The sequence below is a fragment of the Streptomyces sp. SM10 genome (genome assembly GCF_002910915.1).
Lineage (GTDB): Bacteria > Actinomycetota > Actinomycetes > Streptomycetales > Streptomycetaceae > Streptomyces.
This window is the reverse complement of record NZ_NEUF01000048.1, coordinates 1-56,982: the sequence shown is the minus strand read 5'-3', so window position 1 is coordinate 56,982 and position 56,982 is coordinate 1. Positions and strand designations below refer to the sequence as shown.

The 56,982-nt window shown below is 71.3% G+C and carries 45 protein-coding genes and 4 pseudogenes; 22 read left to right on the top strand and 27 right to left on the bottom strand.

Features of this window, described 5'->3' with window-relative positions; all coding sequences use genetic code 11:
- Window positions 1-93: 93 nt before the first annotated feature.
- From B9S57_RS05325 to B9S57_RS05315, 3 genes are all read left to right on the top strand, one after another.
- Window positions 94-933, top strand: coding sequence for a TIM barrel protein (locus B9S57_RS05325; RefSeq protein ID WP_103514354.1), 840 nt, complete (start codon window positions 94-96; stop codon window positions 931-933).
- Between the two features lie 43 nt (window positions 934-976).
- On the top strand, window positions 977-1,870 hold the full coding sequence (locus B9S57_RS05320; RefSeq protein WP_103514353.1) for a 2-hydroxy-3-oxopropionate reductase: 894 nt from the start codon (window positions 977-979) through the stop codon (window positions 1,868-1,870).
- A 183-nt stretch (window positions 1,871-2,053) separates the two neighbouring features.
- Window positions 2,054-3,511 (top strand): catalase, encoded by a 1,458-nt coding sequence (locus tag B9S57_RS05315; RefSeq protein ID WP_103514352.1) that lies wholly within the window; start codon window positions 2,054-2,056, stop codon window positions 3,509-3,511.
- 247 nt (window positions 3,512-3,758) lie between these two features.
- On the opposite strand, the gene B9S57_RS05310 is transcribed toward B9S57_RS05315, so the two are convergent.
- Together B9S57_RS05310 and gcl are read right to left on the bottom strand one after the other, a co-directional pair.
- Window positions 3,759-4,196, bottom strand: coding sequence for a DUF6083 domain-containing protein (locus B9S57_RS05310; RefSeq protein WP_103514351.1), 438 nt, complete (start codon window positions 4,194-4,196; stop codon window positions 3,759-3,761).
- Between the two features lie 460 nt (window positions 4,197-4,656).
- Window positions 4,657-6,441 (bottom strand): glyoxylate carboligase, encoded by a 1,785-nt coding sequence (gcl, locus tag B9S57_RS05305; protein ID WP_103514350.1) that lies wholly within the window; start codon window positions 6,439-6,441, stop codon window positions 4,657-4,659.
- 257 nt (window positions 6,442-6,698) lie between these two features.
- Between gcl and B9S57_RS05300 the strand changes: the two genes are divergently transcribed.
- Window positions 6,699-7,424 (top strand): hypothetical protein, encoded by a 726-nt coding sequence (locus B9S57_RS05300; protein ID WP_103514349.1) that lies wholly within the window; start codon window positions 6,699-6,701, stop codon window positions 7,422-7,424.
- A 92-nt stretch (window positions 7,425-7,516) separates the two neighbouring features.
- A complete protein-coding gene (locus B9S57_RS05295) occupies window positions 7,517-7,738 on the top strand; it encodes a hypothetical protein (RefSeq protein WP_103514348.1) in 222 nt (73 codons plus the stop codon).
- Between the two features lie 21 nt (window positions 7,739-7,759).
- On the opposite strand, the gene B9S57_RS05290 is transcribed toward B9S57_RS05295, so the two are convergent.
- Entirely contained in the window at window positions 7,760-9,367 is a 1,608-nt protein-coding gene (locus B9S57_RS05290) for an AMP-binding protein (RefSeq protein ID WP_103514347.1), read from the bottom strand.
- Window positions 9,364-11,040, bottom strand: a complete 1,677-nt coding sequence (locus B9S57_RS05285; RefSeq protein ID WP_103514346.1) for an AMP-binding protein — start codon at window positions 11,038-11,040, stop codon at window positions 9,364-9,366. Before B9S57_RS05285 ends, B9S57_RS05290 begins: the two co-directional genes overlap by 4 nt.
- A 104-nt stretch (window positions 11,041-11,144) precedes the next feature.
- On the opposite strand from B9S57_RS05285, the gene B9S57_RS05280 reads away from it, so the two are divergent.
- Complete coding sequence (locus B9S57_RS05280; protein WP_103514345.1) at window positions 11,145-11,990, top strand: response regulator transcription factor; 846 nt, start codon at window positions 11,145-11,147, stop codon at window positions 11,988-11,990.
- Window positions 11,991-12,020: 30 nt separating this feature from the next.
- Window positions 12,021-12,281: pseudogene (locus B9S57_RS05275) on the top strand (LysE family translocator); the annotation flags it as partial.
- Here B9S57_RS05275 and B9S57_RS05270 read toward each other — a convergent pair.
- Entirely contained in the window at window positions 12,282-13,400 is a 1,119-nt protein-coding gene (locus B9S57_RS05270) for a winged helix DNA-binding domain-containing protein (RefSeq protein WP_103514344.1), read from the bottom strand.
- Window positions 13,401-13,505: 105 nt separating this feature from the next.
- Between B9S57_RS05270 and B9S57_RS05265 the strand changes: the two genes are divergently transcribed.
- Window positions 13,506-14,375: a DMT family transporter gene (locus B9S57_RS05265; RefSeq protein ID WP_103514343.1), complete on the top strand. Its 870-nt coding sequence runs from the start codon at window positions 13,506-13,508 to the stop codon at window positions 14,373-14,375.
- 5 nt (window positions 14,376-14,380) lie between these two features.
- Here B9S57_RS05265 and B9S57_RS05260 read toward each other — a convergent pair whose 3' ends face one another.
- The 3 genes from B9S57_RS05260 to B9S57_RS35185 all read right to left on the bottom strand — a co-directional run bounded on the left by B9S57_RS05260 (window position 14,381) and on the right by B9S57_RS35185 (window position 19,008).
- Entirely contained in the window at window positions 14,381-15,412 is a 1,032-nt protein-coding gene (locus B9S57_RS05260; protein ID WP_103514342.1) for a glutathione S-transferase family protein, read from the bottom strand.
- Window positions 15,409-16,926, bottom strand: coding sequence for an MFS transporter (locus tag B9S57_RS05255; protein WP_103514341.1), 1,518 nt, complete (start codon window positions 16,924-16,926; stop codon window positions 15,409-15,411). Before B9S57_RS05255 ends, B9S57_RS05260 begins: the two co-directional genes overlap by 4 nt.
- 72 nt (window positions 16,927-16,998) lie before the next feature.
- The gene (locus B9S57_RS35185; RefSeq protein ID WP_258036227.1) at window positions 16,999-19,008 is read right to left on the bottom strand and encodes a TerD family protein; all 2,010 of its coding nucleotides are present in this window, start codon (window positions 19,006-19,008) and stop codon (window positions 16,999-17,001) included.
- Window positions 19,009-19,155: 147 nt separating this feature from the next.
- On the opposite strand from B9S57_RS35185, the gene B9S57_RS05245 reads away from it, so the two are divergent.
- Entirely contained in the window at window positions 19,156-19,560 is a 405-nt protein-coding gene (locus tag B9S57_RS05245; RefSeq protein ID WP_103514340.1) for a VOC family protein, read from the top strand.
- Between the two features lie 618 nt (window positions 19,561-20,178).
- Here B9S57_RS05245 and B9S57_RS35180 read toward each other — a convergent pair.
- The 4 genes and pseudogenes from B9S57_RS35180 to B9S57_RS05225 all read right to left on the bottom strand — a co-directional run bounded on the left by B9S57_RS35180 (window position 20,179) and on the right by B9S57_RS05225 (window position 24,142).
- Window positions 20,179-20,837 (bottom strand): annotated as a pseudogene (locus tag B9S57_RS35180) (IS701 family transposase).
- Between the two features lie 288 nt (window positions 20,838-21,125).
- Window positions 21,126-22,403 carry an MFS transporter gene (locus B9S57_RS05235; protein WP_103514339.1) on the bottom strand — a complete coding sequence of 426 codons (1,278 nt, stop codon included), beginning with the start codon at window positions 22,401-22,403 and terminating at the stop codon, window positions 21,126-21,128.
- 29 nt (window positions 22,404-22,432) lie between these two features.
- A complete protein-coding gene (locus B9S57_RS05230; protein ID WP_103514338.1) occupies window positions 22,433-23,026 on the bottom strand; it encodes a winged helix-turn-helix domain-containing protein in 594 nt (197 codons plus the stop codon).
- A 137-nt stretch (window positions 23,027-23,163) separates the two neighbouring features.
- Window positions 23,164-24,142: pseudogene (locus B9S57_RS05225) on the bottom strand (site-specific integrase).
- Between the two features lie 134 nt (window positions 24,143-24,276).
- Here B9S57_RS05225 and B9S57_RS35175 point away from each other — a divergent pair.
- Both B9S57_RS35175 and B9S57_RS35170 read left to right on the top strand, forming a co-directional pair.
- Complete coding sequence (locus B9S57_RS35175) at window positions 24,277-24,822, top strand: transposase (protein ID WP_258036226.1); 546 nt, start codon at window positions 24,277-24,279, stop codon at window positions 24,820-24,822.
- On the top strand, window positions 24,774-25,043 hold the full coding sequence (locus B9S57_RS35170) for a transposase (RefSeq protein WP_258036225.1): 270 nt from the start codon (window positions 24,774-24,776) through the stop codon (window positions 25,041-25,043). Before B9S57_RS35175 ends, B9S57_RS35170 begins: the two co-directional genes overlap by 49 nt.
- Window positions 25,044-25,138: 95 nt before the next feature.
- On the opposite strand, the gene B9S57_RS05215 is transcribed toward B9S57_RS35170, so the two are convergent.
- Together B9S57_RS05215 and B9S57_RS05210 are read right to left on the bottom strand one after the other, a co-directional pair.
- Window positions 25,139-26,032 (bottom strand): virginiamycin B lyase, encoded by an 894-nt coding sequence (locus B9S57_RS05215; RefSeq protein ID WP_103514337.1) that lies wholly within the window; start codon window positions 26,030-26,032, stop codon window positions 25,139-25,141.
- Window positions 26,033-26,064: 32 nt separating this feature from the next.
- Window positions 26,065-26,973 (bottom strand): alpha/beta fold hydrolase, encoded by a 909-nt coding sequence (locus tag B9S57_RS05210; protein WP_103514336.1) that lies wholly within the window; start codon window positions 26,971-26,973, stop codon window positions 26,065-26,067.
- 77 nt (window positions 26,974-27,050) lie between these two features.
- Here B9S57_RS05210 and B9S57_RS05205 point away from each other — a divergent pair.
- Both B9S57_RS05205 and B9S57_RS05200 read left to right on the top strand, forming a co-directional pair.
- Window positions 27,051-27,322: pseudogene (locus B9S57_RS05205) on the top strand (IS5/IS1182 family transposase); the annotation flags it as partial.
- Window positions 27,323-27,887: 565 nt separating this feature from the next.
- Complete coding sequence (locus B9S57_RS05200; RefSeq protein ID WP_103514335.1) at window positions 27,888-30,302, top strand: endonuclease/exonuclease/phosphatase family protein; 2,415 nt, start codon at window positions 27,888-27,890, stop codon at window positions 30,300-30,302.
- 61 nt (window positions 30,303-30,363) lie between these two features.
- Here the strand turns inward: B9S57_RS05200 and B9S57_RS05195 are convergent, their stop codons facing one another.
- The 3 genes from B9S57_RS05195 to B9S57_RS05185 are packed head-to-tail and all read right to left on the bottom strand — an operon-like array spanning window position 30,364 to window position 32,788.
- On the bottom strand, window positions 30,364-31,266 hold the full coding sequence (locus B9S57_RS05195) for an alpha/beta fold hydrolase (RefSeq protein WP_103514334.1): 903 nt from the start codon (window positions 31,264-31,266) through the stop codon (window positions 30,364-30,366).
- A 17-nt stretch (window positions 31,267-31,283) separates the two neighbouring features.
- Entirely contained in the window at window positions 31,284-32,558 is a 1,275-nt protein-coding gene (locus B9S57_RS05190) for a beta-ketoacyl synthase (RefSeq protein WP_103514333.1), read from the bottom strand.
- Window positions 32,555-32,788 carry an acyl carrier protein gene (locus tag B9S57_RS05185; protein ID WP_103514332.1) on the bottom strand — a complete coding sequence of 78 codons (234 nt, stop codon included), beginning with the start codon at window positions 32,786-32,788 and terminating at the stop codon, window positions 32,555-32,557. The genes B9S57_RS05190 and B9S57_RS05185 overlap by 4 nt, the downstream gene beginning before the upstream one ends.
- A gap of 485 nt (window positions 32,789-33,273) precedes the next feature.
- On the opposite strand from B9S57_RS05185, the gene B9S57_RS05175 reads away from it, so the two are divergent.
- From B9S57_RS05175 to B9S57_RS05160, 4 genes are all read left to right on the top strand, one after another.
- Window positions 33,274-34,005, top strand: a complete 732-nt coding sequence (locus tag B9S57_RS05175; RefSeq protein WP_103514330.1) for a nitroreductase family protein — start codon at window positions 33,274-33,276, stop codon at window positions 34,003-34,005.
- A 216-nt stretch (window positions 34,006-34,221) separates the two neighbouring features.
- The gene (locus B9S57_RS05170; RefSeq protein WP_103514329.1) at window positions 34,222-35,766 is read left to right on the top strand and encodes a peptidoglycan-binding protein; all 1,545 of its coding nucleotides are present in this window, start codon (window positions 34,222-34,224) and stop codon (window positions 35,764-35,766) included.
- A gap of 235 nt (window positions 35,767-36,001) precedes the next feature.
- Window positions 36,002-36,427, top strand: a complete 426-nt coding sequence (locus B9S57_RS05165) for a DUF3291 domain-containing protein (protein WP_103514328.1) — start codon at window positions 36,002-36,004, stop codon at window positions 36,425-36,427.
- 140 nt (window positions 36,428-36,567) lie between these two features.
- Window positions 36,568-36,846 carry a DUF3626 domain-containing protein gene (locus B9S57_RS05160; protein ID WP_107499015.1) on the top strand — a complete coding sequence of 93 codons (279 nt, stop codon included), beginning with the start codon at window positions 36,568-36,570 and terminating at the stop codon, window positions 36,844-36,846.
- Between the two features lie 40 nt (window positions 36,847-36,886).
- On the opposite strand, the gene B9S57_RS05155 is transcribed toward B9S57_RS05160, so the two are convergent.
- The 6 genes from B9S57_RS05155 to B9S57_RS05130 form a co-directional block, all read right to left on the bottom strand.
- On the bottom strand, window positions 36,887-40,537 hold the full coding sequence (locus tag B9S57_RS05155) for a S8 family serine peptidase (RefSeq protein WP_258036248.1): 3,651 nt from the start codon (window positions 40,535-40,537) through the stop codon (window positions 36,887-36,889).
- A 207-nt stretch (window positions 40,538-40,744) separates the two neighbouring features.
- On the bottom strand, window positions 40,745-41,884 hold the full coding sequence (locus B9S57_RS05150) for an XdhC/CoxI family protein (protein ID WP_103514326.1): 1,140 nt from the start codon (window positions 41,882-41,884) through the stop codon (window positions 40,745-40,747).
- A gap of 41 nt (window positions 41,885-41,925) precedes the next feature.
- On the bottom strand, window positions 41,926-43,383 hold the full coding sequence (locus B9S57_RS05145) for an NCS2 family permease (RefSeq protein ID WP_103514325.1): 1,458 nt from the start codon (window positions 43,381-43,383) through the stop codon (window positions 41,926-41,928).
- Between the two features lie 212 nt (window positions 43,384-43,595).
- Window positions 43,596-46,013, bottom strand: coding sequence for a xanthine dehydrogenase family protein molybdopterin-binding subunit (locus tag B9S57_RS05140; RefSeq protein WP_103514324.1), 2,418 nt, complete (start codon window positions 46,011-46,013; stop codon window positions 43,596-43,598).
- Window positions 46,014-46,015: 2 nt separating this feature from the next.
- Entirely contained in the window at window positions 46,016-46,612 is a 597-nt protein-coding gene (locus tag B9S57_RS05135; RefSeq protein WP_103514323.1) for a (2Fe-2S)-binding protein, read from the bottom strand.
- Window positions 46,613-46,614: 2 nt separating this feature from the next.
- Complete coding sequence (locus B9S57_RS05130) at window positions 46,615-47,505, bottom strand: xanthine dehydrogenase family protein subunit M (RefSeq protein WP_103514322.1); 891 nt, start codon at window positions 47,503-47,505, stop codon at window positions 46,615-46,617.
- A gap of 270 nt (window positions 47,506-47,775) precedes the next feature.
- Between B9S57_RS05130 and B9S57_RS05125 the strand changes: the two genes are divergently transcribed.
- Complete coding sequence (locus B9S57_RS05125) at window positions 47,776-49,494, top strand: PucR family transcriptional regulator ligand-binding domain-containing protein (protein WP_103514321.1); 1,719 nt, start codon at window positions 47,776-47,778, stop codon at window positions 49,492-49,494.
- A 193-nt stretch (window positions 49,495-49,687) separates the two neighbouring features.
- Window positions 49,688-50,473: a hypothetical protein gene (locus B9S57_RS05120; RefSeq protein WP_103514320.1), complete on the top strand. Its 786-nt coding sequence runs from the start codon at window positions 49,688-49,690 to the stop codon at window positions 50,471-50,473.
- 24 nt (window positions 50,474-50,497) lie between these two features.
- Here B9S57_RS05120 and B9S57_RS05115 read toward each other — a convergent pair whose 3' ends face one another.
- Window positions 50,498-51,244: a GntR family transcriptional regulator gene (locus B9S57_RS05115; RefSeq protein WP_103514319.1), complete on the bottom strand. Its 747-nt coding sequence runs from the start codon at window positions 51,242-51,244 to the stop codon at window positions 50,498-50,500.
- A gap of 144 nt (window positions 51,245-51,388) precedes the next feature.
- Between B9S57_RS05115 and B9S57_RS05110 the strand changes: the two genes are divergently transcribed.
- Window positions 51,389-52,231 (top strand): (2Fe-2S)-binding protein, encoded by an 843-nt coding sequence (locus tag B9S57_RS05110; protein ID WP_103514318.1) that lies wholly within the window; start codon window positions 51,389-51,391, stop codon window positions 52,229-52,231.
- Window positions 52,232-52,435: 204 nt separating this feature from the next.
- Entirely contained in the window at window positions 52,436-53,521 is a 1,086-nt protein-coding gene (locus B9S57_RS05105; RefSeq protein WP_103514317.1) for a DUF2637 domain-containing protein, read from the top strand.
- Between the two features lie 3 nt (window positions 53,522-53,524).
- On the opposite strand, the gene B9S57_RS05100 is transcribed toward B9S57_RS05105, so the two are convergent.
- Window positions 53,525-53,935 (bottom strand): ATP-binding protein, encoded by a 411-nt coding sequence (locus tag B9S57_RS05100; RefSeq protein ID WP_181011236.1) that lies wholly within the window; start codon window positions 53,933-53,935, stop codon window positions 53,525-53,527.
- A 132-nt stretch (window positions 53,936-54,067) separates the two neighbouring features.
- On the opposite strand from B9S57_RS05100, the gene B9S57_RS05095 reads away from it, so the two are divergent.
- The gene (locus B9S57_RS05095; RefSeq protein WP_258036224.1) at window positions 54,068-54,343 is read left to right on the top strand and encodes a hypothetical protein; all 276 of its coding nucleotides are present in this window, start codon (window positions 54,068-54,070) and stop codon (window positions 54,341-54,343) included.
- A 77-nt stretch (window positions 54,344-54,420) separates the two neighbouring features.
- Here the strand turns inward: B9S57_RS05095 and B9S57_RS05090 are convergent, their stop codons facing one another.
- Together B9S57_RS05090 and B9S57_RS05085 are read right to left on the bottom strand one after the other, a co-directional pair.
- Window positions 54,421-56,163: a pyruvate dehydrogenase gene (locus B9S57_RS05090; RefSeq protein ID WP_103514316.1), complete on the bottom strand. Its 1,743-nt coding sequence runs from the start codon at window positions 56,161-56,163 to the stop codon at window positions 54,421-54,423.
- 60 nt (window positions 56,164-56,223) lie between these two features.
- Window positions 56,224-56,982 (bottom strand): protein phosphatase 2C domain-containing protein (locus B9S57_RS05085; RefSeq protein ID WP_146057713.1); only part of this gene is annotated, 759 nt, incomplete at its 5' end.

The following is a 56,982-nucleotide window of genomic DNA, read 5'->3' as shown; positions in this document are numbered from 1 at the left end:
CGGAATTCGGTTCGCCCCTTGACAGCCTCCCCACACGCCAGGCAATCTTCCGTTAAGCAGAAACTAACTTCCGCGATACGGAAGGAGCGCATGATGGGTTACTCGGACCAGCGCTTCGATGTGAACCTCTCGATCCTCTTCACCGAACTCCCGCTCCTGGAGCGCCCCGCGGCGGCCGCCGCCGCGGGCTTCACCGCGGTCGAGCTCTGGTGGCCGTGGATCGAGACCCCCACCCCGGCGCAGGCCGAGCTCGACGCCCTGAAGAAGGCGCTCGACGACGCGGGCACCCGGCTGGTGGGGCTGAACTTCTACGCGGGCCGGCTCCCCGGCCCCGACCGGGGGGCGCTCTCGCTGCCCGGCGAGGAGTCGGACCGCTTCCGCGCCAACATCGACGTGGCGGCGGACTTCGCGGCCTCGGTCGGCTGCAAGGCGCTCAACGCGCTGTACGGCAACCGCGTCGAGGGCGTGGACCCGGCGGTCCAGGACGAACTCGCCCTGGAGAACCTGGTCCTGGCCGCCCGCGCGGCCGACCGGATCGGGGCCACCCTCCTGATCGAGACCCTCAACGACACGGAGTCGCCGCTCTACCCCCTGGTCAGCGCACCGGCGGGCATCGAGGTGGTCGACCGCGTCAACGAGGCGACGGGACTGGGCAACGCCACGTTCCTGCTGGACCTCTACCACCTGTCGATGAACGGTGAGGACCTCAGCCAGGTGATCAAGGCGTACGCCTCGAAGACCGGCCACGTCCAGATCGCCGACAACCCGGGGCGCGGCGCGCCCGGCACCGGCTCGCTCCCGCTGGAGCGGCTCCTCGACGAGCTGACCGAGGCCGGCTACACCGGCCGGGTCGGCCTGGAGTACAAGCCCGGCGACCGACCGAGCGCCGAGGCCTTCGGCTGGCTCCCCGCCGAGCTCCGGCCGGCCCGCTGAGGCCCGCCCCCTCTCGCACACACGTTTACCGGAAGGCACCCTCATGAGCAGCAATCTCCCCAAGGTCGCCTGGATCGGGCTCGGCATCATGGGTTCGCCCATGTCCGAGAACCTGGTCAAGGCCGGTTACCAGGTGACCGGTTACACCCTGGAGCAGGACAAGGTCGACCGCCTCGTCGCGGCGGGCGGCAAGGGCGGGGCCTCGATCGCGGAGGCCGTCCGCGACGCCGACGTCGTCATCACGATGGTCCCGGCGTCCCCGCAGGTCGAGGCCATCGCCTACGGCCCCGACGGCATCCTGGAGAACGCCCGGCAGGGCGCCCTGCTGATCGACATGTCCTCGATCACCCCGCAGACCTCCGTGGACCTGGCATCGAGCGCGAAGGACAAGGGCATCCGCGTGCTGGACGCCCCCGTCTCCGGCGGCGAGGCCGGCGCGATCGAGGCCGTCCTGTCCATCATGGTCGGCGGCGAGCAGAGCGACTTCGACGCCGCGAAGCCCCTCCTCGAGGCGCTCGGCAAGACCATCGTGCTGTGCGGACCCCACGGCTCCGGCCAGACGGTGAAGGCAGCCAACCAGCTGATCGTCGCGGTCAACATCCAGGCCTGCGCCGAGGCCGTCGTCTTCCTGGAGAAGTCCGGGGTCGACCTGGCCGCCGCACTCGACGTGCTGAACGGCGGGCTCGCCGGCTCCACGGTCCTCACCCGCAAGAAGGACAACTTCCTCAAGCGGGACTTCGCCCCGGGCTTCCGGATCGACCTGCACCACAAGGACATGGGCATCGTCACCGACGCCGCCCGCAACGTCGGCGCGGCACTCCCCGTCGGCGGCGTCGTGGCCCAGCTCGTGGCCTCCCTGCGCGCGCAGGGCGACGGCGGCCTGGACCACTCGGCGCTGCTGCGCTCGGTCGAGCGGCTCTCCGGCTCCCAGGTCTGACACCCCCGGCCCTTCGAGGGCCCCCTGAACTCCGGGTCGCGGCGGCGCTGACACCTGTCCTGTCGCGCCCAGGCGCTGCCGCGATCCGGAACCCTACCCTCCAATTTCAACAAACTGTTGACGCGGCGATCCCGGCGAATCTACGCTCCTGAGGCCGTCAGCAGCCCCGTACGGAAGGCCTCCATGTCCCAGCGTGTGCTCACGACCGAGTCAGGCGCCCCCGTCGCCGACAACCAGAACTCCGCCACGGCCGGCGCGGGCGGGCCGGTCCTGATCCAGGACCAGCACCTGCTCGAGAAGCTCGCCCGCTTCAACCGTGAGCGCATCCCGGAGCGCGTCGTCCACGCGCGCGGATCCGGCGCGTACGGCTACTTCGAGGTGACCGACGACATCACCGCCTTCACCCACGCCGACTTCCTCTCCGAGGTGGGCCGCCGCACCGAGACGTTCATCCGCTTCTCGACGGTCGCCGACTCCCTCGGCGGCGCGGACGCCGTGCGCGACCCTCGCGGATTCGCCCTCAAGTTCTACACGAACCAGGGCAACTACGACCTCGTCGGCAACAACACCCCGGTGTTCTTCATCAAGGACCCGATCAAGTTCCCCGACTTCATCCACTCCCAGAAGCGCGACCCGTTCACGGGCCGCCAGGAGCCGGACAACGTCTGGGACTTCTGGGCGCACTCCCCCGAGTCGACGCACCAGATCACGTGGCTGATGGGCGACCGCGGAATCCCCGCGTCGTACCGCCACATGAACGGCTACGGCTCGCACACCTACCAGTGGACCAACGCGGAGGGCGAGGCCTTCTTCGTCAAGTACCACTTCAAGACCAACCAGGGCGTGCGCTCCCTCTCCGCCGACCAGGCGGCCGAGCAGGTCGGCAAGGACGCCAACTCCCACCAGACGGACCTGCTCCAGGCCATCGAGCGGGGCGTCAACCCGTCCTGGACGCTGCACGTGCAGGTCATGACGGCGGCCGAGGCGGCGGACTACCGCTTCAACCCGTTCGACGTGACGAAGGTGTGGCCGCACGCCGACTTCCCGCTGCGGCGCGTGGGCCGGCTGGTGCTGGACCGCAACCCGGACAACGTCTTCGGCGAGGTGGAGCAGGCGGCGTTCTCGCCGAACAACTTCGTGCCCGGCATCGGTCCGTCCCCGGACAAGATGCTCCAGGGCCGGCTGTTCGCGTACGCCGACGCGCAGCGCTACCGGCTGGGCATCAACCACACCCAGCTGCCGGTCAACGCGCCGAAGGCGGCCACCGCCGACAACTACGGCCGCGACGGTCTGCACGCGACCCGCTACGGCTCGCGCCAGGACAAGAACTACGAGCCCAACTCGTACGCCGGGCCGGCGGAGACCGGTGCCGCCCTGGCAGCGCCGCTGCCCGTGAAGGGCTGGACGGGCACCCACGAGGCGCCCGCGCACGCCAAGGACGACGACTTCTTCCAGGCCGGTGAGCTCTACCGGCTGATGTCGGCGGACGAGAAGAACCGCCTGATCGCCAACATCGCCGGCGGCCTCTCGCAGGTCACCCGTGACGACGTGATCGAGAAGAACCTCGCCCACTTCCACGCCGCCGACGCCGACTACGGCAAGCGCGTCGAGGAGGCGGTCCGCGCCCTGCGCGAGGACTGAGCCTCACCCCGGGCCCTGCCCGGGCCGCGCACCCGGATGAGGGGAGCGTGCGGCACCGGCAGGACGGGACCGCGGCGGCGGACGACACCAGTGCGGTGGTGAAGGGCCGGGCGGCCCGCTCCAGACCTGAAGGAGCGCGCCGCCCCTGCCCACGGTCCGCCGTCGCGGTCGCCGTGAACGTTCCATGCAGAGGTGCGGTGCACGCCGGTCGGCGTGCACCGCACCTCTGCATGCGTGCGTCCGGGCGTCAGCCCGTGTCCGGGAGCCCCTCGCCCGGCAGGTCGAAGAGGCGTTGCGCGCGTTCCCTGTTGCGCCGGCGGAGCACCGTGGCCCCCGGCCAGTGGTCCTCGGGCACGAGGTGGGGGCAGGCGATGCGGTGCGGGATACGGCACCTGGCACCGGGAAGCGGCTCGGCGTCCCACAGGTTCATCGCGGTCCCGGTCGAGGTGATGACCCACCGCCGCCTCGGGGGAAGGGTGTGGGCCGGGACGAGGACGCGGGGTTCGAGGAGGATCCAGTACCCCGCGTACGAGGTGGCGTACCGGTCCTGACGGAGGTCGCAGAAGGGGCACTCGGGCGGCGCCGGCGGTCCGGGCGCGACGGCGCCTTCGAAGAGCGCCTGGAAGTGGTCGGCGGGGCGGTCGGGCGGGTCCGGGAAGGGCCAGGTGCTCTCGGGATCCCCCATGGCCCCAGGATCCGGGCGGGGCCCGCGTTCCGGTAGGACGCGATCCGGCCGTGCCGGGTGGTGCTGCCGCCTGCGGGTGTTCCACGGGACACCCCGTGAGGCGCCCCCGAGCGCATCCGGCACGGTCCTCGTGGCCGGCCGGTCGCCCCCGGAAGCCCGCGGATCGGCACCGGCCCAGGACGCTCTCGTCTCCCGTCATGCCGGACACCGGGACAGAGGGGCACCGGAGAGCTGGCCCGGGACCTGCCGCGCGACCAGCACCCCGCCCCGGCCCATCGCCTGCCTCGTGAGGCCCGGAGCGCGCAGCCGTGACACCCGGATGCGGCGGCTAGGCGACGATCTCGCCTTACGGCCGCCCCGGGCCACGCGTCCTGGGGACGGCCTCCGGCCCGGCACGGGGCCGGGACACGACGGCGGCCCCCACGACCGCGGAGGTCGTGGGGGCCGGCATCGTCCGGGATCAGGAAGCGGTCAGCGCACGGATCGCCGTCGGGGCGTGGCCCGGCTCCGTCGCGACGTCCTCGAACTCGTTGACGGACGCGATGTCCGTGCCGCTCATCGAGATGTTGGTGACCCGCTCCAGGATCGCCTCGACGACGACCGGCACCCGGTGCTCGGCCGCGAGCTTCTTGGCCTCCTCGAAGGCCGGCAGCAGCTGGTCGGGCTCGGTGACCCGGATCGCCTTGCAGCCGAGGCCCTCGACGACCTTGACGTGGTCCACGCCGTAGACGCCGAGCTCCGGGGAGTTCTGGTTCTCGAACTCCAGGTTGACCTGGAAGTCGATGTCGAAGTTGCGCTGGGCCTGGCGGATGAGCCCCAGGTAGGAGTTGTTCACCAGGACGTGGACGTACGGGATGCGGTGCTGGGCTCCGACGGCCAGCTCCTCCAGCATGAACTGGAAGTCGTAGTCCCCGGAGAGGGCGACCACGGAGCCTTCCGGGTCGGCCGTGGCGAGACCCAGCGCGGCCGGGATCGTCCAGCCGAGCGGGCCCGCCTGGCCGCAGTTGATCCAGTGGCGCGGCCGGTAGACGTGCAGCATCTGCGCGCCGGCGATCTGGGAGAGGCCGATCGTCGAGACGTACCGGGTCTCGGGGCCGAACGCCCGGTTCATCTCCTCGTACACGCGCTGCGGCTTCAGCGGCACGTCGTCGAAGTGCGTACGCCGCTGGAGGGTCGCCCTGCGCTCCTGGGTGGACGCGGCCCACTGCGCGCGGTCCTTCAGCGTGCCGGCAGCCTTCAGCTCGCGCGCCACCTCGACGAAGAGCTCCAGCGCGGCCTTGGCGTCGGAGGCGATGCCGAGGTCGGGGGCGAAGATCTTGCCCAGCTGGGTGGGCTCGATGTCGACGTGGACGAACTTCCGGCCCTGGGTGTAGACGTCCAGCTTGCCGGTGTGGCGGTTGGCCCAGCGGTTGCCGATGCCGAGGACGAAGTCGGACTCCAGGAAGTTCGCGTTGCCGTAGCGGTGCGAGGTCTGGAGGCCGACCATTCCGGCGTTCAGCTCGTGGTCGTCGGGGAGGATGCCCCAGCCCATGAGGGTGGGGACGACGGGGACCCCGGTCAGCTCGGCGAACTCCACCAGGAGATCGGAGGCGTCGGCGTTGATGATGCCGCCGCCCGCGACGAGCAGCGGCCGCTCGGAGGCGTTGAGCATCTCGACGGCCCGCTCGATCTGCTTGCGGCTCGCGGCGGGCTTGTGGACCGGCAGCGGCTCGTACAGCTCGGGGTCGAACTCGATCTCGGTGAGCTGCACGTCGATCGGCAGGTCGATGAGGACCGGCCCCGGCCGGCCCGTGCGCATCAGGTGGAAGGCCTGCTGGAAGACGCCCGGGACCTGCGCGGCCTCCAGGACGGTGGTCGCGGCCTTGGTCACCGGGGCGGCGATCGAGGCGATGTCGACGGCTTGGAAGTCCTCCTTGTGGAGGACGGCCGTGGGCGCCTGGCCGGTGATGCAGAGGATCGGGATCGAGTCGGCGATGGCCGAGTAGAGCCCGGTGATCATGTCGGTGCCCGCGGGCCCCGACGTACCGATGCAGACGCCGATGTTCCCGGCCGCGGCACGGGTGTAGCCCTCCGCCATGTGGGAGGCACCCTCGACGTGGCGGGCGAGGGTGTGGTGGACCCCGCCGGAGGCCTTGAGGGCCGCGTAGAACGGGTTGATCGCCGCGCCCGGCACGCCGAACGCGTTGCTGACACCTTCGCGCTTGAGGATCTCAACTGCCGCTCGGGCAGCGGTCATACGAGGCATGAGTGCTCCTGATCGGACCTGGTGGAGTCGGGCTCTGTCGCGCCACCTGAGAGCACCAATTCCGCATTGTGGAAATTTTGTTCTGCTATGTGGAATCAATTTAGGGCCGCCCCGGACAGCCGTCAAGGGAGGGCGGAGGAAGGGGCCGGGACGACCGTGCCGAAGTGCGCGATTCCGTCCCCGGAACGTCGCTCCTGGTGGACGATGGGGGCACGGAACGCAGTCGCCGCCGCAGGGGCGGAGGGAAGGGGCAGCACGTGGAGTCCGTACCGGTGCGCTGCCCGGTCTGCCGACGGGATCACGCGTACATCACGCCGGTGTATCCCTGCCCCTGCGGCTCCCCGACCGCCCCGCCGCTGATGCGCGGCGCGCCGGCCGTGCCCATCACGCACCGGACCTGGAACGACGACTGGGTGAGCGTGCGCTGCCACTCCTGCGGGCGGCGCGACCAGTGGCCGCACCCCGAACTCTGCTGCCCGTGCGGCACAGTGCTGCGGGTCCCCGTGCGCCCGGTGGCCACGCGCGGCGCCGAGCCGCCGCCCACCGTCGGCCGGCCGTCCGGCCCGCCCCACACCCCGCTGCCGCGCACGGCCGCGCATCCCCGGCCCTCCTTCAGGCCACTGGTGATACGCACGGCCCGCGACGCGGTGAGCACCTCGGCGCTGTATCTGGGGTGGCTGGGCTTCCGCGACGTCGTCCAGCCGGAGGTGCGGCCCAGCTCCCGGATCGACCTCAGGGCCGTCGGCCTCATCGCCCAGGTCGACGCGACCACCCGGCCGACCACCCTGCGCGACGTCGAGTGTCTCTGGCTGAACGCACTGAACACCTCGGTGTCCGGCGTGCTGTTCTCACTGGCCGGCTACACGGACGAGGCCCGTTCGCGCGCGGACGGCCTCGCGATCCCGCTGTTCGTCCTCGACCTCACCGGCACGCCCCAGCCGGTCAACGCCCCCGCGGACGAGTTGGTCGGCGTCGGGCCCTGATCTCCGGTCCCCGCCGCATGATTTCGGTCACCTGCGCTCTGCCGGCCGCATATGTTCGACCTGTTGTCAGAATGAGGACGTAGAGTGAAGGCATGGTCTTAACTCCCCGGCTTTCCACCCATTCCACCCCTGTGTATCTGGCCCAGCCCGCCCACCCGTCCGCCGTCGAGGCCAACGACGCGATCCGCGCCCTGGTCGACTCGCGGGCAGGTCAGGACTGGACCCCGGTGGAAGCCGCGGAGTACGAGGTACTGCTGATCGAGTGGGCCGCCGCGACCCAGGGCATAGGCTCCGGCATCATCGAAGCCGCCTGATCCCCCGGCCCCCGGCGCGGGCTACGCGCCGTACCCCTCCCGCAGTTCGACCTTCCGGACCTTGCCGCTGACGGTCATCGGGAACGCGTCGAGGATCCGCAGCGCGCGCGGGACCTTGTAGTGCGCAAGCCGCTCACGGCAGTACTCCTTCACCTCGTCGAGCGTCGGCGGGTCGGCGGGATCGCAGGGGATGACGCAGGCCAGGACCTCCTCGCCGTAGCGGTCGTCCGGCACCCCCACCACCTGGACGTCCGCGATCTTGGGGTGACCGTGGAGGAACTCCTCGACCTCGCGCGGATAGACGTTCTCACCACCGCGGATGATCACGTCCTTGATCCGGCCGACGATCTGGACGTACCCGTCCTCCCGCATCACCGCGAGGTCCCCCGTGTGCATCCACCGTCCCGCGTCGACGGCTTCGGCGGTGCGCTCAGGCTGATCCCAGTAGCCGAGCATCACGCTGTAGCCCCGGGTGCACAGTTCACCGGACTCGCCGCGCGGCAGGGTCACGCCCGTCACCGGATCGACCACCTTCACCTCGATGTGCGGCATCACCCGGCCGACCGTGCCCGTGCGGCGCTCCAGGTCGTCGTCCCGGCGGGTCTGGGTGGAGACCGGCGAGGTCTCCGTCATCCCGTAGCAGATGGACACCTCGTCCATGTGCATCCGGGAGACGACCCGCTTCATCACCTCGACCGGGCAGGGCGATCCCGCCATGATCCCGGTGCGCAGGGAGGAGAGGTCGTACGAGGCGAAGCCGGGGAGGTCGAGCTCCGCGATGAACATGGTGGGTACGCCGTAGAGCGAGGTGCAGCGCTCCTGCTGGACGGCCGCCAGCACCGCGGCGGGCTCGAAGGCCGGCGCGGGGATCACGATGCAGGCGCCGTGCGAGGTGATGCCGAGGTTTCCCATGACCATGCCGAAGCAGTGGTAGAACGGCACGGGCAGACAGACCCGGTCCTGTTCGGTGTAGGCGACCAGCTCCCCCACGAAGTATCCGTTGTTGAGGATGCTGTGGTGGGAGAGCGTGGCCCCCTTGGGGAATCCGGTGGTCCCGGAGGTGTACTGGATGTTGATCGCGTCGTCGCACGACAACTCCGCCTCACGTGAGGCCAGTTGTTCTGCCGTCACCTTCCCCGAGGCGGCGGTCAGCTCGTCCCAGGACGGGTCGCCGATGTAGTGGACGGACCGCAGGCCGGGACAGTCGGCACGGACCTGTCCGACGAGTGCGCGGTAGTCGGTGGTGCGGTGGGCGAGCGAGGCGACCAGGACGGAGATCCCCGCCTGCTTCAGCACGTATTCCAACTCGTGCGCGCGGTAGGCCGGGTTGATGTTGACCATGACGGCGCCGATACGGGCCGTGGCGTACTGGACGAGGACCCACTCGGGGCAGTTGACCGCCCAGATGCCGACCCGGTCGCCCTTGGCCACCCCGGACGCCATCAGACCGCGGGCCAGCTCCTCGACGTCGGCACCGAATTCGGCGTACGTCCACCGGCGTCCGGACACCACGTCGACCAGCGCCTCACGCTCCCCGTACGCCTCGACCGCCCGGTCCAGGTTGCGTCCGATGGTGTCGCCGAGGAGTGGGGTGGTGCTCGTGCCGTGCGCGTAGGAGAGGTCACTCATCGCAGGTCCCCCTCGTCGAACTCGGTGCCGGTCCCCCGCGCCGTGCGTTCGCGCAGCTCGATCCTGCGGATCTTCCCCGAGACGGTCTTGGGCAGTTCGGCGAACTCCAGCCGGCGGATGCGCTTGTACGGCGCGAGGACCGACCTGGAGTGCGCGAAGAGCACCTCGGCCGTGCCGGGCCCGGGCTCCCAGCCCTCGGCGAGCACGACGTACGCCTTCGGCACGGAGAGCCGCACCGGGTCGGGGGCGGGCACCACCGCGGCCTCCGCGACGGCCTCGTGCTCCAGCAGGGCGCTCTCCAGCTCGAACGGCGAGATCTTGTAGTCGGAGGCCTTGAACACGTCGTCGGCCCTGCCCACGTAGGTGATGTAGCCGTCCTCGTCCCGGGCGCCGATGTCACCCGTGCGGTAGTAGCCGCCCGCCATGGCCTCGGCCGTGCGCTCCGGGTCGCCGTGGTAGCCGGTCATCAGACCGACCGGCGGGGTGGACAGGTCGAGGGAGATCTCGCCCTCCACCGCGCCCGGCTCGCCGGTGACCGGGTCCAGCAGCTCGACCCTGAATCCGGGGCTGGGCCGCCCCATGGACCCCGCCTTGAGCAGCTGCCCGGGCGTGTTGGCCACCTGCACCGCGGTCTCCGTCTGGCCGAAGCCGTCACGGATGGTGACTCCCCAGGCGCGCCGCACGCTCTCGATGACCTCGGGGTTGAGCGGCTCACCGGCCGCGACGACCTCGCGCGGCACCACCTTGAGCCGCGTGAGGTCGGCCTGGATGAGCATCCGCCAGACCGTCGGCGGAGCGCAGAAGCTGGTGACCGCCGAGCGGTCCATCTCCGCCATCAGCCGGGCGGCGTCGAACCGGGTGTAGTTGTAGATGAAGACGGTGGCCTCGGCGCTCCACGGCGCGAAGAGGTTCGACCAGGCGTGCTTCGCCCAGCCGGGTGAGGAGATGTTCAGATGGACGTCGCCCGGCTTGAGGCCGATCCAGTACATCGTCGACAAGTGACCCACGGGGTAGGAGACATGGGTGTGCTCGACGAGCTTCGGGCTGGCCGTCGTGCCCGAGGTGAAGTAGAGCATCAGGGGCTCGTCCGCGTCCGTCTCGCGGTCCGGCGTGAAGCTCTCCGGCGCCTCGTCGGCCCCGCCGTAGGAGATCCAGCCCGGGACGTCGGCGCCGACGGCGATCCGGGTGTAGTCACCGGGCACCTCGTCGAACTTCGCCGTGTCCGCCGACCGCACGAGGACATGGCGGACCCTGCCGCGCTCGACCCGGTCGCGCAGGTCCACCGGTCCCAGCAGCGGGGTGGCGGGGATGACGACGGCACGCAGCTTCATCGCGGCGAGCGCCGTCTCCCACAGCTCGACCTGGTTGCCGAGCATGACCAGGATGCGGTCGCCGGCGGCCACGCCCTGCTCGCGCAGCCAGTTCGCCGCCCGGTCGGAGCGGGCCGCCATCCGGGCGAAGGACACCTCGGTGCGCCCTCCGTCCTCCTCCACGATGTGCAGGGCGGTGCGGTGGTTGTCCTCGGCGATGACGTCGAACCAGTCCAGTGCCCAGTTGAAGCGGTCGGGCCGGGGCCAGGCGAAGCCCTCGTACGCCGCGGTGTAGTCCTCACGGTGCTCGATCAGGAAGTCCCGGGCGGCCCGGAACGTCTCTGTCGCACTCGTTGCCGGCATGTGCCCTCCTCGTCGCGAACCCGTCCTTTAACATCATGTGAACAGTGACCCAGATCTCACCACCCCCGAACAGGGGTAGGGCCGACGGAGCGGGAGTCAGCGGAGTGCCGGAACCGGGCGAGGCGACCGAGCTGCGGGCGGCCCTGCTGAGCCTGCGGCGGACGAGCGGGCTGCCGGTCGTCTTCGGCGGGCTGCTGTCCGACGCCCGCCATGCCCGGATCGCCGAGCTGAGCGGCGCGCAGACCCCCGCGCTGCGCGGGCTCGTCATCTCGGCGGGGAGCGGGCTCGGTGGAAAGGCGATCGCCCTGTCACGGCCGTGCGCGGTCACGGACTACCCCTCCTCGCGCCACATCAGCCACGAGTACGACACGGCTGTCGCGGCGGAGGGGCTGCGCTCGGTCGTCGCGGTGCCGGTCGTCGTGCGCCGGACGGTGCGCGGTGTGCTGTACGGGGCGCTGCGTGAGCCCTTCACGCTCGGGGACCGCGCGTTCGACGCGGCGGCCCAGGCGGCGAGGGACGTGGAGCAGGCCCTGGCCGTCCGCGACGAGGTGCAGCAGCTCCTGGCGTCGACGCGGGAGCGGATCACCGATCCGGGCACCGGAGCGGGCACCTGGGAGGATGTCCGCGAGGTGCACCGGGAGCTGCGGGCCCTGGCCCCGAGGATCGTGGACCCGGCGCTGCGCGGCGAGCTGCTCGCGGTGTGCGGGCGGCTGGCGTCGGCTGCGGGGCCGGAGCGGGGCGCGTCCGCCGGGCGGGTACGGCTGGCGCCGCGCGAGATCGATGTGATCGCGTGCGTCGCGTCGGGCGCCACGAACGCGACGGCGGCCGGAAGGCTGGGGTTGCGGCCGGAGACCGTGAAGAGCTATCTGCGGTCCGCTATGCGGAAGTTGGGGGCGCACACCCGGCTGGAAGCCGTGGTGGCGGCACGCCGCGCGGGTCTGCTGCCGTAACAGGGTCCGACGAGCGGGGAGATCGACGACGTGGTGTCCACGGATCAGTATCTCGTCTTCGCGATGATGTCCCTGTTGGTGATCGTGATCCCGGGACCGAGCGTGCTGTTCGTGATCGGCCGGGCGCTCGCCCACGGCCGCCGCACGGCTCTGGCGACCGTGCTGGGCGATGTCGCCGGCTCCTACGTGCTGGTGCCGGCGGTCGCGCTGGGGATCGGTTCCCTGGTCGGGCGGTCCGTGCCGTTCTTCGTGGCGGTGAAGCCGGCGGGCGCCGCGCATCTCGTGCACGTCTCACCCCCCGAAGTCGATGAAGGGGGCGAACCGGACGTCGTGGGCGGGCGCCGGGGCCATCACCGTGAGCAGGTCGAAGGCCTCCCGGGTGATCTCGTCGCGGGTGGCCGCTCCGAGGTCCCCCAGGGCCTGCACGGTCACGACCGCCTCGTCCGCGGTCTGGTCGAGGCGCCAGAGCGCGGCCAGGAAGCCGTCGGCCAGGACGCTCCCGTAGGACTGGTTGCCCACCCCGTTGCGCCCCTTGTAGGCGGGCGGGATCACCCGGGTGCGGTCGGCGTGGCCGAGCAGGACGTTGTCGAACTCCGGGAGGAAGCGCGGCGGGGCCGGGGTGCCGGGGTCGGGACGCGGGGCGTCGGGCAGATCGAAGAGTTCCACGCCGTTCTCGTCGCGGAAGGTGAGGAGTCCGGGCCGCAGGCGCTCGAAGACCTCGCGCATCCGGGTGAGTCCGGCCCACATCTGCAGGTCCTTCACGGAGGCGGGTCCGAAGGCGCCGAGGTAGCGCAGCACGGTCGTGTCCGGGGAGGCCGCCGGCTGCGGCGGACTGTCCAGCCAGTGCTCGGCGGTCGTCAACGCGACCTGCCCGCTGCGCCCCCAGAGCCCCCGTGGCGTGACCTGGACCAGCGGCAGCCGGCACCGGGCGGCGACACCGAGGGACTGCGGATCGGCGTCCGGCCAGTGGAGGCGCAGGCGCTCCCGCAACTCCTTCATGGTGCGCGGCCGTTCCTCGACGAGCTCCCTGGCGAGCGAGGCCAGCCGGTCCAGGTCGACGCCGGCCAGGCCGCTCCGGAACATGTTCAGCTCCCGGTCGCGTGCCGCCTGCACCAGGGGGCGCAGCGTGAGGGCGTCCTCGGCGGTGTGGGTGTGGATCGTGGAGCGCAGGGTGACGATCCTGACCACCTCGTGGGACTCCATCAGCGCCGAGAGGGCGGCCGGGTCGAAGCCTTCCAGCCGGGAGAAGAGCTGGAAGTAGGGCGGCCTGGTGTTCTGCGCCTGCAGGCCGACCAGACGGCTGACGGCGTCCTTCACCGGCACGGCGGTGCGGCGGAGCAGCATCTGGCGCTCCAGCGTCGCCCTGTTCAGTGCGCGGGTGGAGAGCACGGGAGCGTTCGTGGCGGCCATGGTCCGCAGCGTACGCGGGTCCTTGGCGGCGCCGGCCGGGAACGAGCGACACCCCGCGGTCCGCGACATCGGTGACAGGACGGTCTCCGCCCTCATGATGGGGCGGTGATCAGTGTCCTGTTCGCGGTCCTGACCGCTCTCAGCAACGGCACCGCCTCGGTGCTGCAGCGCCGGGCCGCGCTCGACGTGCCCGACAGCGAGGCGATGCACCTGTCGCTGATCAGGCATCTGCTGCGGAAGAAGGTGTGGCTCGGCGGGATCGCGCTCGTGGTCGTCGCGGCCGTGTGCCAGGCGGTGGCCCTGGCCACGGGGCCGATCGCTGTGGTCCAGCCGATCTTCGTCATCGAGCTGCCCGCGACCCTGGTCATCGCCGGGTTCGTCATGCGGGTCGGTGTACCGCGCACGGTCTGGGCCGGGGTGGCCGCCGTGACGGCCGGCCTGGCTCTCGGCATGGCAGCCGCCGCGCCGGTCGGCGGGAGCGACGACGTGCAGGGCGCGGCCTGGGTCCCGGCGCTGGTGGCGACCGGGCTCTTCGAGACGGCGCTGATCGCGGCGGCGCTCGGCACCTCCGGCAATGCCAGGGCCGCGCTGCTGGGACTGGCCGCGGCCTGTGGGTACGCGCTGACGGCCGCGCTGATGAAGGACGCCATGTCGCGTCTGGAGAGTGACGGCGCGGCGGGCTTGCTGACGGCGTGGCAGCTGTACGCGACGGCGGCGGCCGGGGTGGGCGCGCTGTTCCTCCTCCAGAACGCCCTCCAGGCCGGATCGCTGGTGGCGGTGCAGCCGATGCTGACGCTCGGGGACGCGCTCATCAGCATCACCTACGGGGTGACCCTGTTCGGTGAGGAACTGCGGACCGGGTGGTGGCTGCTGCCCCAGCTGGCCGGGCTGGCCCTGATCGCCGTCGGCTGCGTCGTACTCGCCCGCTCGCCGCTGGCGAGCGCGAACGCCGGGCCGCCGCCACGCGCGGAGTGAGCCGGTCAGGGGCGCCCTCGCGCCGGGACCTCCTCGCCCGGCGGCACCGGGCCGGGCGGGGTGCCGTCGCCGAACGGCCGGCCGCCCAACTGCTCCCGGTGGTGCGGAGCCTTCCAGCCGGACAGGTCGGGGCCGAGCGGCACGACACCGGTCGGGTTGATGCCGGTGTGCACCTGGTAGTAGTGCCGCTTGATGTGGTCGAAGTCGACGGTGTCGCCGAAGCCGGGCGTCTGGTGGAGGTCGCGGACGTACGCCCACAGGACGGGGTCCTCGGAGAGCTTGGACCGGTTGCACTTGAAGTGCCCGTGGTAGACGGCGTCGAAGCGCACCAGTGTGGTGAACAGCCGGATGTCGGCCTCGGTGATCGTGTCCCCGACCAGGTAGCGCTGCCGGGCGAGGCGTTCGGAGACCAGGTCCAGGCGGCGGAACACATCGACGTACGCCGCTTCGTACTCGCCCTGCCCCGCGGCGAAACCCGCTCGGTAGACCCCGTTGTTGACGTCCCGGTAGATCCCGTCCATCACCGAGTCGATCTCGTCGCGCAGCCGCTCCGGGTAGAGGTCGGGCGCGCCGGGCCGGTGCAGGGCGGTCCATTCGGTGGCCAGGTCGAGCGTGATCCGCTGGTAGTCGTTGGTGACCAGGGCCCGGGTCGGTACGTCGACGATCGCGGGCACGCTGACCCCGCCCGGGTAGCCGCTCTCCCGTGCGTCGTACGCCTCGCTGAGGTGGCTGATGCCGAGCACCGGGTCCCTGCCCCCCTCGTCGAGGGTGAAGCGCCAGCTGCGGTCGTCCTGGATGGGGTCGGCGACGGCCAGGGAGAGGGCGCTCTCGAGCCCCAGCAGCCGCCGTGAGACCAGGGCGCGGCTCGCCCAGGGGCAGGCGCGGCTGACGACCAGGCGGTAGCGGCCGGCCTCGACGGGCCAGCCGTCACGGCCGTCGGCGGTGATGCGGTCCGCGAAGTGACTGCGGGAGCGCTTGAAGGGCTTGTGGCCGTAGGAGGTGTTCCCGTCCTGCTCCCGGTCCTCGGTGTCGCTCATGGTGTTCCCCTCGGGGCGTGTGCGTCGGTGGTTCCGGCGCCGGTGGCGCCGGACGTCTCGGAGTCTCTCCTTCCCCGCCTGCCCGCCACGACGTCCGCGAGCGCCACGACCAGGCCCGCGAGGACGAACACGACGGAGACGAGGAGCCCGTGGTCGTAGGCCGCCGCCCAGTCGCCCGCGCCCAGTCGGGCGAAGAAGACCGAGCCCACGGCGGCGATCCCGATGGACGAACCGACGCGCTGGCTGGTCTGGAGGGTGCCGCCCGCGCTGCCCGCGTTGTTCACCGGGACCTCGGAGAGGGTGAGGGTCTGGTTGGGTGCGATGACGAGTCCGCTGCCCAGTCCGGCCAGCAGCAGCGGGGCGGCCATCGCGAGCCCTGCGCCCCTGCCCGGCACCAGGTGCGCGGCCAGCGCGGTGAGCCCGAGTCCGACGGCCACCATGGTGAGCCCCACGACGATGAGGGGCCGCCCGAAACGGCTGACCAGCCGGCCGCCGATGCTCGCCGATGCGCCCGCGCCCAAGGCGAACGGAGTGATGGCCAGACCGGCCTCCAGGGCGCTGTAGTGCAGCCCGGACTGCAGGTAGAGGGTGCTGATGAAGAAGATCGAGGTGAATCCGGCGAAGTACAGCAGGATCATCAGGCAGCCCAGCCAGAAGGACCGGAGCCGGAAGAGCGAGAGATTCAGCACCGGCTGGATGTTCCGCCGCGAGCAGCGGGACTCCCAGGCGACGAACGTCCCGAGCAGGGCCACGGCCACCGGGACGAGGAGCCACTTGCCGTTGCCGGGCCACTGCTGGGCCTGGACGAAGGGCAGCAGCAGGGCGAGTACCCCCGCCCCGAGGAGCAGGACGCCGACGGGGTCCAGGTCGCGGGGGCGGACCCGGGTCGCCGACGGGGTGTCGGGCAGCAGACGTCTGGCCAGCAGGAGGCAGACGATCCCGATCGGAAGGTTGACGTAGAAGACCCAGCGCCACCCCTCCTGCGCCCCGGCACCCTGGATCAGGAGACCGCCCAGCAGCGGGCCGACGGCGGTGGAGATGCCGACCACGGTGCCGAACATGCCGAAGGCGCGGCCCCGCTCGCGTCCGGAGAACATCTGCTGGATGAGCGCGGAGATCTGGGGCGAGAGCAGTCCGCCGGCCGCGCCCTGGAGAAGCCGGGCGACGACGAGCCAGAGACTGGACTGGGCGGCCCCGCAGGCGGCGGAGGCCAGTGTGAAGAGCGCCAGCCCCCACATGAACACCACGCGGCGCCCCCGGGCGTCGCCGAGGCGCCCGCCCGGGATGAGAACGAGACCGAAGGCGAGGGCGTAGCCGGACAGCACCCACTGGAGGTCGGACTCAGGGGTGTCGAGGCCCTCCTTGATGGACGGCAGCGCCACGTTGACGATGGAGACGTCCAGCAGCGTCATGAAGCCCGCCACCAGGCAGACGGCCAGGGCGCGCCAGCGACGGGGGTCGGAGGGGCCCGGACCGGAAGAGTCTGTGTCCCGGTCACCCGCGCTCGCTGCCATGTTCCGCACCCTAGGCCGCGGTCCGCCGATCGTCGTCCCGGGCGCGCCGTGCGCCCGTACGGCGCGCCCCTGTCAGCCGCCTGTGCCGAGCGTCCAGCGGCCCGAGGTCCTGATCTGGAGGAAACCGGAGGGGAGCCGTTGCAGGCCGGCGCCGGTGCTCACCCTGCGCACCGGTTCGAGACGCTCGTCGAGGGCCCAGACGACCAGCAGGTCGAGCCCGCCCCGGGGCTCGTGCGTGACCATGACGTCGGACTCCGGACCGGGGTGGTGCACCACTCCGTACCCGGTGCCCGACACCGTGGTGCCGAGCACCGGCACGTCCTGGATGCCGGTCGGCTCGATGTGCCAGCCGGTGTGGTCCTCGGCTCCGACCAGGACGTAGCAGTGGCCGGCGCCCGACACCCACAGCGGTCCGACGGCGGGGCGGCGCCGGCCGCAGGTGTCCGCGGAGATGACGGTCCTGCCGTGCGCCTGGACGGTGCGGGTGGTGAGCGGCCCCTCGTCGCCGGTGGTCCTGCCCACGCCGAGCAGCGCGGGCGGGCCGTCGTAGCGGAACACCTCGCTCCCGGTGCCCCGCACCGGGCCGGTGAGCACGGGCGCCTCCTCGACGGGATGCAGGCCGAGCCGCCAGTCGGCGGCGTCCTCGACGCCGAGGCTCACCTCGCTCTCGCCGTTGCGGAAGAGGAGGGTCCTGCCGCACCGGCCGTCCTGGCTGCCCCGCAGGAGCTGTTCGCCGTCGCCGTACTCGTCGAGGATCTGGACGGTGTAGCCGAACACGGCTCCGTCGCCCTGGATCGTGTAGTCGAGGAGGGCGGGGCGTCCGGGTGCCGGGTTGGTGAGCGTGACGAGGGCCCGGCCGCGGCCCGTGCGGACACCCGCGGCCCGGTCGGCCGCCGGGTCGGACACCGGCAGCGGCCTGACGCCGAGGGTCCACGGCCCGTCGGCCTCGATGCGCAGCACCAGGGGGCCGTCGGGGAGCGGGACGGTGTGGCGCAGCGCGCCGGTCTCGTTGATCAGGAGGTCCCCGATGTCCCCCTCGGAGTTCAGGGCGGGTTCGACGCACCAGAGGGCGAAGCAGCCGTCACCGTCCTCGTCCCCGAAGTACGCGGCGTCCACGTCGGCGGGGGCTCCCCTGTGCACGAGCACGTCGGGCCCGGTGCCCTGGATGCCGTCGCTCAGGTGCCTGGCCGTGGAGACGGGCTGGACGACCACGGTCCAGTCGTCGTCCGCCTCGACGCGCAGCCGCAGCGCGCGGTCGCCGGGGTGGTGGGTGAGTGCCCGTCCCCGGAATCCCGGCATGGTGGTGTTGAAGAGGAGTTCGTCCTCCCTGTTCCGCGCGTCGAGCGTGTGGACCGCGAAGTAGCCGTCGCCCTCGGACCGGGCCTCGACGACGACCGGTCCGCGACCACCGGGTGCGTCGACCGTGAGGACGTCGCCGCCCCGCCCGCGTCGTACGACGGGAGGGAACTCCGGGCCGAAGGAGAAGGGGAACGGGACGGCGTCCTGAGGCGGCTGCGGCTGTGGGGGCTGGGGGACGGCGGGCTGCGCGGGTGCGTTCTCCTCCACGGCGATCCCGAAGTCCGAGGCGAGACCGGCGAGCCCGGACGCGTATCCCTGGCCCACGGCCCGGAACTTCCATCCGCCGTCGCGCCGGTAGAACTCCCCCAGGACGAACGCCGTCTCCGTGGTGGCGTCCGTGACCGCGTAGAACGCGGCCGTCGCCCCGTCCGGAGTCAGCGTCTGCAGGGAGAGGTCCTGCACCTGCCCGAAGACACCGCCCTCGCACGATCCCGCGATCACCAGGCGCTGCACGACGGGTTCGATGCGTGGGAGGTCGAGCTCCAGCCACTCGGCGATCTGTCCACCGCCCTCCACCGCGCCCCTGTGACGGACCGTGCCCGAGGGATGGGTGGGCTGGTTGTAGAAGACGAGGTCGTGATCGCCTCGTACCTTCCCGTCCGCGTCGAGCAACAGGACGGACGCGTCCACCACGGGTGCGCCGGAGACGTGCCGGCGGCAGACCGCCACGCGGAGCGGGGCAGCCGGGACAGGGGTGTTGGCCCCCTTGGCCATACGGGTCATCCGCACATGCTGCCAGTGAAGATATGGTGAAGTCGATGGGTCGAACCCACGGAGACGATCAGAGGATCCCGCTCAACTGGCTGCATCGTCGCGGAGGTTGACCGGCACTCCCGGCGTGTGACGCCCCATCGGGGGTAGCGATGGGGCATGACTGTCGGGAAAACAAGCGTTCTGGTCCTGGACTGCGCCGAACCCATGGAGCTCGCACACTTCTACGCGGCTCTCCTCGACGCGGAGACGCGGATCGGGAGCGATCCCGACTTCGTCGAGATCGTCGGCAACACCGGTGTGCACCTGGCGGTCCGCCGCGACCACGGCTACGCGCCGCCGAGCTGGCCGCGTCCGGAGGACTCCCAGCAGGCGCATCTGCGCATCCTGGTGGACCCGGGAGACATGGACGAGGCCGAGCGCGAGGCGATCGGCCTCGGGGCCCGGCCGGTGGACACGGGGGACACCAACAGCGGGCCCCGCGACGTCCGCGTCTACACCGACCCGGCCGGGCACTCGTTCTCCCTGGCCGTGTATCCGGCGCGGCAGACGAAGACCCCCTAGTACTCCAGCCGGACTTCGGTGTATGTCCTGGTCAACGGCTTGATCGTGGGGATTTTTGCTAGATGGTGCCGGGTGAGGGGTGGTTTCGCCCGGCCTGTCCCGCGAACGAATGACCACGCCGTGCGTAGTGACAGCGGCGGGACCGGGCCTGGTGTCGGCGGCGCCCTCTCGACCAGTTCATTGCATGGTTGCCCTGTCGAGCAGGACGTCGGCGGGTAGTTGCCAGTAGACGGCGGATCTCGGCCGGGGTGAGGTCCACGAGGTCGGGTGTGTCGTGACCGGCTCCCCCTTTTGGCGCTCTTGGGCGGCGCTGACGGCGAGAAGCGTGGGCGAACATGGCGAGGGTGATGTGCCGGTGCCAGCCGACGTAGCGGCGGACTTCGTACTGGTCCAGGCCGCATTCGTTCTTCGCGCTCTGGAAGCACTCCCCGATTTTCCAGCGACACCCTGCGACCTACCTGAACGAGATCGGCGACGGTGGCGTCCAAGGGCGCGGATGCGAGGAAGTAGGCGAGCTTGTCGGGCTTGGTGATGCTGCGGTGGGCAAGCATCCAACGTTGCCGGGTGGGCTCGTCGCCGTCGAACTCCCAGACCGCCGGCAGGTGGGCGGCAGCCCAGTCATAGAGCCGAGGCCCTTTGGCGCCGTCGCCGCAGGAGAGCCGCTGCCATGCCTCGGTGGGAGCTTGGCCGATGAGGTATGCGATGCGGGGGCCCGTGGACCTGCTGGGACTTGGGCACGGCCACGACGTAGGACAAACCGGCGTCTTCCAGGAAGCGTCGGAAGCGGGAGTCCTGTCCGTAGGCGGCATCGGCCGCGACCCAGGCGACGGGCAGCGGGCCGGCCTGCGCGCGCAGGACCATGGTGCGGGCCAGCTCGTCCTTGGTCGCGAACGGGCGGTTTTCGGGGATGTGGGCTGTGCGGCAGCGTTCGGGGGCGTCGGTCCAGGATTCGGGGAGGTAGAGCTCGCGGTCGACGAGAGCGTGGCCCCGGGTGCTGACGTAGGCGGCAAAGACACCGATCTGGCAGTTCTCGGTGCGGCCGGGGGTTCCGGAGTACTGCCGTTGCACCCGGCGGAGGTGGTGCCCTTCTTGACGAATCCGGTGCCGTCAATGATCAGGATGCCGTCGTCGGTGCCGAGGTGATCGGCGACGTATCCCTGCAGGTCGTCGCGTATCCCGCCGGCTTCCCAGCGGCTCTTCGCCAGGAGATGCTGCAGCCCGTCAGGCGTAGGGTGCCCGGCGAACTCGGCCAGTTGCCAGGAGTTCTTGCGCCCCACTGGCCCGAGCAGTCCTCGCACGTAGTCCCGAACCCGGCGCCTGGGTTCGACGCGGGGGAAGCGGTGTCCGATCCGCAAGAAGATTTCTTCCAGCTCTTGTTCAAACACGGAGGCAGGTACGTCACCGATCACATGCGATGACTGCCCCCCGTCGCAGTCACTACACACGGCGTGGTCATTCGTTCGCGGGACAGGCCGGGCGAAACCACCCCTCACCCGGCACCATCTAGCAAAAATCCCCACGATCAAGCCGTTGACCAGGACATACACCGAAGTCCGGCTGGAGTACTAGGTGTTCACGCCCGGCCGCTGCCGGGGCAGTTCGGCTCGCCGTACGGCCCCGGAGGCCAGGACAATGACCACGCCCAGGCTGGCGAAGATGCCGCAGCCGACGAACACCGGGGCGGCGCCCCAGGCGCCGATGGCGGCGCCGACCAGCGGGTAGCTGAGAGGTGCGAGACCAACCATGGTCAGCATGACCACAGAGGTGACGCGGCCGAGATAAGCGGGGTCCGCTGCGGTCTGTATCAGGGCATTGTCCAGACTGCCGAAGACACCCGCGCTCAGTCCGATGACCGCTGCCAGAACTACCGCGATCCAAAGGGTCGGAACCAGTGCGATGGTGGCCGCTCCCGTACAGCCCACGAGGAGCGTCCCGGCCAGCACCAGGCCGGCGCGGGGCAGCCAGCCAGTGACAGCGAGCAGGGCGGCGCTGACCGCTGCTCCTGCGCCGAAGCTGCTGACGATCCAGCCGTAGCCGGAAGGTCCCCAGCCTCGCTCGGCGTTGAGGAGGACCATGCCCACGTTGAGGGTGCCGGTGAGCCCGAGCTCGCAGATGGCTCCGGCGGCAACGAGCGGCCCGATGAGGCGGTGGCGGCGGATGTAGCGCAGGCCGTCGAGGAGGTCCTTCCATGCCGTGCCGGGTTCCGCCTGCTGCTGGCCGTGCTCCCCGAGGGGCTGCATCCGTATCGTCAGCAGGAGCGGCAGGGACAGCGCGAAGAGGTGGCCCGCGACGGTGAAGGCGGCCGCGGGCCCTCCGAGTCCCATGGCCAGGCCGCCGATGGGCGGGCCCGCGATCTGGCTCAGGCGCATGGACAGAGAGCGCATACCAGTGACCCGGGCGAGCTGGTCGGAACTCGTGATCCTCGCCGGAAGGGCCCCGATAGCGGGCACGAACAACGCATCGACGGCACCGAAGACGAGCGCCACCGCGACCAGGATCCACAGGGCTGGTGCACTCAGCGCTATGACAGCGGCCACCGAGAGGATGAGGAGACAGCGCAGCGCGTCGCTGCCGAGAATCACCCGGCGTGGATCGATCCGGTCGGCCAGCACGCCCCCGCCGAGCATGAGCAACGCTCGCGGTAACGCCCCGGCGGCCATGACCAGACCGACTTCGGTAGGACCGGCAGCCTTCTGGGCCGACCAGGCGAGGGCGACGAAGTACACGCTGTCACCGATGAGGGAAGCGGTGTAAGCGGTGAGCCAGCGCAGCACGTTGCCGTCGCAGTAAGCCGGTTTGCGGGCGGGTTGGGGCAGGGCTGTCTGTATCTCTAAGGGTGCCATGACGGGGCTCCAGTGAGTCGGGGCCCCGGTCAGGGCCGGAAGGGGAAGCCGTAGAAGTGGGCGGAGACGTGCTCACGGTCCTCGGTGTCGCCGGCCGCCTTGGCGGCCTTGCCGCGCTCCCGCCAGTGCCGGGCCACTGCCTCCAGTTCGTCGCCCATCTCAGCGAGTTCAGCCGGAGTGAGGTCGAACATCCATTCCGAGCTGAACGCGGCGTCGGTCCACGCCTTGCCCCAGGCGGCCGTCTGGTCCAGATACGTGCGGTACTGGGCGGTGCGGGTGTCGAGGGCGCTCCGGGTCACTGCCCCTACGGCAGCGGCCCCTTCAGGAGATTCCGCGAAGTCCGAGTCGCGAAAGCCCCAGCCCTCCTCCGACGCCACCTGCCACCACCGCTCACGGCCGTCGGTACCCTCGCCGCTCGCCTGGGTCACGAAGCCGTGCTCGGCCAGCTTGCGCAAGTGGTAACTGACCAGCGACGGCGTCTCGTGGACGTGCTCGGCGAGCTGAGAGGCGGTCGCTGTGCCCGCGGCGTACAGCAGCCGGTAGAGCTGCATTCGCAGGGGGACGGTGAATGCCTTCAGCCGGGACAGGTCGGTGATCTGCTCGGGCTCATGCTTTGGACACATGCCCTCACCCTAGGTACGAAGCGAAAGTTTCGCAATATCTGCTTCAGATCTGTGCGGGGGTGGAACCGGCCCTTCAGCGAGGGGCCATGTCCAGTCGATCCAGGTCGGTTTGACTGCCGCAGATGCCGGAAACGTGGTCAGCGTCGGCGATCGCCCGGCGCGAGCAGGCTCGTGACCTCGGCGATCGCCTCGGGTGTGGGGTGGAAGTACTTCCGCACGTTCTCCGACTTCTTGTGCCGGGACTTCGCCATCAGCATGAGCAGGCTCGCCCCGCCCTCACCGAGGTGGGTCAGGCCGTAATGCCGTCACTCGTGCAGATCCCAACCCGTGCCCGGCTTGCCGCCCAGGGTCGTGCGCTCGTCCAACAGCATCCGAGCCTGCCCGTAGGAGAGGCGGGCGAGCCCGGTGTCCGGGCATATATCGCGCGGACTGACGACCTTGCCGGGCCCCGGCTTGCGGTGCGTGACGAACACCGGGCCGCGAGTACGGCCCTTGAGGAGGCGAGGCAGCAGCCGGGCGGTACCCGCGTCCCAGCAGACCGTCTCGAGCACGAAGTCCGCGCGGAGGGCGCCGCCGGCGACGCGTACGAGGACGAGCGCCCTTGGCCTTCACCGGAGCCCGACGCCCGGCGAGGTCCAACTCCTCGATGTTGACGCCCAGAATCTCCTCCGCGCGGGCAGTGGTCTCGCAGAGCATCCGCCACAACGTCTTCTCCCGCAGGTGCACCTCCCGCCGCGCGATCAGCCGGTCGATCGCCATCTTCGAGTGGGCCGGGGTTTCGGATTCCGGCGGTGTGAGCCGCTTCGCCCAAGCCGGGACCGCCGGGCCGTCGTATCCGCGCTCAGCACACCAGCCCAGCCACGAGAGCACCGACGCACGCCGGGCGTTCCAAGTGTTCACTGCGGCACTGCCCCACAGCAGCTCCAGGGCCTCGCCGATCTCGTCGTCCGCGACGGACGCCAGCGGCCGGCCCTCGCCGAGCCGCTCGGCGGTCTTGCCCACCCCGATCCCGTAGTTGCGGACCGTGTTCGGGTTGCCGAGCGAGTCGAGGAAGGCGTCGGCCGCCGCGCGGACGGTCAGCGCCTTCCCAGCTGGCAGTTGCACAACGGTGGGCACGGCATTTCCCCTTGCCGCAGATAACGGGGCCGCTTCGCGTACGGCCTGGCGGCCGTTCCCGCAGGTCACGGTCAGCCGTCCCGCAGATAATGGGGCGCTATCTGCGGAAGGACTTCAGATGGCTTTCGCTATCGATGCTCCGTCAGCCGCCCAGCAGGGACGACGAGGCCTTAGCGCACAATCCGACAGGATGCTCCTCAAGCCCCAACTTCGACCTGCTGCCCAGGATCAAGCGGATCAACAAGGTGAAGCCGTACCGGCCGGTGGCCGGCGAACCGGACGCCTACCCGCAGCTCACCCCGGTGCTGACTCGGCCGATCCGCTGGGAACTCATCGCCCAGCAGTACGACCAGATGATCAAGTACGCCACCGCGATCCGGACCCGCACCGCGTCCACCGAGGCAATCCTGCGCCGTTTCACCCGCAATGCCTCCCACCCCACCTACGCGGCGATGCTGGAGGTCGGCCGTGCCCGGAAGACGATTTACGTGGCCCGCCACCTGAGGCTTCGGGACCTCCAGCGGGAGATCGAGGAGGGCCTGAACGTGATGGAGTCCTCCAACGGCGCGAACTCCGTGATCGCCTACGGCAAGGGCGGGAGATCGCCTCGAACCGACGCGACGAGCAGGAGATGTTCGTGCTGTGCCTGCGGATTCTGCAATCGGCACTGGTGTACGTGAACACCCTCATGCTCCAGGACGTCCTCGGCGAGCCAGAGTGGGCGGACCTCCTCACGCCCGCCGACCGGCGCGGCCTGACCCCGCTGTTCTGGTCGCACGTACGGCCCTACGGTGAGGTGAACCTCGACATGGACACCCGCCTCAACCTCACCGCGGCGACCGTTCCCAGCCCTCGGGCCACAGACGGCAAAGCCGTACGCTCCACCGTGGAGAAAGCATGAACCTTCGCAGGTACAGCACGCTGATCGGGCCGCGCCAGCGGCTGGTGTGACGCGACACCGAAACGCGGCTGACCTGGGTGGTTCTCCGTCCCAAGCTACAGTTCCAACCGCGCGACCCCTCCCGTCTCAAGGGCCACCCACAGAGCGCCGTCGGAACCTATGGTGATGCCGTGCGGCTCGGACGACGGTGACGGCAGGCTGTACTCGGCGATCTCGCCGCTATCGGTGATGTGACCAATGCGGTTGGCTCCCCATTCGGTGAACCAGCAGTCCCCGATGGACGCCGCGACGATGGCGTGGGGTTTGGCCGTGCGGTCAGGGAGCGGGAACTCCTTGATCGCGCCATCCACCGAGATCCTGCCGATCTGGCCCGCTGCGATCTCAACGAACCACAAGGCAGTGCTGTCACTGGTGATGCCCACGGGTGCGGCGCTGGGGGTGGGGAGTGGATGTATGACGATGTCCCCGTGGACAGTGATGCGGCCGATTGCGTTCGCCTGGTTGAGGGTGAACCACAGGGCCCCATCAGGGCCTGCGGTGATTGCCGAGGGATAGGCGCCCGTATGGGGAAGGACGAACTCGGTGATCTCTCCTTTGCAGGTGATGCGGCCGATACGGTCGGTGTTCATCTCCGTGAACCACAACGCACCGTCTGGACCGGCAGTGATACCGAAGGGTCCGCTGTCGGGTGTCGGAGTGGGGAAGGACTCCCCTTCGCCGTCGGCGGTGACGCGGCCGATCCGGTGGTCCTGGGACCGGGTGAACCACAGTGCTCCGTCGGGCCCGGGAGTAATGACCGTAGGGCGACACTCAGACGAGTCCAGGGGGTATTCGTTGAGTTCGCCGTCGAGTGTGAGACGCGCGATGCGGCCACTGTGCGCGAAGGTGAGCCACAGCGCACCGTCAGGTCCGGCCACGATGCCGTAAGGCCCCGCGCCCTTGTCCGCCACGGAGATCTCCCTGGTGGCCGGGGCATCAGAATGGTGCACAGCAACTCCTCGCAGGGGTGGTGGGGTGAGGATCAATCGACATTCCTGGCCGATGTGGCAGTTCGGTCTCGCACCAGGTTGAGAATGATCGCAGCGAGGTCAGCAGGCCGGGTCATGGGGACGTTGTGGTTCGAGCTGATGTCGATCAGCCGGCGGCCAGGGACGGCATCGACGACGGCACGCACCTCGTCGCGCCGTGAGGCGTAAAAGCCATCCTCGGCCAGCACGATTGTCATCGGACAGGTGAGACGGTCGTACAAGTCGACGGCTGGGAAGACTTCTGCATCGGGCTCTACAGCAGTGACAGTGGCGACCTCCTCGATGGCGGGCCGCCGTACCCACCGGTGGCCGCGGCGCATGAAGAAGCGCCGCGTAACCTTTTCGACAAGTCCGGGCCGTGCTCCCGCGTTGAGCCAGTCCCCTCCGGCCTCCCGTACACACTGCTCGACATAGGCGTGCATCTGGTCGTGGTCGGCATTCCAGCCGTAGCGGAACATCGTCCGTAGGCGGTCCGCCGCCTCGGTAGTCCGCACGTCAGCATGCTCGGCGATTGACGCGTTACGGTCATCGAGCACTATGCCGTCCACGATGCAGAGGGCGGCCGGTTCCACAAGTCCACAGGCAGTGGCGGCCGTCACCGCGTACCCGCCGGTGGAATGGCCGACCAGCACGGGGCGGTCCCAGGCCAGCGCGGTGACGACGCTACCGATGTCTCGCCAGTACTGCTCGGGACTGGTGGAGTCGAGCCGGGTCTGCCCATGGCCACGCAGGTCGAGGGCAATCGGATGGCACTCGCTCACCAGATGGGACGCCACATCCATCCAGGCGGCAGCGTTGTGTCCGCTGCCGTGGACAAGCAGCACGCCCTCACTGTGACCGCCGAAGTCCACACCGGATAGGACCCCATCCACGACGGGGAGTTCGATCTCTGTTCCGGTCACCACCGCACCCTGTCTGCGAGAAGACAGCCAGTGCAACTGCTTTTCTCACAGGGAGTCAGGGCGCGGTGAGGGTACCCTCCCGCGCCAACCGGGCCTACCTGCGTAGACGCGGCATCAGGCCGTCATCCCGGAGAAGAAGGACCAGGCCGCCCACCGCGAGAACCGCGGCCGCAAGGGCGGCCGGCCCGTCACCCACGACGCCGAGCTCTACAAGGACCGCAACACCGTCGAACGCATGATCAACAAACTGAAAGCCTGGCGCGGCATCGCCACCCGCTACGACAAGTCCCCCGAGAGCTACGACGCCGGACTCCTCCTCCGGGCCTCCCTGATCTGGATCAACGACTGAGCCTGTTCCGCTTTGGCGGACACCTTTGGTGTGTTGGTCAGGCTGCGAGTGCGGTCTCGTATTCGGCGGGGCTGAGGTAGCCGAGGCTGCTGTGCAGTCGGTGCACGTTGTACGTGCGCGGCATCGCCGGAGGATGGCGCACGAGAGCGGGTCCACGCGGCGTGGCGGGTCCCTGATGCGTACCGACAGCAGGGAGCGCCCCTCGTCCCTGCCGATGGTCCGCACGTCTCCCGTGCGGGTGGACCGGGCCAGGACGGACTCCGGCACGGGCGGGAGTGGGCCGGCCGGTTCACCCGGCGTCATCAGGGTGAACCGTCCTGGCCGCCACCACGATCCAGTTGTTCGGCGGCGTCAGGCAGCGGGCCCTCGCCGCGGCACGTGAGGCGACGGAGACCGGACCGGGCCGCTGAGCGGGGCGACGGGGACTGCCAGCGGGCCGCCGCGCGACGGCGAACTCCTGTGCGGGAGCGGGGCAATGACGCCCGGAATTAACCTCCGGTCTCTTGCCACGGATGGTCTACGCGCATAGCTTTTGGCCCTCACCACACATTTGGGGGCAGTTCCCGTGTACATAGCCAGACCCGGCTCCGCACTGCTGGCCGCCGCCGTCGCCGTGACCCTGTCGGTGACCGCGCTGCCCGCCGCCTTCGCGGCACCGTCGTCGTCGGCCGTCATCTCCGAGGTGTACGGCGGCGGGGGCAACTCCGGTGCGACACTGACCCGCGACTACATCGAGCTGGCCAACGCCGGCCAGAGTTCCTTCGGCCTGTCCGGCTTCAGCGTCCAGTACCTGCCGGGCGCCCCCTCCGCCGGATCGCTGTGGCAGGTCTCCCCGCTGTCCGGCGCCGTCGCGCCGGGCGGCCGCTACCTCGTCGCCCAGGCCGCGGGCACCGGCGGGACGGTGGCCCTGCCGGCCGCCGACGCGACCGGCACGGTCGCGATGTCCGCGGCGAGCGGCACCGTCGCGCTCGTCTCCGGCACCACCCCGCTGACCTGTAAGACCGCGGCCGACTGCGCCGCCGACAACCGGATCGTGGACCTCGTGGGCTACGGCTCCGCGGTCGTGCGCGAGGGAAGCGGTCCGGTGCCGGGTGCCTCCGCCACCGCCTCGGTGGCGCGCGGCACGTCCCTGGCGGACACCGACGACAACGCCGCCGACCTGGCCTCGGGCACCCCGACCCCCGTCAACGCGGCGGGCGAGACGTCCGGCGGCTCCGGGCCGGGCGAGCCCGGCGGACCCACCGAGCCCGGCCCGGTGCGGGTGCACGACATCCAGGGCACGACACGCCTCTCCCCGCTCGCCGGGCAGCCGGTCACCGGAGTCCCGGGCGTCGTCACCGGCGTTCGCGCCTCGGGCTCACGCGGCTTCTGGATCCAGGACACGGTGCCGGACGGCGACGCCCGCACGAGCGAGGGCCTGTTCGTCTACACCGGCTCGGCCGCCCCCGCCGTGGCCGTCGGCGACTCGGTACTGGTCAGCGGCAAGGTCGCCGAGTACTACCCGTCCACCGCAACCCAGTCCCTCACCCAGATCACCGCCCCCCTGACGACGGTGCTCTCCTCGGGCAACGCCCTGCCGGAGGCCGTCGTCCTCGATGCCTCCTCGGTACCGGACGCCTATGTGCCGACGGCCGGCGGCGGCTCCGTCGAGGCACTCGCCCTCGACCCGACGGCGTACGCCCTGGATCTGTACGAGTCCCTCGAGGGCGCACGCGTCACGATGGCGGACACCCGGGTGACGGGAGCGACGACCGCGTACGACGAGGTCTGGGTGACCGTCAAGCCGCGGGAGAACCCCACCCGGCGCGGCGGCACGCTGTACACCTCCTACGAGGACCAGAACACCGGCCGCCTCAAGGTGATGTCGCTGGACGCCGCGCAGCCCGTGCCGGTCGCGAACGTGGGCGACGTACTCAAGGGCTCCACCACGGGCGTCGTCGACTACGCGTCGTACGGTGGCTACAACGTCCAGGCCACCGAGCTGGGTTCGCTGAAGGACAACGGCCTGAAGCGCGAGGTGACGCGGAAGCAGAAGCGCAAGGAACTCGCCATCGCCACGTACAACGTGGAGAACCTCGACGCGGGCGACGAGCAGGCCAAGTTCGACACGCTCGCCCAGGGGGTGGCGGTCAGCCTCTCGTCCCCCGACGTCGTGTCGCTGGAGGAGATCCAGGACGACAACGGTGCGGTGAACGACGGCACCGTGGGCTCCGAGGCGACGCTGAAGCGGTTCACGGACGCGATCGTCTCGGCGGGCGGCCCCCGGTACGCCTGGCGCTACGTGGCTCCCGAGGACGGCAAGGACGGCGGCGAGCCCGGCGGCAACATCCGTAACGTCTTCCTCTTCGACCCCGACCGGGTCGATTTCGTGGACCGCCCTGGCGGCGACGCGACCACCGCCGTCGAGGCGGTGAAGACGAAGAAGGGTGCCGCCCTCTCCGTCTCGCCGGGCCGGATCAACCCCACGAGCACGGCCTGGCAGAGCAGCCGCAAGCCGCTGGTGGGCGAGTTCCGCTTCCGCGGGCGGTCCGTCTTCGTCATCGCCAACCACTTCGCGTCCAAGGGCGGCGACCAGCCCCTGCACGGCCGCTACCAGGAACCGGTGCGCAGTTCGGAGACGCAGCGCGTGCTGCAGGCGGCGGAGGTCAACACCTTCGTCACCTCGCTGCTCAAGGCGGACAAGTCGGCCCGGGTCATCACGCTCGGCGACCTCAACGACTTCGCGTTCTCCCCCACGATGAAGACGCTGACCAGCGGCAAGGTGCTGAAGCCGCTGATCACGACGCTGCCCGCCCGCGAGCAGTACAGCTATGTCTACGACGGCAACTCGCAGACACTGGACCACATCCTGACGAGCCCGGCCGTCCGCCGCTTCGACTACGACGTGGTGCACATCAACGCCGAGTTCGCCGACCAGGCGAGCGACCACGACCCGCAGATCGTGCGGATCGACGTGAAGGGGCGGGGCCACCGGCACTGACCCCGACGGGTGGCGGCCCCTGCCGGGCCGCCGCCCGCTCGACGAGCCCGAGCCCTTGTCGCTACCGCGCCCGCGCCCCCGCCCGTGCCTGGTGCGGGAGCCGGGCCGCGGCCGGATCGAGCGGCTGGTCGGTGAAGAAACGGGTGACGAGGGCGGCGACCTCGTCGGAGCGTTCCAGCACGACCCAGTGGTCGGACTCGGGAAGGGTGAGGAAACGGCTCCCCTCGATGGTCCCGGCGAACTCCCTCTGCAGTTCGGGTGAGGTCACCGTGTCGTGCTCCCCGGCGAAGACCAGGGCGGGGACACCCGACAGTCCGCCGGAGAAGTCCGGCCGGTCCCCCAGTGCCCGGCACAGCGAGTCGGCCGCGTGCGCGGAGTGGGCGAGCGCGTGCAGGAAGGAGCGCCGCACGTAGCGCCGGGCGAGCTCCCTGCGGTGCACCGGCCGGGCCGGGTCCAGGCACATGAGCCCGTCGGCGGCCAGCGTCGCGAAGCCCTCGGCGTCCCCGTCGGCCAGCGCCCGCGTGGCCTTGTGCCAGTAGGCCCGACGGTCCTCACCGATGTGCGTGGGGACGCCGCCGAGGACGAGCCTGGCGACGCGCCCCGGGTCGTGCTGTGCGCAGCCGAAGGCGATGGACGCGCCGTAGGAGAAGCCGAAGAGATTGATCCGGGAGACACCCAGATCGTCGAGGATGGCGGTGACCGCGGCGCGCAGGACCGGTGCGCCGGGACCGGAAGGCAGGGGATCGGCCGTGCCCATGCCGGGCAGGTCGGCCGTCACCACGTCGGTCACGGGGCCCAGATGGTCGTCCATCTGCGGCCAGCCGAACATGCCCTGCAGCGCGCCGCCGATGACGAGCACCGGTTCGGTGGCCGGCGCTCCGCCGGCAGCCGGGTCGCGGCGCAGGACCCGGTAGCCGTAGCGCACCCCGTCCACGGTCAGGGAACGGATGATCTCCTCGGGCACGGTGCTCTCGCTTCCTGTCAGGCTCTGGTGAGCACGAGCGCCGCGTTGTGGCCGCCGAAGCCGAGCGAGGTCTTGACGGCGCAGTCGAACGCGGCATGCCGGGCCTCCTTGCTCACCACCTCGACGGGGATCGCGGGGTCGGGCGCGTCGAGGTTGGCGGTCGGCGGCACGAGCTGGTGCTGGAGCGCGAGGACGGTCAGAGCCGTCTCGATGCCGCCCGCGGCGCCCAGGGTGTGTCCGGTCATGGCCTTCGTCGAGGTGACGAGGGGGTGTTCGCCGAGGACACGGCGCAGCATGGCCGACTCGATGAGGTCGTTCGCGACGGTCGAGGTCCCGTGGGCGTTGACGTGGCCGATGTCGGGAGCGTCGACGCCCGCGTCGGCCAGGGCGGTGCGCAGGGCCCGTTCGATGCCGAGGCCGTCGGGGTCGGGAGCCACGGCGGAGTGGGCGTCGCTGGAGGCCCCGTATCCGGCGACCCGGGCGCGGACGGTGGCGCCGCGGGCGCGGGCGTGCTCGGGGCGTTCCATGACGAGGAGGCCGGCGCCCTCGCCCACGACGAAGCCGTCGCGGTGCGTGTCGAAGGGGCGGCAGGCGGCCGCCGGGTCGTCGGTGCGGGTGGAGACGGCCCGCATCTGGCAGGCACTGGCGATCAGGAGCCGGGAGCGGACCGATTCGGCACCACCCGCGACGACGATGTCGCAGGCTCCGGTGCGGAGCATCTGGTGGGCCGTGCCGATGGCCACGGTCCCCGACGAGCAGGCCGTGGAGACGGCCTGGCTCGGGCCGTGCACCCCGAGGTCCATGGCGACGCTGCTGGCGGCGCCGTTGACGACGCTCAGCGGGGCGAGCTTCGGGGAGACGCGGCGTGCGCCGCGTTCGGAGAGGGTGGTGTGCTGCTCGTCGTAGAAGGGCAGCCCGCCATGGGCGGAGCCGATCACGACGGCGACCCGGCCTCTGTCCCAGACCGAGGGGTCGAGCCCGGCATCGGCGACGGCCTCGCGGGCGGCGATCACGGCCAGCTGCGAGAAGCGGTCCATCAGCCGCTGCGCGGCGACGCCCAGCGCCGCCTTCGTGTCCAGGCCGTCGACCGTGTACATGAAGTCGCAGGGCAGTCCCTCGAGTTCCGGCAGGTGCGGGACCGAGGGGGCGGGGCCGGTGCCGCACACTCCGCGCCAGGCCGCGTCGGCCCCCACGCCGGCCGCGGTGACCAGGCCGATGCCGGTGACCGCGGCGCTGAACGGCTCGATGCCCGGACGGGCGGACCTGCGTGCGAACGGCCCCCGGCCCGTCACGCGCCGGCCTTGCTGCACACGGCGGCGACCAGGTGGCCGACGGTGTCGCGTGACGACAGGACGACGTCCTCCAGATCGATGTCCAGGCGGTCCTCGATGAGGAGCCGGAGCTCTTCCAGTGCGAGCGAGTCCAGCCTCAGCTGACGGAGCGGCACCTCGGGGCTGATGGCCCCCGGATCGGTTCCGAACCTGGTGACGAGCAAGGCGCTGATCTCTTCCGAGGTGCTCATGGGGACGCTCCTGCGCTCTCGGTACGCGGTGACGCCGGCCGCGTGGTGGGTGAGGTGGCCATCGGGGGACGCCGGCTGCTCGGGAGGGACCCTTTATACGCCGTCGCGGCCGGTTTTCCGGACCCCGTTCCCCCATGAGGAGGGGGGACGGGCAGATGTGCGAATCCGCCACACCGGGGAGGGTGACGGCGATGGGCACGGGCGTACGGACAGCGGTGCCCGACAGGGGAGGAACGCGCCGTGGCAACGGAGCGGCACGACGGGGCGGCCCCGAGCGGTCCCGACAACTGGGGCGGACCGCAGGCGAGTTGTCCGGTCCCCCTGCCGGCGCGACCGGCCCCGCGCGGTGCGCCGAGTGCCGGCGGTGACCGACGGCGGTGTTCCCGCGGCCCTGCTCCGGCGGCCCTGACCTGCGGACGCCGGCGTCGAACCGGGTCGCCAACAGGACTCCCCGCGAAGGTGATTGAGTCGTAAACTTCGCGATCATGACCTTCGAAACGGTGTACGCCGACGCGCCATCCCCCGACGGGCCCGCGCTCTTTCCGACCATGTCGACCATGCGCGCCATGCGCCGCCTCAAGCCGGACCCCGTACCGGACGAGACGCTCGAGCAGCTCATACAGGCCGCCGTCTGGGGACCCAGCGGCGGCAACATGCAGTGCTACGAGTACGTGGTCGTCACCGACCGCACGGTCATGGCCGACCTGGCCCCGCTGTGGAAGCGGTGCGTGGATGCCTATCTCGCGACGACCGGCAAGCACGCGCCGGAGGGCATGCCCGACGCGGCGTACGGGCGGATGGTGGCGGCGATCGAGCACCAGCGCGACCACTTCGCGGACACCCCCGCACTGATCATCCCCTGCTACAGGTTCCCGGAGCCCCGGTTCGACGAGGAGGGGCTGGGGATCTACGCCGAGTCGCTCGGCCCGGCGGGCCTGGAGCACATGACGAACACCCAGACGCGCTTCCAGGCGCTCGCCGAGGGCTCCTGCGTCTATCCCGGCGTACAGAACGTCCTGCTGGCCGCGCGGGCCCTGGGGCTCGCCGCCAACGTCACCATCTGGCACCTGATGCTGGAGCAGGAGTGGAAGAAGGCCCTCGGGATCCCTTCGGACACGCACACCTTCGCCGCCATTCCGGTGGGATGGCCGCAGGGCAACTTCGGGCCGGTCCGGCGCCGGCCGGTGGCCGACGTCATCCACCGGGACCGCTGGTAGCTCCGACGCCGGACCGTCACCCCCGTGCGCGGGGGTGACGGTCCGCCCCGGGAAGGGCGTTCGGCACACAACTCCATTGGAGTGACGAGGAGTTGGACACGCGTAGACCTCATTGTCATGTGTTAATCACATGGATAGCCTGTGCGGGCTCAACGGCCCCCGGCCCACCCCACCCGGGTCCGGCGGCCTTCCTCTCCCCACAGACCTGGAGCAGCTATGCCCCGACGTCCCGCCGGCCACACCCGAGGCCGCGCAGCCGTACTGGCCTCTCTCACCGCCACCGCCCTGGTCGCCGCCGGCCACCCGGCCGGCGCGGCTCCGGCCGACACCGACCCCATGAACCAGGCCTTCCAGCGGGCCGCCGAGAAGTACGGCGTCCCGCGCGACCTGCTCGCGGCCGTCGGCTACGGCGAGACACACCTGGACGGACACGCCGGCCTCCCCAGCCAGGACAACGGCTACGGCGTGATGCACCTCGTCAGCAACCCCGTCAACCACTCCCTGGAGAAGGCGGCCGCACTGACGGGCAAGTCCACCGCGGTTCTGCGCGAGGACACCGGGGCCAACATCCTGGGCGGCGCGGCCGTGCTGCGGGACCACGCCGACGCGCTGGGCCTGGACAAGGCCGAGCGGGCCGACATCGACGCCTGGTACCCGGCGGTGGCGCGCTACAGCGCGGCCGAGGGGGCCATCGCCGCCCTCTACGCCGACACCGTCTACACCTTCCTCGCCGAAGGGCTGCGGACCACCGTGGCCGGGGGCGAGAAGGTCTCCGTCACCTCCCGCCCGGTCACCCCCGAGAAAGGCCCCCTCGCCAAGGCCGACGTCACCGCCCAGAGCCCGGACTACCCCCCGGCCCTCTGGGTGGCAGCCAACTCCTCCAACTTCGCGGTGAACCGTACGGCGACGGTGGACAAGGTGGTCATCCACGTCACGCAGGGGTCGTACGCCGGGACCATCAGCTGGTTCCAGAACGCCACCTCGAAGGTCAGCTCCCACTACGTGGTCCGCTCCTCGGACGGCCAGATCACCCAGATGGTCCGCGACAAGGACACCGCGTACCACGCCAAGAGCGCCAACGCCTCGTCGCTCGGCATCGAGCACGAGGGGTTCATCGACAACCCGTCGTGGTTCACCGACCCGATGTACCGGTCCTCGGCGGCCCTGACGAAGCACCTCTGCGACCGGTACGGCATCGCCAAGGACCGGTCGCACATCATCGGGCACAGCGAGGCACCCGGGAACGACCACACCGACCCGGGCGTCAACTGGAACTGGTCCTACTACATGCAGCTCGTCGGCGGCTCGGGCAGCGGGGCGGACGGCCTGAGCTTCTCGGCGTACACGACCCTGAAGTCGGGCTCGACGGGTGCTCAGGTGAAGGCGGTGCAGACGCTGCTCAACCAGCAGGGCTACAACGCGGGTGCCGAGGACGGCGTGTTCGGCCCCGCCACCAGGAGCGCCGTCCAGGCCTTCCAGACGGCGCGCGGCCTCACCGCCGACGGCGCGGTCGGCCCGAAGACCTGGACCGCGCTGCTCTCCGCGGGCACCAAGCCGACGCTCGTCCTGGGCGCCTCGGGTGACGCGGTGAAGCGGGTGCAGCGCGCCCTTACCGCGGCACTGGGCAGAACGGTGACCGCCGACGGAGCCTTCGGAACCCTGACGGACAAGGCGGTCCGCGACTACCAGAGCACCCGGGCCCTGGGCGTCGACGGGAGCGTCGGCCCCGCTACCTGGGCGGCGCTGCAGTCGGGGCGCTGATCCCCGGACCACCCGGATCCCGGCGCCCCGCGCCCCGCTCCCCCTCGGTCACCGGCCGCCCCGCTCCGCCGGGACGCCGACGGGGGTACGGGCGCGGGGCGCAGCCATGACCGGCGCCGCCCGCGCGCCCCGGTGCGAGGAGACGTCCCACGCAATTCACTGGCACACGGGACCTGACACTCCCTAACATAGGAAGCGGACAGCACCACTATCCATAATGAAAGTGAGTAGTGCGATGCCGACGCTCCCCTGGATCACCCCTCAGCCGCCTCCGTCCGACGGAACGACCGTGGTCATGGCCTCCCGATTCGAGGTCCGTTCCCTGCGCGACGTACCGCGCTTCCTCCTGAAGTCCCTGGCCGCGTGGAAGCAGGTGCGCTCCGCGCCGGGCGCGTTCGGTGCCTCGCTCATCGCCCGGCCCGTGAAGCGGGAGTTCTACACCCTGTCGGCGTGGGAAGGTCGCGAGGCGCTCTACGCCTTCGCCCGGACCGAGCCGCATCGCGCCATCATGACGGACCTCAAGCCCACGATGCGCTCCTCGACGTTCGTCTTCTGGGACGTCCCGGTCGGCCGGCTGCCGATCACCTGGGACGAGGCGAAGCGGCGGATCGGGGAGCAGCGGCGCGCCGATGCAACCGGGCCGGGCGACGCGACGGGCTGAGCGCCCGTGCGCTCCGGAGCGCATCCACGGGGCCCGGGTGCGCCTTCCCCCGCGCCTCGCCCACGGGCGAACGTGGGCTCTGCCGGCACACGGCCGGCGGGACATCAGGTCCGAGGGGGCGGTCGAACGAGACTGGTCCGATGAGCGCCGGCCCCCCGCAGCCCCGGACACGCGCCCTGCTCCGCCCCGTCGAGTGGCACGGTGGTTTCCTGCTCGGTGTGCAGGAGTTGGAGCGGCACCCGGAGTACCGGGGACCCGAGTACGTCGAGCTGGGTGCGGCCCTCGCGGAGGGCGGCCACCTCGACGCGCGGATCATCGGGGAGGCCGCCCTGCGCGGGCTGCACGATCCTCAGGACCTGAAACGGGTATGGCACTGCCTGGCACGCTTCGGGCGGAACGGCAGCGGGCCCGCGCCCTGACCGGGACGCGGGCCCGCCGTGATCGGCGGTGCTCAGCAGGTCACTTCAGGCCGAAGGCCTTGATGATCTCCTGGTCGACGACGAGACCGCCGGGGCCCTCGGCGTGCGCCTTCAGCGAGACCGAGTCCGCGCCCCGGGCGGGTGTCCGCAGCTTCGCGGTCCACGCGCCCGACGCGCTCTTCCGCAGCTCGACCGACGTCCAGGTGCCGCCCTCGTCGTAACTGACCGCCAGCGAGGCCTTGTTCGCCTTCACCGCGCTGTCCAGCCATGCCTGGGTGCCCGCCTCGACGCCGACCTTGACGGACCGGCCCGCCCTGACGTCACCGGCCAGGTCGGTGTCCACGTCGTAGTCGAGCTGCAGCAGCGGGATGTCCGCCTGCTGCGTGCCCTCGGGGAGCGCGCCCGACTCGTAGCCCCACTCGGAGTGCGTGCGCGTCGAGGTCTTCCAGGTCTCCTCGTCCCGCACCGAGTCGATGACCAGGCGGTAGGGCACCTTCTCGGCCGACAGGCCCCCGGCGTAACCGGCCCGGCCCGCACCCTTCTTGAGCAGGGTGTCGCCCTGGTAGAGGGCGTAGGACGTGGTGTCGTACTCGTCCTCGGGCATCGAGCCGGAGTGGCCCTCACCCGAGTCGGTCCAGGGCGTGATGTTGAACTGCATGTCGTTGTTCGCGGTGCGGAACGGCCCCCAGTACCCCGTGCCCAGACGGGGGCTCGTGACCGGGGCGAACCAGTCGGTGCGGTAGGTCCGGCCCGCCGTGTAGTCGAGCTCCGGGCTGCGCATCTCCTGCGCGGTGCCGGACCCGTCGGCGTTCAGCACCGAGTGGTTCTCGTACCAGAAGGAGTCGCCGCGCAGCGGGCTGACCCACTCCGTGCGGGTGCCCGGGAACTTCTCGTACTCCTCGAAGCCGATGCCCGGGCCGTAGTCCGGTATGTCGTAGCGGTAGCCGCCGCCCAGGGTCTCCTCGTGGCCGTAGAAGGTGTTCTGCACCTTCGCCAGCTGACGGGTCGACGGAGTGAACGCCAGGGACCGGTCCGGGATGACGCCGTCGTGACGGTCCACCAGGTCGTAGACGTACGAGGCGAACCTCTTCTGGTCGACCGAGAGCTTCCTACCGCGCTGCGCCGCCCGGATCAGCGTCTGGCCCACGGTCTTCTGCACCGAGGCGACCGGGATGGTGGTCTGCTCGCCGTACGGCGCATAGCTCTCCATCGCGACTCCACGGCCGTCGTTGACGACGAAGAGCGCCTTCGCTCCGGCCGCGAGTGCGTTGGCCAGCCGGTCGGCGGGCGGGACGGCGTCGCTGCGGGTGACGACGACGGCCTTGCCCCTGACGCTGCGGCCCTTGTAGTCGGAGGGGGCGCCGTCGCCGGCGTAGACCCCGGTGAGCTTCTGCTCGCTGTCCTCGGCGACGACCGAGCCGTTCTGCACCGTGACCGGGACGTCGTGGCCGTCGGCCGTCAGGTCGAGCAGCTCCTCGCCCTGGCGCCAGCGGGTGAGGAAGCTGAAGCTTCCCTCGCCGACCTTCTTCGTCGGGGCGGCCCACAGCTGGTCGTACGTCAGCGGGATCTGATAGGCGTCACGCTGGACGACGCCGTCGGGCGAGATGCGGGCCATGTCGTACCGCAGCTGCCGCTTCTCGCTCTCCTTGGGGGTGCGCACGCTGACCTTGCGGGCCTTCGAGGCGTCCAGGGTGACGGTGGTGGGCTTGTCGAGGACCGTCTCGGGTGCCGCGAGGAAGGCGACGGCCTTCGAGTCGGCGGTGTCCCCGTCGACGTCCGCGGAGGTCCAGGCGGTGTAGTTGCCCGGGGCCAGCCGCAGCGTGGTCTCACCGGAGACCTGGACGAGGCCGAGCTGCGGGTCGCCGAGCGCGGCGAGGACCACGATGCCGTCCATCGGCTCGCCCCCGCGGTCGCGCAGCCGCAGCGTCAGGTCGTAGAGCTCCTGCTCCTTGTTGACGGCGAAGCCGGTGTGGGCCACGGTCGTGCCGGCCGCGTCGGTGGCGACGACCTGGCCGGAGAACGTGGTGTCGTCGGCGACCTTCGACGGGTCGATCGAGAGGACGGCCTCGGCGGTGGAGCCCGCCGGGACGGTCAGCTCCGTCGTGGAGAGGGTGTAGGCGGCGGCGTCCGTGTCGGTCGCCAGCTTCAGCGAGACGTCCTTCTCACCCGTGTTGCGGTAGGTGACGGTGCGCTCGGCGACGGGGTCGGAGGCGCTGTGCGGCCAGTCGTAGGACGCGACCTCGACGGAGCCGGTGGCCTCGATCGTCGTGTCGATCGCCGCCTTCACGTCGAGACGCCCGGTGCCCTGCTCGTAGGGCGTGTAGTCGGGCAGCTCCTTCGACGAGCTCATCAGCGCGTCCTTGAGGCGCTGGCCCGACCACGCGGGGTGACGCTGCTTCAGGATGGCCGCCGCGCCCGCGACGTGCGGGGTGGCCATCGACGTACCGGACAGCGACTGGTACATGCCCTCGATGCCCGGGACCGACTGCGAGGCCGCCGCGTTGATGTCGACGCCGGGGGCGGACAGGTCGGGCTTCAGGCCGTGGGACCGCACGAGCGGCCCCATGGAGGAGAAGTCGGCCCGGCCGTCCTGCTTGTCGACGGCGGCGATGGTGAGTGCGCTCTCGGCGGAGCCGGGCGAGCCGATGGTGCCGGCGCCGTAGGCGTTGCCCGCCGCGACCACGAACAGCGGGCCGCCGTCGGCCGACAGGGCGTCCACGGCCTGCGACATGGGGTCGGTGCCGTCGTCCGGGATGCTGGAGCCGAGGCTCATGGAGACGACGTCGGCGCCTTCGGCCTTCGCCCACTCCATGGCCTCGATGATGCCGGAGTCCGCGCCCGATCCCTCGTTGCCCAGGACCTTGCCGACGATCAGGTCGGCGCCGGGGGCCACGCCCTTGTTGACCCCGTCCGACGCCGCGCCCGAACCGGCGACGGTGGAGGCCACGTGCGTGCCGTGGCCGTTCTTGTCGTCGACCTCCTCCCCGGGGACGAAGCTCCGGGTCTTCTTGACGCGGTCCTTGACGTCCGGATGGTCGGCGTCGATGCCGGTGTCCAGGACGGCGACCGTGGTGCCCTTGCCGTCGTAACCCGCCGCCCAGGCCTGCGGGGCGTTGACCTGCGGCACCGAGTCCTTGAGCGCCGCCTCGACCTTCCCGTCGAGCCACAGCTTCGTGATGCCGGCGTCGAGCGAACGGCTCTTCTCCGTACGGGAGATGCCGCTCCAGAAGGTGCGGGCTTCACGTTTGTCGGCCTTGAGCGCCGCGCCGTGGACGGACTCCAGCCGGCGGACCGTGCTGCTGCCCTCCGGAGCTGCCGGCAGTGAACGCCCCTTCGCCGACGCGTAGGTGGCGATCAGCGGGATGCCCGCGGAGCGCTTGTCGTCGTACCCCATCTCGACCAGGGTCGATATGTTGAACAGCCGCTTGTCCAGCTTGCCCGCGGCGATGAGGGAGGCCGCCTCGTCGGGGAGGACGAAGATCTCCTCGCCGGCCTGCTGGACGTGCACGCCGCCCACGGCACCGTCGGGGCGGTCGACGGTGACGGTGTCCTGGTCGCCCGCGCCGTCCGTGTAGTGGACGACATCGCCGGTGACCAGCGTGATGTCGTAGTCGTGGACCGCGGATCCGTGGCGGTCCACGACGGCCGACGGCTTCGGTGCGGCACCGGCGGAGACCGCGGCGGGGAGCATGGCGCCGCTCACGAGGGCGACGGACGTCGCTATGAGCAGAGCCCTGCGTCCCGCGCGAGCGGGTCTCGCCCGGCCGGAAACGGAGGAGAGGGAAAATGTCATGCAGCTGATCTACCGGTAAATCCGCGGCTGCGGACGGCTTCACCCCTGGCGTGAAACCGCCGTGGCGGCAATCCGCCCGCGGTGGTCGCGCGGCGACCGTCCGGTTCAGGCCACCGAGGCGAGAGGGGTGCCGCCCTCGTGGTGGATCGGGGTGTGGGCGCCCTTCAGCGGCAGTCCGCTGCCGCCGCGCCGGTCCGCGACGATCTCCGCCGCGATCGAGAGGGCGGTCTCCTCCGGTGTACGCGCGCCGAGGTCCAGCCCGATGGGCGAGTGCAGCGCGGCCAGCTGACGCTCGGTGACACCGGCCTCGCGCAGCCGCTCGTTGCGTTCCAGGTGGGTGCGGCGGGAGCCCATCGCCCCGACGTAGGCGACGGGCAGCCGCAGGGCCAGCTCCAGCAGCGGGACGTCGAACTTCGCGTCGTGCGTGAGGACGCAGAGCACCGTGCGCGCGTCCACGTCGGTGGTGGCCAGATAGCGGTGCGGCCAGTCGACGACGATCTCGTCGGCGTCCGGGAAGCGGGCCGCCGTCGCGAAGACGGGACGGGCGTCGCAGACGGTGACGTGGTAGCCGAGGAAGCGGCCGGCCCGGACCAGGGCGGCGGCGAAGTCGATGGCCCCGAAGACGATCATCCGGGGCGGTGGGACGCTCGATTCGACGAGCAGGGTGAGGGGGCTGCCGCAGCGGGAGCCCTCGGCGCCGACGGTGAGGGCGCCGGTACGGCCCGCGTCGAGCATCGCGCGGGCCTCGGCGGCTGCCGTGCGGTCCAGCTCGGGGTGGCCGCCGAGGCCGCCCTCGTACGCTCCGTCGGGGTGCACGAGCAGAGGCCGGCCGAGCATCCCGGCCGGGCCTTCCGTGACACGCGCGACCGCCGCCGCCCGGCCTTGTGCCGCGGCGGCGAACGCGGAGGCGAACACCGGGCGCGCGGGGTCGTCCGCGCGCACCGGGGTCACCAGGATGTCGATGACGCCGCCGCAGGTCAGGCCGACCGCGAAGGCGTCGTCGTCGCTGTAGCCGAAGCTCTCGCGGACGGGGGTGCCGTCCTCGAGGGCCTGCCGGCACAGCTCGTACACCGCGCCCTCCACACATCCGCCGGAGACCGAGCCGATGGCCGTGCCCTCACTGTCCACGGCGAGGGCGGCTCCCGGCTGCCGGGGCGCGCTGCCGCCGACGGCCACCACGGTGGCGACGGCGAACGCGCGTCCCTGCCCGACCCACCGGTGGAGCTCCTCGGCGATGTCCAGCATGGCGTGACTCCTTCGGGCTGAGGTGTGGAGGGACGGGGGCGTCAGCTGACGCCCAGCCAGGTCTCGATGGGATGCAGGGCGAAGTAGACGACGAAGACGAGGGTCAGAGCCCACATGAAGGCGCCGACCTCGCGTGCCCTGCCCTGGGCGACCTTGATGGCGACGTACGAGATGACGCCCGCGGCGACACCCGTGGTGATGGTGTACGTGAACGGCATCAGGACGACGGTGAGGAAGACCGGGACGGCGACGGAGCGGTCCGACCAGTCCACGTGCCGGGCGTTCTGCATCATCATGGCGCCGATGACGACCAGCGCGGCGGCGGCCACCTCGGCCGGCACGATCGCCGTCAGCGGGGTGAAGAAGAGGCAGGCCGCGAAGAACAGCCCGGTGACGACGGAGGCGAGCCCGGTGCGGGCGCCCTCCCCGACCCCGGTGGCCGACTCGACGAAGACGGTCTGGCCGGATCCTCCGGCGACACCGCCGATCGCACCGCCCGCGCCGTCGATGAACAGCGCCTTCGACAGGCCGGGCATGCGGCCCTTGTCGTCGGCGAGGTTCGCCTCGGTGCCGACGCCGATGATGGTGGCCATGGCGTCGAAGAAGCCCGCCAGGACGAGGGTGAAGACGATCATGCCGACGGTCAGCACGCCGACGTCGCCCCAGCCGCCGAACTCGACGTCGCCGAAGAGCGAGAAGTCCGGTGTGGAGACGGCGCTCCCGCTCAGCTCGGGCGGGCCGCTGCTCCAGGCCTTGGGGTCGATGTCGCCGACCGCGTTGACGACGATCGCGACGACCGTTCCGACGACGATGCCGATGAGGATCGCGCCGGGAATGTTCCGGGCCTGCAGCATGAAGATGAGCAGCAGGGTCACGGCGAAGATGAGGACCGGCCACCCGGTGAGCGCGCCGGTGGGGCCGAGCGACAGCGGGGTCGCCACGCCCTGGTGGACGAAGCCGGCCTTGACGAGGCCGATGAGGGCGATGAAGAGCCCGATCCCGATGGTGATGCCGTGCTTCAGCGCGAGCGGGATCGCGTTCATGATCATCTCGCGGAGCCCGGTGACCACCAGCAGGCAGATGATCACACCGTAGATCACGCACATGCCCATGGCCTGCTGCCAGGTCATGGCGGGCGCGACCTGCGAGGCGAGTACGCCGGAGACGCTGAGGCCGGCGGCGAGCGCGAGGGGCACCTTGCCGACGAAGCCCATCAGCAGGGTCGTGGCCGCCGCCGCGAGTGCGGTGGCCGTGATGAGGCCCGACTGGCCGAGGAGCTGGTCGTCGACGTCCTTGCCGCCGAGGATCAGCGGGTTGAGCAGGAGGATGTACGCCATGGCCATGAAGGTCGTGACACCGCCGCGCACTTCGCGTGCGACGGTCGATCCTCGTTCGGATATGTGGAAGTACCGGTCGAGCCAGGACCGTCCGGCGGGGACGCGCGAGCCGGGGCCCGCGTCCTCCGCGCCCGTCCTGGGTTCCACTGACTGCTGGGTCATGTTGCCTGACTCCCAAGGTTCACAGGGGCACCCGCGTGGAGATCGGAGATTGCGGGATTTGGGATGCTGCGAGGCGCACGACCCGGGGGACGGCCCGAGACGAACTCTTCGTGCAGATGGTGCGGTGGTGCGATGACTCCGGACGGTGCGCGGCGCGGGGAAGTGTGACGTTCACGGCAGGCACGCACCGCCCGGAGGGTCTTGGGGGCCCGTCAGGTCCCGGTGATGTGCTCGGGGCGCACCGGGGTCCTGTTGAGCTCCAGGCCCGTCGCGTTCCGGATCGCCGCGAGGACGGCCGGGGTGGACGACAGGGTGGGGGCCTCGCCGATGCCGCGCAGCCCGTACGGGGCGTGGTCGTCGGCGAGTTCGAGCACGTCGACCGGGATGGTCGGCGTGTCGAGGATGGTGGGAATCAGGTAGTCCGTGAAGGAGGGGTTGCGCACCTTCGCGGTCTTCGGGTCGACGATGATCTCCTCCATGACGGCCACACCCAGCCCCTGGGTGGTGCCGCCCTGGATCTGACCCACGACCGACAGCGGGTTGAGCGCCTTGCCGACGTCCTGGGCGCACGCCAGCTCGATGACCTTGACCAGCCCGAGCTCGGTGTCGACCTCCACCACCGCGCGGTGCGCGGCGAAGGAGTACTGGACGTGGCCGTTGCCCTGTCCGGTGTGCAGGTCGAAGGCCTCGGTGGGCCGGTGGCGCCACTCCAGCTCGACGTCGACCGCTTCGCCCTCGAGCACGTCGGCCAGCGAGGCGAGAACCTCGCCGCCGTCGGTCACGACCTTGCCGCCCTCCAGGAGGAGTTCGGCGGTGGCCCAGGCCGGGTGGTAGGTCCCGAGCTTGCGGCGCCCCATCTCCAGGACCTGTTCGCGGACGGCCTCGCAGGAGTTCTTCACGGCGCCGCCGGTGACGTACGTCTGCCGGGAGGCGGAGGTGGAGCCGGCGGAGCCGACCTGGGTGTCGGCAGGCTTGATCGTGACCTGGCTGACGCCGAGTTCGGTGCGGGCGATCTGGGCGTGGACGGTCACACCGCCCTGGCCGACCTCGGCCATCGCGGTGTGCACCGTCGCGACGGGCTCGCCGTTGATGACCTCCATCCGGACCCGGGCCGTGGAGTAGTCGTCGAAGCCCTCCGAGAAGCCGACGTTCTTCAGCCCGACGGCGTAACCGACGCCGCGCACCACTCCTTCGCCGTGGGTCGTGTTGGACAGGCCCCCGGGCAGGGCGCGTACGTCGACGGAGCTGCCGTCGGCGTCGGCCGAGAGCCACTGCTGCTCGGGCGGCAGGGGGCGGGACTTGACCCGGCGCAGCAGTTCGGCGACGGGCGCCGGCGAGTCGCAGGGCTGCCCGGTGGGGAGCAGGGTGCCCTGCTCCATGGCGTTCAGCTGGCGCAGCTCGACCGGGTCCATGTCCAGGGCGGCGGCGAGCTTGTCCATCTGTGCCTCGTAGGCGAAGCATGCCTGGACCGCGCCGAAGCCGCGCATGGCGCCGCAGGGCGGGTTGTTGGAGTAGAGGGCGATCGCCTCGATGTCCACGTCCTCGACGACGTACGGTCCGACCGCGAGCGAGGAGGCGTTGCCGACGACGGCCGGGGAGGCGGACGCGTAGGCGCCGCCGTCCAGCACGATCCGGCACTTCATGTGGGTGATCCTGCCGTCCTTGGTGGCCCCGTGCTCGTAGTGCAGCTTCGCGGGGTGCCGGTGGACGTGTCCGAAGAAGGACTCGAAGCGGTTGTAGACCATCTTGACGGGCTTGCCGGTCCGCAGCGCCAGGAGGCACGCGTGGATCTGCATCGACAGGTCCTCGCGTCCGCCGAAGGCGCCGCCGACGCCGGAGAGCGTCATGCGGACCTTCTCCTCGGGGAGGCCGAGGACGGGGGCGATCTGGCGGAGGTCGGAGTGCAGCCACTGGGTGGCGACGTACAGCTCGACACCGCCGTCCTCGGACGGCACGGCGAGGCCGGACTCGGGGCCGAGGAAGGCCTGGTCCTGCATCCCGAAGACGTAGTCGCCGGTGACGATCACGTCGGCCCGCGCGGCGGCCGCTTCGGCGTCGCCGCGGACGATGGGCTGACGGTGGACGATGTTGGGGTGCGGGACGTGTCCGATGTGGTGGTCGTCGCGGCCCTCGTGGACCAGGATCGCGTCGGGCGCGGTCGCGGACGCCTCGTCGGTGACGAGCGGCAGCTCGGCATAGTCGATCTTGATCTTCGCGGCGGCGCGGCGCGCCGTCTCCGGGTGGTCGGCGGCGACGATGACGACGGGTTCGCCGTGGTGGCGGACCTTGCCGTGCGCGAGTACGGGGGTGTCCTGGATCTCCAGCCCGTAGTTCTTCATCTCCGCGGGCAGGTCGTCGTAGGTCAGCACGGCGTAGACGCCGGGCGTGGCGACGGCCTCGCCGATGTCGATGGAGCGGATCTCGGCGTGGGCGACGGTGGAGCGGAGCGTGTGGCCCCACAGCATGTCCTCGTGCCACATGTCCGAGGAGTACGCGAACTCGCCGGTGACCTTGAGGGTTCCGTCGGGGCGCAGGGTGGACTCGCCGATGCCGCCCGGGGTCTGGGAACCCTGGGTGATCTTGGTCGGGGTGCCGGCCGGTACGGACGCGGCTCGTGGGTGCAGCGCCATGGCTATCGGACCGCCTCTTCCTGACGGGCGGCCGCGAGGCGGACCGCGTCGAGGATCTTCTCGTAACCGGTGCACCGGCAGAGGTTGCCGGAGAGCGCCTCGCGGATGTCCTGGTCGGACGGCGAGGGCTGTGTCTCGAGCAGCTCGTCGGCGGCGACCAGCAGACCGGGGGTGCAGAAGCCGCACTGGACGGCGCCGGCGTCGATGAACGCCTGCTGGACCGGCGAGAGGTCGGCCGCGTCGGCGCTGCGGGCGTCGGTGGGCTTGGCCTGCCAGCGCTGGGCGGCGTCCAGGGAGGTGCCGCAGGTGCCCGCGGCGCAGCCGGCGCCGGGGTGGGCGTCGTCGCGGTGCTTGGCGTAGTCCGCGAGCCCCTCGACCGTGACGACCTCGCGGCCCTCGGCCTGGCCGGCCGCGACGAGACAGGAACAGACGGGCACGCCGTCGAGGCGGACCGTGCAGGAGCCGCACTCGCCCTGCTCGCAGGCGTTCTTGGAACCGGGCAGGCCCATGCGCTCACGCAGGACGTAGAGGAGGGACTCCCCCTCCCAGACGTCGTCGGCTTCCTGCTTCCGGCCGTTGACCGTGAAATTCACTCGCATGGTTAAGCAGCTCCTTCGAGGGTGCGTCCCGCTCCGCGGTACTGCTCCCAGGTCCAGCCCAGCGTGCGGCGGGCCATGATGCCGACGGCGTGCCTGCGGTAGGCGGCAGTGCCGCGTACGTCGTCGATGGGGTTGCAGGCGCCGGCGGCGAGCTGGGCGAACTGCTTGGCGACGGAGGGGGTGATGATCTTTCCGCTCTCCCAGAAGCCGCCCTCCTCCAGTGCGGCGTTCAGGAAGTCCTCGGCCTCCTTCGCCCGTACGGGGGTGGGTGCCGCGGAGCCGATGCCGGTGCGCACGGTGCGGGTCTCGGGGTGGAGCGCGAGGCCGAAGGCGCAGACGGCGATGACCATCGCGTTGCGGGTGCCGACCTTCGAGTACTGCTGGGGCCCGTCGGCCTTCTTGATGTGTACGGCCCGGATCAACTCGTCCGGGGCGAGGGCGTTGCGCTTGACGCCCGTGTAGAACTCGTCGATCGGGATCATCCGCGTCCCCCGTACGGACGCGGCTTCCACCTCGGCACCCGCGGCGAGCAGCGCCGGGTGGGCGTCCCCGGCGGGCGAGGCGGTGCCCAGGTTGCCCCCGACGCCGCCGCGGTTGCGGATCTGCGGCGAGGCGACGGTGTGCGAGGCGAGGGCGAGACCGGGCAGCTCGGCCCGCAGGTTGTCCATGACGGCGCTGTACGGCACGGAGGCTCCGAGGCGTACGGAGTCCTGGCCCACCTGCCACTCGGACAGCTCACCGATGCGGTTGAGGTCCATGAGGTATTCGGGCCGCCGGTGGTCGAAGTTGATCTCGACCATCACGTCGGTGCCACCCGCGATGGGCACAGCCGTCGGGTGCTCGGCCTTGGCGGCGAGCGCCTCCTCCCAGCTGGCGGGGCGAAGGAAGTCCATGAGTGGCTCTCTTCTTCTCAATCGGGTCGTTCGGCTGGGGCTGGGGACGGCCGGCCCTAGAGGGTCGTTCCTGTGTTGTTGACTCGGTGTGTGACTCAGTACACAAGCCTTGCTCCACTCGGTGCAGTCACCGAAACCATGAAGGAATTGGCTGGTCCTCGTCCCTGTCTTGTAGATTCGAACGAATGGCGGGTATCGGTAACCTCACCGCAACTCACAGGTCACCCCCGTCGTCCCACGCACCAACGAAGAGATCGGCGGCGATCGACCATGCGGCTGCGCGCACTGCTGGACACCGAGGCGCTGGGCCTGCGGCTGCTCGGCGGCGAGGACGAGCTGGACCGCTCGGTCCGGGGCGTCATGACCACCGACCTCCGCGATCCCAGCCGGTACCTCTCCGGCGGGGAACTCGTGCTGACGGGCCTCGCGTGGCGCCGCGACGCCGCGGACTCGGAACCCTTCATCCGGATCCTGGCGAACGCCGGGGTCGCCGGTCTGGCCGCCGGTGAGGCGGAGCTCGGGGCCGTCCCGGACGACATGATCGAGGCGTGTCTGCGCCACCGGCTTCCCCTCTTCGCGGTCGACGAGACCGTGGCGTTCGCGACGATCACCGAGCACGTGGTGCGCCAGGTGTCCGGCGAGCGGGCCGGCGACCTCGCCGCCGTCGTCGACCGCCACCGCAGGCTGATGACCTCGGGCCCGGCCGGCGGCGGTCCCGAGGTGGTGCTCGACCTCCTCACATCCGACCTGGACCTGCGCGCGTGGGTCCTGTCCCCCACGGGCCGGCAGATCGCCGGAGCGGGTGAGCCCCTGTCCCCCGGGATCGGCGCGGAGCTGGCGGGACGCCATCTGGCAGCGACCCGCACCGGCCGCCCCGGCCCGCACCGGGCGGAGGTGGACGGCACGGCCTATTCGCTGTTCCCGATCCGCAACACCGGGCGGGGCGCACTGCCCGCCCCGCCCCGCGACCTACGCGCGTCCGTGCTCTCGGACTGGCTGCTGGCCGTGGCGGCCGACGCGGGTGACTGGCCCGACGCGCGGCTGGACCTGCTCCAGGGCGTGACCCAGCTGATCGCCGTCGAACGGGACCGCCGGGACGCGGCCCGCGCGGTACGCCGCAGGCTCGCCCAGGAGGTGCTGGAGCTGGTCCAGACCGGCGCGGCCCCGGCCGAGATCGCGGCCAGGCTGCGGGTGGCCGCCCCGGTCCTGCTGCCGGGCGTCGGCACGGCCCCGCACTGGCAGGTCGTGGTGGCCCGGGTGGAGTGGAGGACGACGGAGGGCACGGACGTCCCGGCCGGACAGGCCGCACAGGCCCTGCTGGAGGAGATCCTGGTCGATCCGGCAGTGACGGGCCCCGACTCGGCGGACCGGATCGCCGTCGCGCACACGGGCGAGGAGGCCATCGCCCTCGTCCCGCTGACCGCGGCGCCCCCAGCGGGTCCGGACGGGAGCGACACCGCGGAGGAGAACGGCGCCCCGGACCGGCAGGAGGCGGCGCTGCACGCCGACGCCCTGCTCACCGCGGTCCGGGCACCCCTCTCCGCGGGCCTCGCGGACGACGGTCGCCTGACACTGGGTGTCAGCGCCGCCGTGCACTCGGCCGAAGGGCTGCGCGGCGCGCTGGAGGAGGCCCGGCACGCCCGCCGGGTCGCCGCGGCCCGGCCGGGCCCGGTCTGCGCGGCGGGCCACCACGAACTCGCCTCGCACGTCCTGCTGCTGCCCTTCGTCCCGGACGACGTCCGGCGCGCCTTCACCGCCCGGCTCCTGGACCCGCTGCGCGACTACGACCGGCGGCACCGTGCGGAGCTGATCGAGACGCTTGAGGCCTTCCTGGACTGCGACGGCTCCTGGACCCGCTGCGCCGCCCGGCTGCACCTCCACGTCAACACGCTGCGCTATCGCGTCGGACGTATCGAGCAGTTGACGGGCCGTGACCTTTCGCGCCTCGAGGACAAGCTCGACTTCTTCCTCGCCCTGCGTATGAGCTGATCTTCCGGGCCCTTCACGCCGTCCCCGGACCCCGGGGCGATTGTGAAATCTTTCACCCGACATTGATCCCACCCCTTGGCCCGGCGTGCCATTCCGTGCTGAGATGCGCGCAGACCCTGGCCGACGGGCGTGAGCGCGTCGGCCTCCACAGCTCGACGGCGCGCTCGGGGAGGGCAACGTGGCGCATACCGCCATGTCTGGTTCCGGAACGACAGCAGATGACGATCCTCCGCTCCAGACCGCGGTATGGCGGCTGCGCTCACGCGCCTGCTGGACGGACGCCGCCGCACTGCTCGAACCCCACGCGGCCACCGATCCCGCGGCCGCTCTCCAGCGGACCTCGCTGCTGACCGAGCGGTGTCTCTACACGGGCACCGGCTGGACGGACGCCGAGGACGCCCTGCGCACCGCGGAGGCGCTCGCCCAGGACGACTCCGAACGCGGGGCCGCCGCCTGCGAGCGGGGCTACCTGGCCTACGCCTCGACCCTGCTCGGGGCGCGCGACCGGGCCGACGAGGCGAGCGTGGCGCTCAGCAGGGCCGCGGCCCTGCTCTCCCCCGCGGCGCCCGGCCGCCCCCTGCTGGACTTCCGCCGGGGACTGATCGCCCAGAACATCGCCGATTCCCCGCAGTCCGCCCGGGCCGCCTACCGCAGGGCGCACGCCGGTGCCACGGCCCGGGGCGACGAGCTCCTGCTCTCCTTCACCTGGCGGCACCTCGCCTCGCTCGCCCTGCGCGAGGGCGAGCTGGCGGAGGCCCGGCACGGCTTCGCCGAGTCGCTGCGGATAAGGGAGGAACTGGGCTATCTCGTCGGCACGGCCCCGGCGCTCATCTCGCTCGCGGACGCCGAGGCGGAACCCGAGGCCGCCGCCCGGCTGCGCGCAGAGGCCGGCCGGCTGTTCCGGCTGCTGGGAGGCGTGCCGACCTGGCTCGCCCCGCGCCTGGAGCCGCCGGCCCCGGAGACCGTGGAGGCGAACTGAAGGGCCGGTACCCGGCCCCCGGGATCAGACGTCCCCGCCGTTGAAGTGCTCGCGCACGAGGGACTGCACCACCGTGAGGTCCTGGGCGATGAGCGCGTCCAGGAGCGCGGTGTGCTCCGAGGCGTCGGTCAGCAGGTCGGCGCGGCGGCCGGCAGGGCTGTTGACCAGGGGCCACTGGGACCGGCGGTGGAGGTCGTCGGCGACCGACACCAGGTGCTGGTTGCCGGACAGCGCGAGCACGGCCCGGTGGAAGGCCCGGTCGGTCTCGGCGTAGGCCGCCCGGTCCCCCACGGCCGCCGCGGCGACCGTGGCATCGGCCAGCGGGCGCAGTGCGCACCAGCCGGCCGCCGGGACGGTGCGGGCGAGCCGCAGCATGACGGGGACCTCGATCAGCGCGCGCAGCTCGGCCAGCTCGGCGAGGTCCCGGGGACCGCGCTCGCTGATCCGGAATCCGCGGTTCGGCACGACCTCGACCGCCCCCTCGGCGGCCAGCTGCTGCATCGCCTCGCGCACCGGGGTCGCGGAGACACCGAAGCGGGCGCCGAGTGCGGGGGCGGAGTAGACGTGCCCGGGGGTCAGCTCACCGCCGACGAGCGCGGCGCGCAGGGCGTCCAGGATCTGGCCGCGCACGGAGTGCCGCTGGACCACGCGGGGAGCGGGGGGCTCGCCGTGCGTGTGCTCGCCCCGCGCCTGTTCGGGCACACGGACGTCCTGCGGGGTGCCCGTGGGCGCGTACGGCCGCGCGTCACCACGCGCTCCGCCCTGCTCCATCGGACCCTCCTCGCACCGGCGGGACCGACTCGCGCGCGCCGTGCCCCGTGTGCACGATAGGCGGAGCGGGCCACGGTTCAAACACCGATCACTTCGGGTAAGGTAAGGCTTACCTGCAATAGATCGTGATTCGGTGGTCCCCGTATGACCGTGCCCGCCCTGCTCACCGCCCCGTCCCCGCTGACGGCGGCGTACGCACGACTGGCCGAGGTCTTCCCCGGCCTGCGCGCGGAGGTGCTCGACGACGACGTCGCCGCACCCACGGGAAGCGGATGGGTCGGCGCCGCCGAGCTCGCGGCGGGGGGCGGCGCGCTGGACGGCTTCCTGGCCTGGGACGAGGAGCAGGTGCTGCGGGACTACGGCACCAGGGCCCGCCCCGACGTGGTGGCGAGCTTCGGTCTGCACCGGTACGCCTGGCCCGCCTGCCTGCTGGTGACCCTTCCGTGGTTCACGCACCGCAGGGTGCCGCGGATCCCCGTCGAGGACGTCGCCTTCCACCGGGGCCTGGGCCGTCTCACCCTCCGCGTGAGCGAGTTCGCGTGCCTGCCCGACGACCCGGCCGCCGGGCTGCCCGGCGCCCGGACCGTCCCCGACGAGGCCGCTCTGCGGGCCGAGGTGCTCGACGCCGTGGCCCAGCACATCGGCCCGGTGCTGGACGGCTTCCGGCCGCGCATGCGGCGCGGGAAGCGGGCCCTGTGGGGCATGGCGACCGATGAGATCGTCGAGGGCCTCTGGTACATCGCCCATCTGCTCGGCGAGGAGGGCCGTGCGATGAGGGAGCTGGAGCTCCTGCTGCCGGGGACCACCAAGCCGTACGTGGGAACCGCGGGCTTCCGCGAGCTGACCGGCCCCGACGGTGAGTCGCTCCCGACCCGCGACCGCGCGAGCTGCTGCCTCTTCTACACCCTGCGGCCCGAGGACACGTGCGTCACCTGCCCGCGCACCTGCGACGCCGACCGCGTGCGGAAGCTGACGCCCGCCCACTGAGACACTCGGCGGCTCACACCACCCAGGCGGGCGATCGTAATTCGAACGCAACTCGCTCTGACCGCTCGGGCATTCGAAGAGATTCCGCCCAACGATGAGCCCAGCCGACCCAATGGCATGCACTTGCCCCGAATCCCCCTGAGCGCGGTGGATTTTCCGTCACGATGGCGCCCGAAACGCCCTACGTGACGCAAGGGACCGCGCATGAGACTGACCGACATATCGCTTGACTGGCTGCTTCCGGGCGCCGTGCTGCTCGTGGGGGTCATGGCGGCGGTGACGGTGGTCGCGCGCGGCAAGCGCGCCGCTGGGAAAGCTGCGGCAGACGACAGCTGGGAACGCAGCGAGGAGCGCCGCAGGCGCAAGGAGGCCCTTTACGCCACCGCCTCGTACGTCCTGTTGTTCTGCTGCGCCGCTGTCGCCGCCGCCCTCTCCTTCCACGGGCTCGTCGGCTTCGGCCGGCAAAACCTCAGCCTCTCCGGGGGCTGGGAGTACCTCGTCCCCTTCGGCCTCGACGGGGCCGCGATGTTCTGTTCGGTGCTCGCGGTGCGGGAGGCCAGCCACGGCGACGCCGCACTGGGCTCCCGGCTGCTGGTGTGGACGTTCGCCGGTGCCGCCGCCTGGTTCAACTGGGTGCACGCACCGCGCGGGATGGACCACGCGGGCGCCCCGCACTTCTTCGCGGGGATGTCGCTCTCGGCGGCGGTGCTGTTCGACCGTGCGCTGAAGCAGACCCGACGCGCGGCGCTGCGCGAGCAGGGCCTCGTGCCCCGCCCGCTGCCGCAGATCCGGATCGTGCGGTGGCTGCGTGCCCCCAGGGAGACCTTCGGCGCCTGGTCGCTGATGCTCCTGGAGGGCGTACGCACCCTGGACGAGGCGGTGGACGAGGTACGCGAGGACCGCCGGGAGAGGGAACAGGACCGGCACCGCCGCAAGGACCAGGCGAAGCTGGACCGGGCCCACATCAAGGCCCTGAACCGGCAGAACCGGGTCTGGGGGCGTGGCGGCCGCACCGGTCGCCAGGTCGACGTCCAGGCCATCGCCCCGGCAGCGGGAGGCGGCCCACCGGCCGTCGCGGAGCCTGCCATAGCAGAACCGGGACAACTGCCCCTGCGCCCCCGGCCATCCCTGCAAGCCGTGAACCGTTCGAGCTCAAGGAGCACTTCGGCACAGACCACGAGCGGTGACCCCGCGACCGTCGACCTCACCGCCGAGGACGACACCCAGGCCCTGCCCCGGCTCGATTCGCTGGAGCAGAAACTCAAGGACCTGGAGCAGCAGTTCGGCTGAGCGTCAGGGCCTCCCGGCGTTCAGCTCGAACCAGACCACCTTGCCCAGAACCTGAGCCGTGACTCCCCAGGAGTCGGCCAGGCTCTGGACGAGCAGCAGCCCCCTGCCGTGCGTACCGTCGTCGGCGTTCGGTACGTACGGCGCGGGCTCCTGTCCCGTCACGAAGTCGCGCACCTCCACCCGCAGTCGCGCGGGCAGGGAGGTCACCGTGACCACGGCGCCGCTCCTCGTGTGGATGAGCGCGTTCGTCACCGGTTCGCTGAGCAGGAGTTCCGCGACCTCGGTCTCCTCCGGCCGCCGACGCGTGCGCAGGAAATCCCGCAGGGCGGCCCGTATCTCCCCCACACCCGACAGATCGGCATGCCCCAGTCTGCGGTGCAGCCGCGTCGGCGGACTCCCCTGCCGCTTCGTCATGTCCCCCGTACGCACCCTGGATCGACCTCCGTGGATTCCGTTTGATGACGTCATGTCTCGAACGACTTCACGGGATGCATGCCCCACAGCGGAGCGGTCACTCATCGCGAGGTGTCAACACCTGAACGAGCGGTGGCGCGAGCCCGCGTGAAGGACCGGCGCGTCACGTTTCCGGACGGGTCCTTCGTCATCGAGTGGCGCGATCACGCCCTCCCCGCCCGGGCCCTGGGCCACGAGGAGGCCGCCCGGCGGCTTGAGCGCCTGCTCCGCCGCGGACACCCCACCAACCGGGCGCGCGTCGAGCGCGAACTGGCCGAAGCCCGGGCGGGCCGCGGTCCGACCCTCTTCCACGAGCTGACCGGGATCATCACCGAGCGGACGGCACCCGGGACGCTCCGGTTCAGGTGATCACGGTGCCGCCCGTCGGCCTCGCGTCAGGGCCGGGAGGGCTACCGCGCCGGCCCGGCGCCGTCCGCCTCCCCCGGTCAGGGCCGGGGCACGTTGCGGATGTTGGAGCGCGCCATCTGGAGCATCCTGCCGACCCCGCCGTCCAGGACGATCTTGCTGGCGGAGAGCGCGAAGCCGGTGACCATGTCGGCGCTGATCTTCGGCGGGATGGAGAGGGCGTTCGGGTCGGTGACCACGTCGACGAGCGCGGGCCCCTTGTGCTTGAAGGCGTCCTTGAGTGCGCCCTCCAGCTGTTTGGGCTTCTCCACCCGCACCCCGTAGGCCCCCGCCGCCCGTGCGACCGCCGCGAAGTCGGGGTTCGTGTTGGTCGTACCGAAAGACGGCAGCCCCGCGACCAGCATCTCCAGCTCGACCATGCCGAGCGAGGAGTTGTTGAAGAGGACGATCTTCACGGGCAGGTTGTACTGGACGAGGGTGAGGAAGTCGCCCATCAGCATGGTGAATCCGCCGTCGCCGGACATCGACACGACCTGACGGTTCCGGTCGGTGAACTGGGCACCGATCGCCTGCGGCAGTGCGTTGGCCATCGACCCGTGGCTGAAGGACCCGATCACCCGACGCTTGCCGTTGGGAGTGAGATAGCGGGCCGCCCACACGTTGCACATGCCGGTGTCGACGGTGAACACCGCGTCGTCGTCGGCGATCTCGTCGAGGACCGAGGCGACGTACTCCGGGTGGATCGGGACGTGCTTCTCGACCTTGCGGGTGTACGCCTTGACCACGCCCTCCAGGGCGTCGGCGTGCTTCTTCAGCATCCGGTCGAGGAACGCGCGGTCGGTCCTGGCCTTCACCCGGGGGGTCAGGGCGCGCAGCGTCTCGCGTACGTCGCCCCAGACCGCGAGGTCGAGCTTGGACCGCCGTCCCAGGTGCTCGGGGCGGACATCGACCTGGACGATCTTCACGTCGGTCGGCAGGAAGGCGTTGTACGGGAAGTCGGTGCCCAGCAGGATGAGCAGGTCGCACTCGTTGGTGGCCTCGTAGGCGGCGCCGTAGCCGAGCAGCCCGCTCATACCCACGTCGTACGGGTTGTCGTACTGGATCCACTCCTTGCCGCGCAGCGCATGGCCGACCGGGGCCTTCACCCGCTCGGCGAACTCCATGACCTCGGCGTGGGCGCCCGCCGTGCCGCTCCCGCAGAACAGCGTCACCCGCTTGGCCTCGTCGACCATCCGGCAGAGCTTCTCGATCTCCTCGTCACCGGGCTTCACGGACGGCCGCGAGGTGACCAGCGCGTGCTCGACGGACTTCTCCGGAGCGGGCTGCGAGGCGATGTCACCGGGCATCGAGACGACGCTGACGCCACCGCGGCCGATCGCGTGCTGGATCGCCGTCTGCAGCAGGCGCGGCATCTGCTGCGGGTTGGAGATCATCTCGTTGTAGTGGCTGCACTCCTGGAACAGCAGCTCCGGGTGGGTCTCCTGGAAGTAGCCGAGGCCGATCTCGCTCGACGGGATGTGCGAGGCGAGGGCGAGCACCGGGGCCATGGAGCGGTGTGCGTCGTAGAGGCCGTTGATGAGGTGGAGGTTGCCCGGGCCGCACGACCCGGCGCAGGCGGCCAGCCTGCCGGTGATCTGGGCCTCGGCACCGGCAGCGAACGCGGCGGTCTCCTCGTGCCTGACCTGGACCCACTCGATGGCGGAGTGACGCCGGACGGCGTCGACGACGGGGTTGAGGCTGTCGCCGACGACGCCGTACAGCCGCTTGACCCCCGCCCGTACCAGGATGTCGACGAACTGTTCCGACACGTTCTGCTTGGCCATGGGTGCGCGCCCTCTCCGCCTCGGACCGACCGGGACTCCATCAACCCACGCCGCGGCCCGTTACGCCTCCCAGACGGCCGCGCACGTCCGGTCGTCCGCGTACCCCTTGATCCTGAGCTGTATGTCGGCCAGGTAGGCCGGGAGCCCCGGCGGACCGCCGGCGCCCCATCGCCGCGCGAGCTCCCCGGCCAGCTCCGGTTCCCCGCGCATCGGTTCCGCGAGGCCGTTCCCGCAGAGCATCAGCGTGTCCCCGGGCCGGGCCACGGAGGCACGGAAGCGGAAGGGCTCGGCGGGGGGCGGCGGGGGGCTGTCGGCGTGGGGGGACGGGGGCGTGGTGATCTGCAGATCCATCGTCAGCCGGTCCCCGCCCGGGCTCTCCTCGTTCGCCGCGCCGCCGGTCGCGGGCAGCACGGGCTCGAGGTCCTGCCAGGCTCCGTCGCGGAGGCGGAACAGGCCGCCCGGCCCGGTTCCGAAGAAGACGCGGGTACGGCAGTCCGGGTCGGCGGAGAGCAGCAGACAGCGCAGCCCGACGTGGTACGCGGACGGGTCGAGGCCGAGTTCGGCGGCACGGGCGCGCAGCCTGCCGCAGGTGCGGTCGGTGAGGCGGTGCAGACCCGACTTGAGATCGCCCCTGCGGCCCGCCCTTATGTCGTCGGCGAGCCGGGCGTGGCTGCGGGCGACGGCGCCGCCGATCCAGCGGCAGGCGTCGGCGGCGGCGCGGTGGGCCTGCTCCTCGCCGCGGGCACCTGCGGCCACCGCGACCAGGACCAGGGCGTCGTCGCCGGTACCGAAGCGCGCGGTGAGCAGGGCGTCGCGGCG

Excerpts from the sequence above, each read along its gene's own strand:
- B9S57_RS05325 (WP_103514354.1), top strand. The coding sequence starts at position 94 with ATGGGTTACTCGGACCAGCGCTTCGATGTGAACCTCTCGATCCTCTTC.
- B9S57_RS05320 (WP_103514353.1), top strand. The coding sequence starts at position 977 with ATGAGCAGCAATCTCCCCAAGGTCGCCTGGATCGGGCTCGGCATCATG.
- B9S57_RS05315 (WP_103514352.1), top strand. The coding sequence starts at position 2,054 with ATGTCCCAGCGTGTGCTCACGACCGAGTCAGGCGCCCCCGTCGCCGAC.
- B9S57_RS05310 (WP_103514351.1), bottom strand. The coding sequence starts at position 4,196 with ATGGGGGATCCCGAGAGCACCTGGCCCTTCCCGGACCCGCCCGACCGC.
- gcl (WP_103514350.1), bottom strand. The coding sequence starts at position 6,441 with ATGCCTCGTATGACCGCTGCCCGAGCGGCAGTTGAGATCCTCAAGCGC.
- B9S57_RS05295 (WP_103514348.1), top strand. The coding sequence starts at position 7,517 with ATGGTCTTAACTCCCCGGCTTTCCACCCATTCCACCCCTGTGTATCTG.
- B9S57_RS05290 (WP_103514347.1), bottom strand. The coding sequence starts at position 9,367 with ATGAGTGACCTCTCCTACGCGCACGGCACGAGCACCACCCCACTCCTC.
- B9S57_RS05285 (WP_103514346.1), bottom strand. The coding sequence starts at position 11,040 with ATGCCGGCAACGAGTGCGACAGAGACGTTCCGGGCCGCCCGGGACTTC.
- B9S57_RS05270 (WP_103514344.1), bottom strand. The coding sequence starts at position 13,400 with ATGGCCGCCACGAACGCTCCCGTGCTCTCCACCCGCGCACTGAACAGG.
- B9S57_RS05260 (WP_103514342.1), bottom strand. The coding sequence starts at position 15,412 with ATGAGCGACACCGAGGACCGGGAGCAGGACGGGAACACCTCCTACGGC.
- B9S57_RS05255 (WP_103514341.1), bottom strand. The coding sequence starts at position 16,926 with ATGGCAGCGAGCGCGGGTGACCGGGACACAGACTCTTCCGGTCCGGGC.
- B9S57_RS35185 (WP_258036227.1), bottom strand. The coding sequence starts at position 19,008 with ATGACCCGTATGGCCAAGGGGGCCAACACCCCTGTCCCGGCTGCCCCG.
- B9S57_RS05245 (WP_103514340.1), top strand. The coding sequence starts at position 19,156 with ATGACTGTCGGGAAAACAAGCGTTCTGGTCCTGGACTGCGCCGAACCC.
- B9S57_RS05235 (WP_103514339.1), bottom strand. The coding sequence starts at position 22,403 with ATGGCACCCTTAGAGATACAGACAGCCCTGCCCCAACCCGCCCGCAAA.
- B9S57_RS05230 (WP_103514338.1), bottom strand. The coding sequence starts at position 23,026 with ATGTGTCCAAAGCATGAGCCCGAGCAGATCACCGACCTGTCCCGGCTG.
- B9S57_RS35175 (WP_258036226.1), top strand. The coding sequence starts at position 24,277 with ATGCTCCGTCAGCCGCCCAGCAGGGACGACGAGGCCTTAGCGCACAAT.
- B9S57_RS35170 (WP_258036225.1), top strand. The coding sequence starts at position 24,774 with ATGTTCGTGCTGTGCCTGCGGATTCTGCAATCGGCACTGGTGTACGTG.
- B9S57_RS05185 (WP_103514332.1), bottom strand. The coding sequence starts at position 32,788 with ATGAGCACCTCGGAAGAGATCAGCGCCTTGCTCGTCACCAGGTTCGGA.
- B9S57_RS05175 (WP_103514330.1), top strand. The coding sequence starts at position 33,274 with ATGACCTTCGAAACGGTGTACGCCGACGCGCCATCCCCCGACGGGCCC.
- B9S57_RS05170 (WP_103514329.1), top strand. The coding sequence starts at position 34,222 with ATGCCCCGACGTCCCGCCGGCCACACCCGAGGCCGCGCAGCCGTACTG.
- B9S57_RS05165 (WP_103514328.1), top strand. The coding sequence starts at position 36,002 with ATGCCGACGCTCCCCTGGATCACCCCTCAGCCGCCTCCGTCCGACGGA.
- B9S57_RS05160 (WP_107499015.1), top strand. The coding sequence starts at position 36,568 with ATGAGCGCCGGCCCCCCGCAGCCCCGGACACGCGCCCTGCTCCGCCCC.
- B9S57_RS05155 (WP_258036248.1), bottom strand. The coding sequence starts at position 40,537 with ATGCTCCCCGCCGCGGTCTCCGCCGGTGCCGCACCGAAGCCGTCGGCC.
- B9S57_RS05150 (WP_103514326.1), bottom strand. The coding sequence starts at position 41,884 with ATGCTGGACATCGCCGAGGAGCTCCACCGGTGGGTCGGGCAGGGACGC.
- B9S57_RS05145 (WP_103514325.1), bottom strand. The coding sequence starts at position 43,383 with ATGACCCAGCAGTCAGTGGAACCCAGGACGGGCGCGGAGGACGCGGGC.
- B9S57_RS05140 (WP_103514324.1), bottom strand. The coding sequence starts at position 46,013 with ATGGCGCTGCACCCACGAGCCGCGTCCGTACCGGCCGGCACCCCGACC.
- B9S57_RS05135 (WP_103514323.1), bottom strand. The coding sequence starts at position 46,612 with ATGCGAGTGAATTTCACGGTCAACGGCCGGAAGCAGGAAGCCGACGAC.
- B9S57_RS05130 (WP_103514322.1), bottom strand. The coding sequence starts at position 47,505 with ATGGACTTCCTTCGCCCCGCCAGCTGGGAGGAGGCGCTCGCCGCCAAG.
- B9S57_RS05125 (WP_103514321.1), top strand. The coding sequence starts at position 47,776 with ATGCGGCTGCGCGCACTGCTGGACACCGAGGCGCTGGGCCTGCGGCTG.
- B9S57_RS05120 (WP_103514320.1), top strand. The coding sequence starts at position 49,688 with ATGTCTGGTTCCGGAACGACAGCAGATGACGATCCTCCGCTCCAGACC.
- B9S57_RS05115 (WP_103514319.1), bottom strand. The coding sequence starts at position 51,244 with ATGGAGCAGGGCGGAGCGCGTGGTGACGCGCGGCCGTACGCGCCCACG.
- B9S57_RS05110 (WP_103514318.1), top strand. The coding sequence starts at position 51,389 with ATGACCGTGCCCGCCCTGCTCACCGCCCCGTCCCCGCTGACGGCGGCG.
- B9S57_RS05105 (WP_103514317.1), top strand. The coding sequence starts at position 52,436 with ATGAGACTGACCGACATATCGCTTGACTGGCTGCTTCCGGGCGCCGTG.
- B9S57_RS05100 (WP_181011236.1), bottom strand. The coding sequence starts at position 53,935 with ATGACGAAGCGGCAGGGGAGTCCGCCGACGCGGCTGCACCGCAGACTG.
- B9S57_RS05090 (WP_103514316.1), bottom strand. The coding sequence starts at position 56,163 with ATGGCCAAGCAGAACGTGTCGGAACAGTTCGTCGACATCCTGGTACGG.